The following is a 57,671-nucleotide window of genomic DNA, read 5'->3' as shown; positions in this document are numbered from 1 at the left end:
CCCAGTGGTACTTCCAGCGCTACACCCAACACCTTCCCGCAACCGGCGAGATCGTGCTGTTCGACCGCAGCTGGTACAACCGGGCCGGCGTCGAGCGGGTCATGGGCTTCTGCACACCCGCCGAGTAACAACGGTTCCCCGTCCTACGATGCCTGACCGCCTGGACCGCTGCCGCTGGATCCCCGACAACGATCCGACCTCGCGGCCTCGGCGGTGGCCCATGGACAGCGGTCGGCCCGCCATGCAGCACAGCGGACCAGACATCCGCAAAGTACTGCCGTTCGCGGCCTCGACCGGAAGAGCTGCCTCACCGGTTGCTCGAACTCCGTTGGCGTCAGGTCCATCAGCGCCCGGCGACGGTCGAGTCCAGCCACCGCGTCCATGCTGTCCATGAGCCGGAACCCGCTCAGATCGAAAGTGACGAACGGACAACCGGGCTCCGGCTTCTACGGGTTCAGCGAGACCAGTGAGCGCGGCCGCTTCAGGCAGGCACGCGGATCCACCTGTGTGAGCACAAGCTGTTCGAACTCGTCCCGAACTGTCTGGAGGCTGACGAGGCACGGGGGCACCTCCCGTCCGGTGGCCCGGTCGATCGTGGCTACACGCCCGTTCAACGCAATGGATCGCACGACGTGCTCGGTATCGGCGCTGAAGAGCTCGTACACCGCGCGCAGAGCCGTCTGGTCCAGGACAGATGCGTAGAGATCCTTCCGCTCCTTGTCCGGTCGAGGGACGGGCGTGATCTCGTCGCAGGACTTCACGTAGTGGTTGAGAGGCATGACGACACGCTCGTCACCCGCGGCGCCCACGGCGGCGGCGCACGTCCCGGACCGCTCGGAGAGGGCCGCGGACGGAGCCAACATGGCGCCGGCGGAAGACACCAGCCTTCGCTGGAGGCATGACGTCACGGTTCGGTATGCGCGTTGTGCGGCGTCAACGTGACGACCTGGGAGATCATGGCCACGCTGAGCACGCCACCGAAGGGCCCGCACTGGGTCCGCGTGGCTGGAGGTCAGCCGGTTCACTCCGTTCGCCGGGAAGTGGAACGCGCTGAAGACCTGACCCGGGTTCACCTCACCGCTGACCCGCGCGAGGAGCCTGGCCTCGCCGTGGCGGCTTTCGACCTTGACCGGATCACCGTCGCGCAGGCCGTAGCGGTCCGCGTCATCGGGGTGGAGGTCCAGCCAGTCGGCGGATTCCAGCAGGAGGTTGGTCGTACGCCGGGTCATGCTGCCGGAGTTGGAGTGGGCCGGCCGCCGCCGTGTAACCGTGATCAGCGGGTAGTCGTCGGCGGCCTGCTCACCCGGGGGCAGATAGGGGCAGGACGCGAGGTGTGCGCGCCCGTCCGCGGTGGCGAACCGTCCCGTGTACAGCTTGGCCTCGCCCGGCCGGTCGGCGTCCGGGCAGGGCCACGGCGTCTCACCGTCAAGGGCGGCGGGCCCGGTATAGCAGTGCCCAAGGCAGCGGACTGCCTGGAGCGAGACCGACCCGCCGGCGGCGGCGCTTCCGTCGTCGACGCCCAGCTCGCGCTCCGCCTCCGCGAAGTGCCGGCCACCCTCGCGGCGCAGCAAGCCGTGGCGACGCACACCCGTACATGGCGGCGGCAGTGCGGGGTGGCCAGGTCTGCGTGGTGCCCGGCCGGCTCGCGCGCGGCGACGGCCGGCAGGCCGACACCGACCGCGACGGCCGGCGCCCAAGTACCAGAGCTGTCCGTCGTGCCTGGCCTGGTCCGGGCCAGGAATCCCATCAACCGGCCTCCGGGCCTCCCCCGCCGGTCGGCGAGAGCCCGGAAGGCGCCGAAACGGTCGGCGGCAGGGACGGGAACCATGCCCTCATCGTCACGGCGGCCACAGGACGCCGCATCCGGCGACCGACGCCCGTCATATCGAGGCGACCAACCCCGGTGACGACACCCGTGCGGTCACACCCGTCCGGAGGTACGTCCCGTCCCATCGGCGGCTGCTCGCTCGGCTTGGGCGACACAGCCCGGTGCCCCCAAACTGCTCCGCACGGTCACCGGAAATGGCCGGCGCTGTGGACGGACTTACCGTGACCATCGTGCGCGGACACGCCGCAGGCGGGCACTCAGCTCTGATCCGTGGTGCACGACCCGGACGATCCCTCCACCATGCTCCAGGCAACCGGGCCCAGCAGATCACCCACCCGCTGGAAGACGTCCATGAGCAGGTCGTCCACGGTCAGCATGCCCACGGGCCGGTGCCCATCCAGTACGGGCAGGCGGCGAACCCCGGAGTTGCGGAACGCGCGGTATGCGTCGTAAACGTCGTCGTTCACGTCCACCGTGATCACGGGCAGGGTCATCACCGCATCCACCCGCTCCCCCGCGTCCAGTCCCCTGGCCAGCATGCGCACCGCGAGGTCGCGGTCGGTGACGATGCCTTGCAGCCTCCCGCCGTCCGTGACCACCAGGCAACCGACCCCGTACTCCTCCATCTGGCGGGCCACCTCCCGTAGGTCCGTCCCGACCGGAACGGCCACCGCCGGAGCGCTCATCAACTTTGAGACGTTCATCGGCCGGCTCCTTTCGGTTTCGGCCACGATCTCCCTGGTGGAACGTGCTGTCGCGTACCCCACGAGCACGATGAGCGAAGGCGTCCCGACACGTTCGACCATGGCCTATGCTCCGCGCGGGCCACGAGGGGGGCGCCGCTGTCCACCAGTTTACTGAGGTGTGGGGTGTCCTCGTCATCGGTCCTGACCGCGCCACGTTTGCCTAGGATCTCGATGAAGCTGAGGAAGTCGAGCGAGTGGAGTTCCAGAGCATCCCGGAGCGTGTCGCCAGGCCCCAGCTTCGTGAAGTCGGCGTCCGGGTCGATCTCGGCCTGCGATTCCTTCACCATCTCCAGTGCTTCGGCACGCTTCACAGCTCCTCCAGGTTTCGCAAAGGGCGGTCGACCGGCGAGAGAGCGGGCCCTGACGGCACGGTCAGTGGTCCGGTTGTCCGTTGGCCCGCCGACAGAGTGGCAGTGACCACGGGTCGCACGCCGAGCAGGCCGTCGACCGCCCGCGGCTGTTCGACGACCGCCGCCCCGAAGTCCACCAGGACCCCTTACGGCGGGTAGATCACGCTAGGGACGGCTCCCGTCGGGCGGGTTGGCGGTCGTGAGGGTACGTCCGGACACCTCGGAGCCACACGGTCTGCCCGTACGAGCGCGGAGACCAGATCTTTCAGACAGGCCCATCGGATGCGGGAGTTCGGGAGGGTCGGCAACCTGCAGGACGGGGCCGCAAACCCGCCGCGCAGGGACATGGCCGCGCCCAGGTGTACCGCGTCGCCGAGGTGAAGTGGCCGTCCATCCAGTGGCCGTTGAACTCGGGTACATCCAGGGCCGCGCAGGCCGCAGCCCTGAGCAACGGGTCGGCGGGAAGCAGTGGTTCGCCGACCGGGCGGTGGCGGTGAGTTCCGGCACCCACTGAACACACCCCACGTCATCTGAGTAGGAACGGCCAGGAACCAGACCGTAGGCCAGGACGTCACAGTGGCGCGCGACGGCAGAAGGGAGCGGGCGTGGCGGGAGGATGTGGCCAATGGGAGCAGCTCTTTCAAGACCTGCTCCTGCACCAGGCAAGGCCGATGCGCGCACCCGTACGCCATCCGCTACCGCGATGCTTCCGGCCGGCAGCGTGAAGAGACGGGCTATTCCACACAGCAGGGCGCCCTGGATCGCCTCACAGAGATCTACAACGAAAAGCGCAACACTCCCCGGCAGCAGGCCGAGCTGAAACGGGAGCTCGGAAAGCAACGCTTCGGTGAGTACGCGTCGGCATGGCTGGCCCGACAGCGCCACTACACGGCGGGAAGCACCCGGACCGTCAATACATTGCTTCAGGGCCAGATCCTCCCGGCATTGGAGTCACGTCGAATCAACACCTTCACCTCGACCGTTGTCGAGGACTTCATCATGTCGATGGAGGAGGGGGACGTAGGGCTCGCGACATGGGACGCAGCAAGGAAGAGGGCCGGCATCACCCGGAAGCTCAACCCGTATTCTCTCCGCCACTACTTCGCGTCCAACTGCCTCTCCAAGGGCATCCCCATCACGGACGTGGCCGAATGGATGGGCCACAAGAACATCGGCATGACGTTCCGCATCTATCGACACCTCATGCCTGCCTCCATCGGCCGGGCCGCCAAGGTTCTCAACGAGGGCCTTTAACACGCCTGAAGGGGGCCGAGCTGATGCTCGGCCCCCTTCAGGTGACCCTTTGCTGTTCCGCCCACCGGTCCAGATCTTCGATCCGGAACTTCCGCTTGCCACCGAATTAGTACCGCGGAATCCCGTGCCGGCGAGACTCTTCGGTACATCCAGCGGGGCGTCGTGTCGAGGTACTGCGCAGCGTCGTTGATACCCACGTATCGACGGTCCATCGTTCCCTCCTTGCCATTGCCGGCTGAAGGTTAACCACAGATCCCGGCCGAACCTAATGGACGGGCATGCCGAGCCTTGGCATCGACAGACGGACGGCTCACGGGAGCGACAGCGGCGCCTTGCGCATACACCATTTGAGCCCGCTCAGGCTAAACCTGCTGCGGGCATGAGGGCCACATGCGCGTCAAGTACAAGGAGACGGCGCGGGGCGGGCTGGCGGTGAACATCATCGAGTATTGAGGAAACCGGCCCTGACTAGCGATTTCGCTTCTTTAAGCGCTGTCAGGGCCTTCCCTACTCACGCGGCGGAAAGTCCCTGAAAAGTCCCTGGGCACTAGCCTCGATCGATCAGCTCGCCCTTGAAGGTGCCGCTTTAGCGCCAACCGCTGTTCCGTTGTCCCCCGGGGTCGAACTCCAGACCAGGCGAGGGTGGCCAGGTCGATGCCACGGCCGAGCCGCTTGCGCTCGTGGACGACGAGAGTGACGCGCAACCCGGAGCCGCGGACCTCGCGGGCGAAGGTGACCGCCCTCTCCAGTTCCGGCCGTCTGGTGGCGCGGGTGGAGATCTTCTCGGGGAAGATCCGGGTGACGCCGGCGTCGGTGAGGGAGTCGAGTTGGGTGTCGAGGGACTGGCGGACGGTGAATGCGCGGGCGTAGCCGATGCGTACGTGCCCGGTCGGCTCGTCAGCCGCAGTCCGGGGGCGGAGTCAGGTAAGGGATCAGTCCTGATGTGAGGGCGCGGACTGGTTCTGGTCGACGTCCCGCCCGCTTTGGTGAGCTTCCCCCCGAGATGCGGAAGGTGTTGACAGAGGGTCAGATGGGTTTCGTGAGAGGAGCCCAGACGATGCCTGCCCCGAGGAAGTACCCGCTGGAGCTGCGTGTGGACGCGGTGGTCTACGGGCGGCTCGACGAGCTGCTCCGGGACGGGCACCGTCGGGGACTGCCGTCGGCGCCGCCTGAGCTGCTCGGTGAGATCACTCGCGGCGCGTTGGAGCGGCTACTCAACTCGCAGTTGCCGCGCGAACTGGACTGGGCTGCGGCAGATCTGCCGCGGGCGACCGTCGACACCGTGCTCTACGGGGCGATCCGCTCAGCAGACCCCGGCACCGACGGCGCAGGACTCCGGGCGGTCTTTCCGACGACCCGCGATGATGATCAGGAGGTGGGCTCGTGACTGGGGCAGACGGCCGGGTGGCATTGGTGACAGGAGCCAGCAGGGGAATCGGTGCGGCCACCGCGGGTCTCCTTGCCGCGCGAGGGATGCGCGTGGTGGTCAACTATCTGCGCAGCACCAAGGCGGCCGACGAGGTCGTGGCCGACATCGAGGCCGCAGACGGGCAGGCCATGGCCGTGCAGGCCGACGTGCGCGAGGCAGCGGCCGTCGAGAGCATGGTCGAGCAGGTCCAGGCGGCGTGGGGCGGCATCGACGTGCTCGTGCACAACGCGCTGATCCCGTATGCGGTCAAGTCGTTCCAGGACATGACGTGGGAGGAGCTGGGCGGCAAGATCGACGCCGAGATGCACGCGGCGTTCGCGGTCACCAAGGCCGTCCTGCCCGCCATGAGCGAACAGGGCTGGGGACGCATCGTCTACATCAGCACCGGCCTCAGCCGCCGGCCCCGGACGGGCATGATCGCACTGGGCGCGGCCAAGGCCGCCCTGGAGCAGTTCGCCCGCTACCTCGCCCAGGAACTGGGCCCGCAGGGCATCACGGTCAACATCGTCGCAGCCGGCCCGGTGGAGGACACTCGCATGGGGTCTGCGCTCGACGAGAAGATCAAGCAACGGCAGGTGGCCCTCACCCCCATGGGCCGCCTGGCACGCCCAGCCGACGTCGCCCAAGCGGTCGCCTTCTACGCCAGTGAGGACAACTGCTTCATGACCGGCACCACGGCCGCGGTCAACGGCGGAATGTCGATGGACTGACAACCCGACCGGTATCCGCCGGACCATCACCTCAGCACCAAAGGAACAGCTTCATGTACAGGATCGATCTCGCCTACGTCGGGCGGGGCCTGCACGAGGAACTGGCCGCCTACATCGCCGACCAGCAGGACTACTACGCCGACGAGGGCGTCCACGTCGCACTGCGCGACGGCTGCACCTGGGACATCGAACGGCTGCGCCGCTGCGCCACCATCGGGCTCGGCCGGGCGCTGCTCTCCCGCCTGACCGACGGCATCCCGTGGGTCGCCCTTGACGTCAACACCCACCACCCGCTGTTCTGGTTCCTGGCCCGCCACGGCCTGACCTCCCTGACCGACCTGGCCGGCCAACGACTGGCGGTACACGCCCCCCACACCCCACCCGGGTGCTTCGCCCGGATCGTGCTGCGCAAGGCCGGCCTCGACCCCGACCGCGACGTCGACACCGTCGTCCGCTCGCCCGGCGACTACGGCATGGACCTGCGCCGGCTGCGCGAGGGCACGATCGACGCCGCCTACGTCGGCAGCACCATGGCGCCCGAGGCGGTCGCCGCCGAGCACGGCTGGCAAGTGCCGGCCTGGGTCGGCGACCACTTCCAGATCCCCACCGTGGGCGTGGCCGTCGACCCCACCTACATCGACCCGGACGACCCAGCGGTCCAGGCCGTCGTACGAGCCCACCGGCGCGCCCTGCAGGTGATCCACGACGACCCCGACACCACCGTGCGGCACATGCGGACGTTCCTCGGCGGACAGACCGAGGACGAAGTCCGAGCCCACTACGAGACGTTCATCGCGCCATACTTCACCACCGACGGCCAAGCCGACCTCGCGGTCGGCGACAGCGCGATCACCGAGGTCGCCGCCGAACTCCATGTCCCCGCCACCGTCACGGCAGCCGAGTTCTACCGCACCGCCACGGCCTAGAAACCTGGCGACGCCGACGCCGCCAAAGTGAACCGCTCCGGGTCTGATGGAGGCTCGATTCCCTGAGAGGATCGAGTCATCGCACGTCCGTCCCCTTACCCTGCCGAGCTTCGCGAGCGTGCGGTGCGCATGGTCGCGGAGATCCGTCCGAACTACCCGACCGAGTGGGCCGCGATGAAGGCGGTCGCGGCGAAGCTGGGCATCGGTGCGGCCGAGACGGTGCGGACCTGGGTCCGCAAGGCCGAGGTGGACGCGGGCCAGCGGCCCGGCACCACGTCCGAGGAAACCGCGGAGATCAAGCGTCTGCAGGCGGAGAACACCGAACTGCGGCGGGCGAACGAGATCTTGAAGGCGGCGTCGGCTTTCTTCGCGGCCGAGCTCGACCGGCCGTCAAAGCGCTCGTAGCGTTCATCGACGAATTCAAGAAGGTGTTCGGGGTCGAGCCGATCTGCCGTGTGCTCTCCGGCCACGGACTGAAGATCGCAACGAGCACCTACTACGCCACCAAGAACCACGCTCCCAGCGCCCGCGCGATGCGGGACACGGAGCCAAACGCGCACATCAGTCGGGTGCATGCCGACAACTACGGCGTCTACGGAGTCCGGAAGGTCTGGCGGCAGCTGCATCGCGAGGGCATGGTCGCGGCCCGCTGCACGGTCGCCCGGCTGATGCGCGAGCTCGGCCTGGAAGGCGCCCGTCGTGACAAGAAGATCCGAACCACCCTGCGCGACGATGGGCATGAACGGGCGACTGACCTGCTGCAACGCAACTTCACCGCCTCCAGGCCGAACGAACGACGGGTCGCGGACTTCACCTACCTCGCCACCTGGTCCGGGATCGTCTACGTCGCATTCGTCGTGGACGTGTTCTCCCGGGCGATCGTCGGCTGGTCCGCGGCGACCAGCAAGCGGGCCACGGAACTCCCGCTGGACCAGGGCTGGTTCATCATTCGGATGCGGGCAGTACACGTCTTTCGCGTTCACCGCGCACCTGATCGAGGCCAGCATCGACGCCTCGATCGGCACCGCCGGCGACGCCCTGGACAACGCGCTCATGGAGTCCCAGATCGGCCTCTACAAAACGGAGCTGATCAAACCCCGCAGGCCCTGCCACGGCCTCGCCGACGTCGAGCTCGGCACCGCGGAATGGGTCGACTGGTACAACAACCAGCGCCTCCACAGCGCGACCAGCGACATCCCGCCCCATGAGTACGAGACCAACCACCACGCTCAACACCAGCCCCGACCGGCAGCTGGAGTCAACGTATAGAGCCTCCACCGATCCCGGAGCGGTCCACTGCTCACGGCCTGATCAACCAACCACGTGTGGCAACAACCCCTGGAATCCACCCTCGCGGCCTGATCAACCGACCACGGTGTGCACCAACCTCCGGAATCCGCACTCCTCTTGGCGGGGCTCCGTCGTGTGCGGCACGGGAGCAGCCCCGGGGTCCCTGTTCGTCACCCGCTTTGCTCTGCTGTACTGCCCTGCGGCTAGTTTGTGTACAGGACAGGTACGCAGGCCCGTGGTGGCAGAGGTGCACGGGGGACGGGAGGTCGGGAAGAGTGTCGCTGCGCGCAGGTGATCCAGCCGAGATCGGCGGTTATCCGCTTGAGGCGCGGCTCGGCTCGGGCGGCATGGGCACGGTCTTTCTCGCCCGTACGAGTTCGGGGCGACCTGTCGCCATCAAACTGATCCACCCTCAGTTCGCGGCGGACGACGAGTTCCGCATCCGCTTCCAGCGGGAGGTAACGGCGGCGAGGCGGGTGAGCGGCGCGTTCACTGCCGCCGTGGTCGACGCCGCCCCTGAGGCCGAGCAGCCGTGGATGGCGACGACCTATATCCAGGGGCACACGCTCGCCCGGCGCATCGCCACGAAGGGCCCGCTGAGCGGAGCGGAGCTGAGGAGGCTCGCCATCGGGCTGGCGGAGGCGCTGCGGGACATCCACCGGGTGGGGGTCGTCCACCGTGACCTGAAGCCCTCGAACGTCGTGCTCTCGCCCGAGGGCCCACGCGTCATCGACTTCGGCATTTCGCGCGCCGTGGACCAGCAGACACTGACGAATACAGGGCGGGTCATCGGTACGCCGCCCTTCATGTCGCCGGAGCAGTTGCAGGCGCCGCGCGGTGTGGGGCCGCAGTCCGATGTCTTCTCGCTGGGGACGCTGCTGGCGTACGCAGCGACGGGCCACGGGCCCTTCGACGCGGACAGCCCGTACATAGCTGCGTATCAGGTGGTGCACGAGGAGCCGTCGCTCGATGACGTGCCGGTGGCCTTGCGCACGGTCGTCGAGTCGTGCCTGACCAAGGAGCCCAACGGGCGCCCCTCGGCGGACGAACTCCTCGTGCTGCTACGGGACCTGCCGGCCGACCTCGGCCAGACCGACGCGAGCGGCGTTGGCACGGGCCGCACCCGCGACATGATCACCCAGCATCACGTCGCGACGCCAGCCACCCCGACACCTGCAACCCCGACGCCAGCCACCCCGACACCTGCAACCCCGACCACCACCCCGGCCGATCCCGATACGGGGAGCGCCGACACCCCCGTCGGCGCCCGACTGCGTCGCCGATGGCGCCCCATGCTCGCGGCCGCGGTCGCGGTCACGGTGGCAGCGATCGGTGGAGGAGTCGCCGCACTCACGGCGGGCGGCTTCGGGGGGAACAGCGGCGGCGACAAGGGCAACAGCCTTGCGGCGTCAGGTGCCGCACTTCCGGACGGCTTCAAGCCGTGGCACGAGACCGTGCCGGGCGGTCGCCCAGACATCCCCGACGAACTGCGTTGCGTCGCGCACGGCGACGCGCTGTTCTGCGGGGGCGGCGGTGTTGTCGCGACCCGTATCAGGGCCAAGGACGGCTCGCGGGTGTGGACGGCGAAGAGCCCCGGCGTCCCCGTCGACGGCATTCACCTGGTGGGCGCCACCGACGACACGGTGCTCGGCTACCGCTTCGCCGCCCAGGACGCCCCGAAGGACCCTCACAGCGAGGTGGTGGCCCTCGACGCGAACAACGGCCGCGAGCTGTGGTCCGTACCGTCCGGCGCCCAGTCGACGGCCGTCACGAATCGGACTCAGGACGCCATTGTGATCGGCTCCGACGTCGTGACGGTCGACGCTTCCAACTCCCGCTTCGAGGCCCGCAACGCGCACAGCGGTCAGGTCACATGGACGTCGCCATTCCCTGCGGGTACGCAGTGCGCTCCCGTGCCGATGGGCGCACAGCTCGTCGCGATGTGCGCGACGAATGCGGAAGTGAATGCTTTTGCGGTGCGCCACCCCACCCTGTACCCGGTCGACCGCGCCTCGGGGACACTGGGCAGGCCCATCGCGGTCAACGGCCCCGCCGTGCCGATGGGCGTCGCCTACGGCAGGCTCGTACTCCTGCAGATACACATGGAGGGAACGGATCCGGCCGGCTACAACGGGGTGGCACAGGTCGACCCGGCCTCGCGGAAGGTCACGTACTCCCGACTGGCCAAGACATACGCAGGGACGCCCGGGATGGCGGACAACACCGTCTACGTGAGCGGGCAGACCGGTCTCGTCACAGCACTCGACCCCGCGACCGGCCGGCAGAAGTGGTCGCGGCAGACTGGCGTGGAGGGCGCGTCGGGTCCTGTTGCGGGAGCCGACACACTGTATTTCAGCTCGGCCACCGGCCGGGTGGTCGCGCTGTCGCCGCACGATGGCAAACCCCTGTGGACAACAGATCCGCAGGCCGATGGTTTGACGGGCGGGTCGGGCGCAAGCCCGCGGGTGACTCTTGCGGGGCGTGCGGTGATCGTGGCCGCGGCCAAGAACACACTGTTCGCTTTCGACGCGCAGAAGCCGCCGAAGTCGGGCTGACCCGGGTGGCTGGACGGCGGCCGCAACATTGCCATGGAGTACCGCGGGAAGCTCCCCCCGCCGGCACCACGTACCAAGATCCGGGCCAGGTGCGGACCAACTCGGCTTCACATCGGGCATTTCCACCCGTTGCGGCAGGTCGGAGTAGGGGGAGGTCGCGTACCACCAACAGACCAAGAACCTGCTGGCGAGCCACTCACCGAGGCAGTGCGGCTCACTGCCGGTCATTGCCGAGCTCTCTCACCCGGGCCAACGTCACCCAGGCCGGTACCACTTTCCTCAGAACCTCGCAGGGGCAAGGTTCGCTGAATCACTGTATGGATCGTAGGTCGACACCCAGGCGATCGGCCGTGGCACCACCGTCGCGGTCAGCAGCCTGTAGAACTCGTTGCGGGACATGTCAGCGGGATCAAAGTCGATGCGCATGGTGGTGGTCAGTATCCACCCGGGCGGGCGCGGGTCCTACAGCGGATCCACGGCACCCCCAAACCCCTGAGTGCGACGGACAGTGCCCGGTATCGGAGCCGACGAGCACCAGGAGCCGACACCGTGTCCACCGCCCCGACCACAGCCCCAGCCGTCTGGGACGACTTCGACGTTCCCGCACACGCCCGGGGAGGCCAGGTCACCCTCGACCTCCACGACCACCTGGCCGCGTACGCCCCGAAACGCCCAGGCGCCTAGCTCCGCATCTCCTCCGACCGCTTCGGCTTCGAAGCAGGCGTCGACCGCCAGCTCGAAGACGCCGAAGACAGCCGAACCCGCCTACGCTGGGGCCCCTCCGCGAAGATCTACCGGGAGAACGACACCTCAGCGTTCAAAAAGCGCGATGTCGTCAAGCCCGACGGCGCCATCGACCGGATCAGTCGTCAAGCCCGACGGCGCCATCGACTGGATCGTCCTGCGACCCGAGTTCCGACTGCTCCTCGCCGACCTCGCACACGGCGTTATCGACGGCGTCATCTTCTACGACCTCGACCGCCTCGTCCGCCAGCCGCGGGACCTCGAAGACCTCATCGACATCGTCGAAATACGTCAAGCGTCCCGTCACAGGCACCACTGGCGGCCGCATGAACCTCGTCAACGACAGCGATCGCCACTTGGCCCGCATGATGTGCGTAATGGCGCTCAAGTCCTCCGAGGACACCGCCCGCCGCCTCGCCCGCCAGCATCTCTCCGCCGCGCAGAACGGACTTGCCCAGGGCCGCATCGCCGACGGCTGGGTCCGCAAGGGCGAGAACAAGGGGCAGCTGGTCCCGGAGGAGGCCGACGTGTCTCACAACTCCGCGTCGAGCGGGAGGCGGTGGACGCCGGGAACATACTCGTCCAGTTCGCCGGGGGTGAAGCGGGCCATGCCGACGACGTGCCAGAACTCGCCGGTCACCTCGCCCTCGTACTTGTAGCCGCCCTCGGGGGTCAGCGCCGCCCAGCCGCCGGGGACGCCGATGAGCGTGGCGTGCAGGGCGGGCTGGCCGTCCGGTGCGGGGACGTTCCACAGGCGGACCGTGCCGTCCTCGCTGCCGCTGGCCAGGCGGGTGCCGTCAGGGCTGAAGGCGAGGGAGAAGACACGCCCGGTGTGGCCGGTGAGGCGGGCGGTGCGGGTGCCGGTGCGGGCGTCCCAGAGGCAGATGACGCGGTCGTCGCCGGCGGTGGCGAGCAGCGGCAGCCGGGGGTGGGCGACGGCCGTCCAGAGCCGTCCGTGGTGTCCGGCCAGGACATGGCGGGGGGCGCCGTCGCGCCAGATGACGGCGGTGCCGTCCCAGGAGGCGCTGGCCAACCAGTCGCTGTCGGAGCCGAAGGCGACGGCGTATACGCGGTCGTCGTGGCCGTCGAGTTCGGCCTCCAGGCGGCCGCTCTCCTGGTGCCAGAGGCGGACCCGGCCGTCGTCGCACCCGGTGGCGAGGGCGGTGCCGTCGCCGCGGAAGGCGATGGACCGCACCCGGCCCCGGTGGTCGGCGAGGGTGACGACATGGGCGCCGGTGGCGCGCCACCACAGGCGCACGGAGTCGTCGTCGTTGGCGGTGGCGAGCAGCGTGCCGTCGACACTGAACGCCTCGGCCCAGGTGTGGTCGGTTTCGACGTCGATCTCGCGGAGGTACTCGCCGGTCACGGCGTTCCACAGGTAGACGTCGCCGTCGTTGCTGGCGGTGCCGAGTAGCGGTCCGGCGGGGCTGAAGACCGCGGAGACCAACCGGTCGCCGTGGCCGGTGAGTTCAACGGTACGGCGGCCGGTGTGGGCGTCCCAGAGACGGACGATTCCGTCGTTGCCGCTGGTGGCGAGGCGGGTGCCGTCGGCGCTGAAGGCGACGGTGTTGACCCGGCGGCCGTGGCCGCGCAGGATGCGCTGGCCCTGGCCGGTGTCGGCGTTCCAGATCTGGGCGCCGCCGTCGTTGCCGACGGTGACGAGCTGGCTGTCCTGCGGGCGGAAGCGGCAGGCCCAGGCGGAGCCGCGGTGTTCGACGGGCTGCTGGCGCAGCAGGCTGATGGCGCGGTGGCCGCCGGAGAGTGCGACGCGCCACAGGCGGACGGTGCCGTCGCTGTCGCAGGCGGCGAGGAGTCGTCCGCCGTTGCCGAACATCACCTGGTAGACGGCGCCGGTGCACCGCTCCAGGGCTCCGGCGGGGGCGCCGACGACCGGGTCCCACAGCCGGACCTGGCCGTCGGTGTCGCCGCTCACCAGGAGGACGCCCTCGGGGTGGAAGTCGAGGGTGTAGACGCGGCCGGTGTGGCCCGTGAAGGTGTGGAGCAGGCGGCGGTCGGCGAGGTGCCATACGCGGACCGTGCCGTGGCCGTCGGCGCCGTGGTCGCCGGTGGCCAGGAGGGTGCCGTCGGGGCTGAACCGGGCGCGGAACACGGCGCCTTCGTGGCCGTCGAGGCTGCCGGTGCACTCTCCTGTGCGGGTGTCCCAGATGCGGAGGTTGGCGGCGGCGTCGCCGGTGACGAGGGTGTGCCCGTCGGCGCTGAACACCGCGGTGTAGACGGGGGCGGTGTGGCCGGGGAGCCGGTGCAGCGGTTCGCCGGTGGCGGTGTCCCAGAGGGTGACCAGGCCGTCGGCGTCGCCGGTGGCGACGAGGGTCCCGGCGTCGTCGAGGGAGACCGGCCAGACGCCGCCGGGGTGGACGTCCAGGCGGTGCAGCTGGCGTCCGGAGACCGGGTCCCACAGGCGTACGGTGCCGTCGGAGCTGCCGGTGGCGAGGACCCGGGAGCGGAACTTCACGGCGTAGACGCGGCCTTCGTGGCCGTGCAGAGTGCGCAGCGCGCGGCCGGTGTCGGCGGCGCAGACGAGCACGCCGCCGTCCTCGGTGCCCACGGCGAGGAGTTCGCCCCCGGGGCTGTATGAGACGGGTTCGGGCAGCCGGCTGGTGCGCATGTCGAAGCCGTACGGGACGCCGACGGCGGCGGGGCGGAAGCCGACCTCGACGGGCATGCCGGGGGCGAGGGCGGCGGTACGCAGTTCGGGGGCGGCGCGGACTTGCGGGTCGGTGAGCGGGTCGATGAGCGCGGCACGGTGCCAGCGGCTGCGGGTCAGGCGGGCGCCGCGCAGGTCGGCGCGGGTGAGACGGGCGCCGCGCAGGTCGGCGCCGGAGAGGTCGGCGCCGGAGAGGTCGGCGTGGTCGAGGCGGGCGCCGTTGAGGCGGGTGTCGCGCAGCACGGCGCCGGAGAGGTTGGCGCCGATGAGGCGGGTGTCGGTGAGGTCGGCGCCGGTGAGATCGACGCCGGAGAGGTCGCGGCCGGAGAGGTCCTCGCCGGAGAGACGGGCGGCACGCAGGTCGGCGCCGGCGGGGACGCGGAGCCGGTCGATGACGCGGACGGCGTTGGCGCGGGCCGCGTCACTGACGCCGGGCCCGGGGGCGTTGAGGACGGTGCGGACCCAGGCGGTACTGAGGTCGTGGTCGGCGAGGTCGCAGAAGAACTCGACGGCGAGGGCGCTCAGCGGGCGGGCGGCGAGCAGGGTGCTGTCGCCTTCGGCGAGGCGGTCGGCGGCCTCGCGGGCGATCAGCCATTCGACGACGGAGCCGTGAATGAACTGGAACAGGCCGTCGTCGGTGCGGATCAGCAGGCTTCCGGCGCCGACGGCCTGGGCGCTCTCCTGGGTGGTGAGGGTGGTGCCGGCGAGTCCTGCGAGGGCGGTGGCGACGGTGTCGGTCAGCTCGTCGAGGTGCAGGGCGTTGCGGCCGGTCTCCCACAGGCGGCGGGCGAGGGCGGTGACGGCGGCCCAGAGGTGGTCGAGGGTGAGGCCGGGGGCGGCGCCGGGGCCGCCCTGACCGCGGCGTTCCTCGTGGGCGAGCCAGGCGGTGAACACGTCCTCGTAGAGCCGGGCGGGGCTCAGGGCGCGCCCCGCGCCCGCCACGGCGCGCAGCTGGTCGGGGTCGAGGTCGGCGACGAAACTGAGCAGCCGGGGGTTGGCGCACAGGGCGAGCAGGTCGGGGATGTTGCCGAGGAGTTCGAAGCGGCGGTCGGCGGTCTCCTCGTCGCCGTAGCGGTTGACGAGGTAGGCGCGGACCTGTTCGGGGACGAAGCCCTCGACGGCGAGGATGCGGCGCTGCGGGAGCAGGCCGACGCGTTCGCCGAGAGCGGTGAGGATCTGGTCGTGCGACTTGAAGTGCTGGGTGCGGCTGCTGACCACGATCTTGGCGCTGTCGACGGCGGCGTTGAGGAGGACTTGGAGGTGGTCGGCGGCGCGGTCGTAGCTGACGCGGTTGACGAGTTCGTCGAAGCCGTCGAAGAGGAGGACGACGCGGCCCTGGCCGAGCATGTAGCGCAGGGCGCGCAGGTCGATGGTGTCGACGTCGTGGCCGGCGAGGTGCGCGGCGACGAGCCCTTCGAGGCTGTGGGCGCGGTCGAGGGTGTGCAGCGGGATGAGCAGCGGGGTGAGGTGCGGGAGGCGTTCGGGTATGCGGCGGGCCAGCTCGCGCAGGGCGAAGGTCTTGCCGTGTCCGAAGTCGCCGAGGAGCAGCAGAAAGCGGCCGTGGTCGGTCTCCAGCAGCTGCAGCATGGCTTCGACGAGGTTGTCTCGCTCGTCGGCGTCGGGGCGTTCGGCGTCGCGGTAGCGCTGCGGGAGGTAGAGGTCGGGGGCGTAGCGGTCGTCGTTGCTCAGCTGGGCGGTCTGGGCGGTGACGTAGGTGCGCAGGTCGAGGAGGCCCTGGAACTCCAGGAAGCTGCGGACGCGGACGCCGCGGCGCCCGGCGCGTTCGCGCAGGGACTGCTCGGGCGGCGGGCCGTCGTGGACCAGCTCGGCCTCGGAACCGGTGTCGGTGGCGTGGGCCTGGGCGAGAAAGCGGTCGAGTTCGGCGTCGGTGGGGGTGCCGGGGTGGACGGCGATGCGGTGCTGGCGTACGACGCCCTCATCGCTCCAGGTGACCATGATCTGGGCGAGGTCGTCAGGGGCCGCGCGGGGAACGTCGCGGAGGCGGACGCCTTCCTGGCGAGCGCGGCAGACCTCCTTGACGCGTTCGGCGAGGGAGTCGGCGGGCTCGTCGACGGCGCGGTTGTCGGAGGGCGGGACGGCGGCGGGCGAGGCCGCGGGGTCACCGGGCCGGGTGAAGATCCGTCCGGCGCCGTGCCAGGCGACGGGGAAGACAGCCGGTTCGGTGCCACCGTCGCCGGTCCAGCGGGTGACGCCGTCGGCGGTGACGCGCAGCAGCTCGAACCGGGCGGGGGCGACCGAACCGTACAGCGGCAGGGTGCCGTTCTGGAGCGGCAGGTGGTCGTGGGCAGGCTCGCCGCCGGTGGTGCGGGGGCCGCCGCTGGGGCCGTGCAGGACGAAGTGGAGGCGGGGCGCGGCGAGGCGGGTGAACGTGTCGACGTCGCGGAGCGTGCCGGGGCCGCCGGGGGCGTCCTGGGGGCGGCGGCGGCCGGTGAGCGGGTGGCGGAGCGCGCCGATGCGCAGCCAGCCCTCCTCCTCATAGCCGCGCAGTGCCTCGGCGAACCAGGCGGCCTGGTCGCGGCCGAGGAAGCCGTACTGGTCGTCGGGGCGGTGGCTGGCGGCGATGGAGGAGTTGAACCCGGCCACGACGGTGTGGAGTTCGGGCACCGGGAAGAGGGTCCAGGGCTGGTCGCTGTCGAAGACGGTGTCGAGGCCCTCGTAGAGGCCTCGGAAAAGGCGGGTGTAGTGGCGCCACTTGGGCCAGTACGGGGGCTGCGGCGGGATCTCGTCGGCCTCGCAGGTGTGGAAGTATCCGCGGCAGGCAGCCTGACTGACGTCCTGGTTTCCGGGGACGACGATGACCCGCTGCGGCGGCAGGTCGAGCTGGGAGCGCAGCCCGGTGAGGAAGCTGAGGGCCTGGTCGCATTCGCGGGGGCTGCCGGAGGCGGTGAGGTCACCGGTGACGACGAGGAGGTCGGGCGCCGGGGCGCCGGCGTCCTTCAGCTCGACGAGATCGCCGCGGATCTCCCGGCGCAGCGCGTCGGGTTCGCGGCCGCGGCCGAAGTCGGGGCCGGCGAGGTGCAGGACCGTCAGGGCGCCCTGGTCGCGAGCCGCACCGGGAGCCTGCGGGTAGCGGGGCGCCCGGGCGGGGCGGCGGCGGCCGGACCAGCCGGTACGGCCGAGCGGCCGTTGCCGGTCGTCGGCGGCGGTGGCGGGCCCGGGCAGTTGCAAGGAGCCGCTGGCGGTGGCGGAGCCGGGGTAGCCGGGGCGGCGGCCGGGGCGGGCGCGGCCCTCGACGGCCTGGCCGACACGGGTGAGCAGCATGCTGCGGGCGGTCGCGGCGTCGGGGACGCCGACCAGGTCGACGTAGGTGATGGTGGCGAGGAGGCCCTCGATGGGGACGTCCTCGACGCGGACGGTGAGCAGCTTGCGTTCGGGCTGCTCCGGTTCGGCGCGGAGCGCGGCCTGCCATTCCATGCGGCCGTAGGTGGAGCGGCCGTAGTGGCCGGAGAGGACGGCGATGACGGCGACGGATTCGCTGACACCGCGGTCCATGAAGTCGATGAAGTTGGTGCCGGCGACGAAGTCCCACGCCTGGATGACGGTGCGGTACCCGGCTTCCTCCAGGGTCCACGCGATCCAGGACGCCCATTGTTCGTCGGCGGGCGAGTAGCTGATGAAGAAGTCCAAGTCACGTGTCCGGCCGAGCAGTTCCCCGTCAGTCACCATGTCCCCATCGTAAGAGGTCGGGGGAGGGCAGGGCAGGGCGATTGAAAGGATCAGGCGAGGTATCTGTCAAAGAGTATGAGCGATACGGGTGTTGGGGTGCGAATGGGCAGCTGGGGCACGTCCGGCGCGGGCCGTGCGACCTTCCGCGACGGCCGGGAGTCGAACCCCTGGCCCCGCTCTCCCCCTCCCCGTCCGGCCGCGTGTGCGACGCTTGCGGGCGTGCGATTCCTCAAGCGTGTGCATCCCCTGGACTGGCTCGCCGCCGGGCTGCTCGCCTGCGGCCTGGTGTGTTTGGCCACGGGGCTGCTGCCTGCCGCGCCCGCCGGGGAAGCGATGGCGCGTATCGGGCCGCTGCTGGTCTTCCTGTCGACGGTCATCGTGATGGCCGAACTGACCGGCCGGGCGGAGGTGTTCGACGCGGTGGCGTCCTGGGTGGCGCGGACCGGAAAGGGCAGCTATCCACGGCTGTTCGGGCTGTGTGTGCTCTTCGCGTCGGTCACCACCATGGCGCTGAACCTGGATACCACGGCGGTGCTGCTGACGCCGGTGATGCTGGCGCTGGCCGGGCGGGTGGGCATCGCGCCGGTGCCGCTGGCGATGACGACGGTCTGGCTGGCCAACACCGCGAGCCTGTTGCTGCCGGTGTCGAACCTGACGAACCTGCTGGCGTCGAACCGGGTCGGGCTCTCCCCCACCGCGATGGCCGCCACGATGGGCCCGCCCCAACTGGCCGCGGTCGCCGTGACGATGGCGTGCCTGTGGGGCTTCTACTGGCGGCGCGGACGGCGGGGCCACGACGGGTACGTACCGCCCGAGCGGCGGGCGCCGGCCGATCCGGTGCTGTTCCGGGTGTGCGCGCTGGCGTGTGCCGGCTTCCTGCTGGCGATCCTCGTCGTGGACGTGCCGCTGTGGTCGGCGTCGCTGACCACGATGCTGATCGTGGTCGTCGCGTTCGCGGTACGGCGCCCCGCCGAGCTGCGGTTGTCGCTGGTGCCGTGGCGGCTGCTGGTGCTGGTGCCGGGGATGTTCCTGGTCGTCGAGACGGTGAACGCGCACGGGCTGCACACGCTGCTGACGGCGGCGGTCGGGCCGGACGGCGGCCTCGGCGGCATGCTCCGCTCGGCGGGCGTGGGCGCGGGTCTGTCCAACGCCCTCAACAACCTGCCGGTCTACATGGCGGGCGAGGCGGCGGTGCCGGTCGGCAACTACCACCAGCTGCTGGCGCTGCTCATAGGGACCAACGTCGGCCCGCTGGTCACGCCGTGGGCGTCGCTGGCGACGCTGCTGTGGTTCGAGCGGTGCCGCGGCCAGGGCACGGTCATCCCGCTGCGGCGCTTCATGGGGACGGGGTTCGTCCTGGCCGTGACGGCGACGCTGGCGGCGACGGTGGCGCTGGCGGTGGGGTGAACGGCCGCCCCCGGCCCACGCTCAGGCGACCCGCGCGCGTGCGACCATCTCAAGCAGGAACGTCAGGGTGTCGCCGCGGGCGGCGACGAAGCTGCGGTCGGTGTCCGGGCCGCCCGAGCCCACCGTGAAGGGGCCGCCGGCCAGGGTGCGGAACTCCACGCCCGTCTCGGCGGCCAGCAGGGCGCCCGCGGGGAAGTCGATGCCCTCCGCGCGGTAGCCGACGAAGCCGTCGATCGCACCGCGCGCCAGCATGCTCCAGCCCAGCAGCGGTGCCCACAACTGGAGCACCCGCCGGGCACTGCTCTCCAGTTGGCTCCGCAGCCCTGTGGCCACCGGGTCGGTCCGGCCCACCGCGTGGCCCTGGGTCCAGGCCACCACCGGCCCGCTGCGCGGCACCGCGCCGGACGGGCCCAGCAGCCGGTCGAGGCCGCAGGACGCGCCCTGTCCGCGGACGGCCCGCCAGGTGAAGCCGGTGACCGGTTCGTGCACCACGCCGACGACCGGCGCGTCGTCCACGCACAGCCCGATGCCGACGGCGTACGCGGTCAGGCCGATCGCGACGTTGTTGCTGCCGTCGAGCGGATCCACCAGCCAGGTGCGGCGGCCGACGGCGTCGAGGAGGCCCGCCTCCTCGGACAGGATCCGGTCGCGCGGGAAGTGCGTCTGGAGGCGGGCGAGGATGAGTTTCTCCGCGGCCAGGTCGAGGTCGGTGACGACGTCGCCCCCGGCATCCTTGACGCCCACCGCGCGCGCCGCGCCGAAGCGGCTGCGCAGCAGGGCCCCCGCCTCCTCCGCCGCGGCGACGGCCACCCGCGTCTCGCTCGCGTACGGTGCGACGTCCCGGTCAGTCGCGCTGCTCGGCATGGATCCTCCTGAGTGCTGTGCGGACGGTCCGTTCGGTGTGTTCCGCGCCGCACCGCCGGCGCACCGTACGGTGGCCGCGGCCGTGCAGCGGGCCCAGGGAGAGGTCGGTATAGCCGGGCAGCGACCGGCCGAGCACCAAGGTGGCGGCGGGCTGCCCGCGCGCGACGACGGTGGCGTGGAACTCCCCGGCCGGCAGGCTGTACGTCTCGCCGCTGCCACTGGAGACGGCGGGGCCCGGTTCGCAGTGCACCAGGCGGGAGGTGGGCCGCAGTTCGTCGACGCCCGAGGGAGCGCTGAAGACCTCGAAGATCCGGTGGGTGGGGCTGCGCGCCTCCTCCGTCACGGCGACCGGGAGGTTGCCGACCCGGCCGTAGAGGACGTAGCTGCGCAGCTCCCAGCTATGGGCGTGCATGGGGGCGGCGGTGGGGTCGGCGTGGATGCCGGTGCCGAAGAGGTGGACGCAGACGCCGCGGACGCCGTCGCGGACGAGCGGCAGGCACAGGAAGCCGAGCGGGTGCCGGACCGCGCGTAACTCCCTTTTGCCGCAGGCGATGTCCTCCAGGGCGTCGGCGACGCCGGCGCGGGGTGCCTCCCCCGGGGCGCCGGGCCGGAGCAGTCGGTCGAGCGTGTCGTAGTCCATGAGCCGCGCCGGAGGCGTCTCACCTCCGGTAGGGATCCTCAGCGTGCAGGGCTTTCTCGATGATCTCCGCGACGTCGGCGTCGCTGAGCACCGAGGGAAGGGGGAGGTCGACGTCGTCGAAGGCCGCGCGGACCTCGTCGACGGTCGGCTCGTCGCCCAGGGGCGCAACGCCGCGCAGGTCGAGGCGAACGGCCTGTTCGCGGCTCTGGTGCAGCTCGGTGACGTAGTAGTCGTAGAGCGGCTGGTCGCGGGCGACCAGGAGGTTGACGCGGTTCGGGTCGTCCTGGGTGATGATCAGGCAGGACTCGGAGAGGTCGAAGCGGAGGGTGGGGACACCCGAGGAGAGATGGACGCTGATCTCCAGGGTGTCGAGCCGCTGACGGAACCAGCAGGCGGCCAGGACCGTGGCGTACGCCTCCTTGCGCGTGCGGTCCGCGGTCCAGGCGTGTGCCGTGTCGTCGTTGCGGCGGCGGGCGAAGGTCTGGCGGAAGCGGGCGTAGGCGGCGCAGGCATGCTCGTCCGCCGGGTTGATGATGTCGATCTTGATGCTGAGCTGAGCGCGCTGGCGGGTGGCGGTCTCGACGCAGCGGGGCAGCGTGACAGCGCGCAGGTAGGTGCCCGTGCCGCCTTTGAAGTACCACCGGTTGGTCTGTGCGCGGGCCCGTTCCAGCGCGTCGCCGACCTGGTGCCCCGAGAGGGAACGGACCATGGCGAGGTCCTCCAGGGCGCGGCGGGTGTCCGCGGATGCCTCCTCGATGTCGGACTTGCGGCGCACCCTCTCCGTCAACGAGCCGACCGCGAGCGTGCCAAGCACCAGCAGCGTCGCGCCCGACGACACCTTGTCGCTGATGACGTCGCTCAAGATGTGCAACAGGCCGATGGTCAGGCCGAGCCCCACGGCGACGAGCCCGTCCAGGTTTCTGATCACCCAGGCGACGCCGAACTCCACCCGTCCCACACGCTGTACCACGTCGAATCCCCCTCCTGTTCCCTGGCATCGTAGGAGCAACGGGACGGCTCTGGCCAGGACTGCCGGGGGGCGCAAGGTCCTTTCCGAGGCGGGGAGTTACCGCGCCGGGCCCGTGACGTGACGCCGGAGCCCGCTGGTACGAGAGGAACACCCTTCCGCGATCGCTGACCACCGTCTCCGGGACGATCAGCGGCTTCGCGGCGGCCTGTTCCCTCCGCACATCGGTTTCAAGCCAGTTGCCTGACGGTCGTCCGCAGGACGCCCTGCGCGACGAACTCGCCACGGGATGGTGGGGGCTTCCCTGCTGGACTGCCTGGACGGCACGTCGAAAACCTCCCACGAGGCCGCCGCCCACCGGCTGGCCGGGCACACCATGGCCGAGTCGATGGCCGGCGTCAGCCTCACCCTCACCCCCTCCGACGACCAGGACCGGCTGGTCGGTGCACCGTCCTTCACCGCGTCCGGCACCGTGATCGAGAAGGCGATGGACCACGGCTACAACAACGTGCAGGCATGACTCTCGGGGTGGCCATCTGGAAGGTCGACGGCTTGGCCGCCGCCGATCAGGCCCGGGGGCAAAGTGTGCGCGGACAAACTGTCCGTACCCAATTCGAGCCAACTCACCGTCTGCATAGCCGGGTTGTGCTACGTGGCGCCTGCCCAGGCGCCGAACGCGCAGAGCTCGAAGGACGGATGTGCATCCATACGCAGCAGCGATCCGAGGGTTTCGCGTACGGACGGGTGGAATCGCGTGTGGTTCGGAGCGACCTTCCTTGCTCGCTTCAGCTCCAGGAAGGCACCGCCGCGGTCTCGTCGGACCGGCTCAGCCGAAGCCAGGCGTCCTGTACCGCGTCGTCGGCCTCCGCCACAGAACCCGGCATCCGATGGGCCACCGCACGCAGCCGCGGGCGCTCCCGCTCGAAGTGCTCGGCCAACCGCTCGTTCTCGTTCACCTGTCACTCCATCCCCTCGTCAAGGCTCACCCGGATGAGCCTCCAGAGGCCGCCGATGTGAGGGCAGTGACGGAGAACTCATCACCACAGGGTCGGAAGTGTCCGGTCAGCGGTGGGGCGTGAGGATGGGCTTGACGTCCAGGATCGGGGTCCCGTCGAGGGCTTCGAGGTTGCGGACGTGGATGCGCGGGCCGGCGGCGGACAGGATGCGGATGGTGTGCAGGCCGATCGGGTTGGGGCGGTCGGGCGAGCGGGTGGCGAAGACGCCGGTGATCGGAAGGGCAGCGTTGCCGCGCGGGTGGACCGAGAGCGTGTCGCGGTCGGCGCGGTCGAGCCAGGTGAGCAGCAGTGCGTCGGTGCCCGGGGTGAGGCCGTCCAGGGCGGGGACGTACTGGACGCCGAAGACGAGCCAGGCGTCGGGGGCTCCCTCGTCGGGCTGTCGGGGTGCCTCCGCCCGGCCTGTCAGTGCCGACTCGACATGCCCGATCGGGCAGGGGACGGGCGGCCTCCGGGCGCAGCCCGTCGAGGATCAGGTCGAGGTGGCGCCGCCACAGCCCCGGCACCGCGTCGCACACCGGCCGCGCCGCCTGAAAGGCAGCGCCGAGCAGCAGCACGATGTCGTGTCCCGTCACGTCCTCGCGCACGGCACCGGCTCGCCGCGCCCTGGCGGTGAGCCACTCGGCCACTCCCGCAAGGCGCTCGCTCGCGGATCTGACGCTCGGTTCGCTGACCGAGATCGCGGCGGTGACCTGGCAGACGGAGCGGTCGCCGGCATGTGAAGATGGCGGCCACCAGCTGCTCCTTGCCGGCGGAGTGACGGAACACGGTCCCCTTGCCGATCCCGGCGCGGGTGGCGATCCGCGCGATCGAGACGTCCATACCGTGCTCGGCGGGCTCCGCCGCGGCGGAGCCGAGCCGCAGGCGCCGGTTTCGTACGGCATCGGCTCGGATCATGTCGCCCTCGTACCACAACGGACCGTGCGGTCAGGTATCGCACTCCGTGGTGCGGGCCGGGGAGTTCAAGCCCGATGGCCCGGTCCTGGTGATTGGCGCGGCCGGAGGGGTGGGCAGCGCCCTGGTCCCGCTTCTGGCCGGCGCGCGGGTCCTTGCCATCGCCACCGCAGCGCCGGAAGACGAACGGTGCAGGCGCTGCCCGGCGACCTGGCCGGCTTCGCAGCCCACCTCTCAGTGGCCGCCGCCGTCCCCTCCCGCCGTTACGTCTGGCGGACGCGCCCAGGGTGTACGCGGATCTGAGCGACAGCCACGTCCGAGGCAAGCCGATCGTCGTCATGCGGTGACCAGAACGCCTCAACGGAAGTCGACGGCGTGGTCGGAGGCCCATTGACGGAACGTGCGCGCGGGCGCTCCCGTGACCTCTTCCACGGCAGACGAGATCAGGTTCGCTGCGGTCCGCGTTTCGGCACTGGCCAGCAGGGCCTCCACCAGCGCCGGTGGCCGCCCGTCCGCAAGCATCTGCCGTCGTGCGGCATGGGCGGGAATCCCGTCGAAGCGCAACGGGCGGCCGATAGCCTCCCCGATCGCCCACACCTGCTCGGCCCGACTCAGTATCTGAGGCCCAGTCAGGACGTGCCGCGCGTCCGCCTGGCCGCCATCGTCGGCCAGTGCGCGCACCGCGACGGCCGCGACATCGCCCTCGTGGATCACCGCGGCGGGTGCGATGTCAGGACCACGCACGACCTCCCCACTGCGGATCTGCCCGGCCCAGCCCAAGGCATTGGAGGCGATCGTGCTCGATCGCAGGATGGTTCGCCCCAGTCCGGAGCGCTCGATCAGGCGCTCCATGTCGGCGTGGAGTTGGTTGATCGGGTCGCTCTGCCGCTCGGCGTCCTCGCGGACACCCGACGAGGAGAGGTAGACGACGTGGCGGGCATGACTTTCGATCGCCTTCAGCACGGCGGGGGCGCCGTCGGTCGTGAGGAAGGGCCAGATCAGGAACACCCGGTCGATCCCCGCAAGAGCCGCGTCCAGCGTGCCCGGTTCGGACAGGTCTCCGCGCGCGACCTCCACTCCCGCCGGGAGCCCGGCCGCCCCGGTGCCACGCAGGAGCGCCCGCGCTCCCATGCCCTCAGTCAGGAGTTGGGCGACAACCTGCCGGCCGACATTGCCGGTCGCACCGGTCACAAGGATCTTCGTCACGCCCAGGTCTCCCATGGCCGATAGGAGCCGACCTCGTCCACGCAGGTCGCCACTGGCTGTTCGGAGCACACCTCACTCAGAGCGGCGAGGTAGCGGTGGAACGAGGCCAACTGGTGGTGCGGGGCTGCCACCGGGTCGCCGTCGGAGGTGATCAGAGCCGGAAAGCTCCCGCTGCCGTCGAGCCGGCAGGTCTCATACCGCTGGCCGCGCGGACGGGCCCGCTCAAGGTCTGCGTGGACAGCGTGCAGCAGAGCCACACTCTCGTCCACTCGCTCCGGCCTGAACGTGTACCGGACCATCACCTGCATACCGCCCCCTGATTCCATGCGTCGGCCGAGGCCGACCTCATTTCATCGGACAGCTTGTATTTCAGAAGTCAGCCTGTCAAGCGAATGCTAGGATGCGGAGCATGCCCCCGACTCGGAAGTACGAGCAGCGACTGCGCGCTCGGGCTGCGGAGGAGACACGGCGCCGCATCCTCGACGCCGTGTACCAGCGCTTGGCCGACGCGCCGGCCGAACCGGTCAGCGTGGACAAGGTCGCCCGGCTCGCGGAGGTGTCGCGCTCCACCATCTACACCGCCTTCGGCTCACGCGCGGGCCTGTTCGACGCGCTCGGCATGGACCTGCTCCAACGCGGCGGCTTCACCGCCATGGTGCGCGCGGCGCACCACCCGGACGCCCGGGAGGGCCTGCGCGGCGGCATCAGCGGCACCGTGCTGATGTACGCGGCGCACCGGGACGTGCTCCGCGCGCTGTACTCGATGGCCCAGCTGGACGCCGAAGCGGTCGGCGGCGCGGTCCAGCGCCTGGAACGCGGACGCGCCGAGGGCATGAAGGGCCTCGCCACTCGCCTGTCCGAGCAGGGCGTGCTCCGCGACGGCCTCACCGCCGAGCAGGCGTCCGACGTCCTGTGGCTGCTGACCAGCTTCGACAGCTTCGATCTGCTCTGCACCGGCCGGGAACGGCAACCCGATCAAGCCATCGCGATCCTCACCGACGCCGCGGAGCGCGCCCTGTGCCGCTGAACGCGACGCGGCTGGCCCGCTGCGGGTCCACGTGCTCCTCAAGCCGTCGGCCAGCAGGGGTTCTTCGTCCAACCGTCACATTCTCCCGTCGGAGCCCGTCAGTGAAGTGACGAAGCAACACGACCCCGTCCGGGGTGACCGACGACCGACGCGAACTCCGAGGCTCGTTCACGCCTTGTTCGGGTTGGCCGGCGAGGACTTCCACATCCCTGCCACCCCTTCGAACGCGCCTTTGCAGCTCATCTCCGGGTGCTTCGCCTGAACTTGGGAAGTTCGTCTCTCATGAACTGGTTGTAGACATTGGTCTCCTTCCCGCCCACGCTGCCCTCGGACCTCGACGCCGTCTTCGTGGCGTGCCCGGAACCCGACTTCACGCAACGGCTGCCCTACGGCACGTTCCAGGTGTATTCCGGATTGCCCCCTCACGCCCCGCCCGGTCAACCGCCGAGCCGCTGCCGACCATCCGCATATAGGCACCACCGCGCCGCGCCGGCCGGACAGCAGGCCGAATTGCGTCTGGCGGCGCATCGTTGAACCGACGCGTGCGCCGTCCCCGCGGAGACGCGACGGACCCGGATCGGCGACAGATCCGAGCCCGCACCACTGTCGTCATGCCAGTCGCTCCCGTCACTGCGGTGTGCCGCTGAGGCGCAGGGCTTGCGCGCGGTCATGCGCAGCGGGATGACCGCGCCGTCGGCTGCCGCGTTCCGGCTGAGCGGTCGGCGCGGGTGGCATCCATGGTGCAACTCCTCGAAGGCGGCGGTGGTCATCGCCGCAGCCGGGGCGAGGAGAAGCCGGCCGGGTGCGTCCCCTGGCGGCTGAGTGCGCGTCAATCGCTTGAGGGACAGGCAGGTCCGCAACCGGGTTGCGAGACAGCAAACCCTTTGCTTGCAGATCACAGCGGGGGTGACTGAACGATCAACTACAACTTTACCCATTCTTGGTATATTTGAGCATGGGTTTACATCAGTCTCTTCCTCAACGGGCGGCGATTCCAAGCACATTGGCATCAATCGCCCCTCCCCCACGCATGGATCGAGAGGAACGGACATGGCGACGAACAGAGCGCTGCGCCACGGCGGCCGGGCGGTAGCCCTGACCGCGACGGCGGTGGGCATGGTGGCGGCGATGGCCCTGCCCGCCGCGGCCGACAGCGGCCCCACCCGCAAGGAGCTCATAGCCGACTGCGCCTCCGGCCTGGGTAAGTGCAGCTTCAACGACCCGGTGCTCGGCAAGGCATACCTCGGCGACTTCCGCCAGGTCTCCGACTCGCTCTACAACTGCAGTACCTCGCCCGCGACCCAGTCGATGACCTGGTCCGACACCGTGGGCTCCACGGACTCCGTCGGCGTGTCCATCACCGTGGGCGGCAAGATCGCGGACATCATCGACCTCAGCGTGACGGCGAACTACAGCCACACCTGGTCGAGTTCCCACTCCGAGTCCAGCTCCCTGAACATGACGGTGCAGCCGGGCGAGGTCGGCTGGATCTCCCGCGCCCAGGTGATGCAGACCGTCTCGGGCACCTGGCAGACGCACTACGACAGCCCCAAGTGGGGCCACTACTACTGGTACGTCCCGGACACCGTCACCGGCCCCGCGCCCAACGCCACGGACGGTGTGAGCAACGCCGTGGTCGTCAAGAGCCGCAAGATGACCGCGCAGGAGCAGGCGTCCTGCTCCGCGAAGAGCCACCAGGGGAAGACCTTCCGCCTCAGCCGGTGACGCCGTGAGCGAGCGGCTCCGCCCCAGCCCGGCCAGGCGGCGGTCGCACCTGCGCGGACGGGCGTCGCGGGACCGCACCCGAACAGCTCCCGGAGGCCGGCGAAGCTCCCGAACCCGGCGATGCCTGAGGCGGACCGGGAGTTGTACGACCGGCTGGCCTGGCAGCCGACCTGCGCGAACTGAACGCCGACTGGCAGGAATCGGCCGAGGTCTGCGCGGATGCCGCCTGGACGGACCATCCCCTGCGGCACGCCGTGCAGACAACCGCCCCCTCATGGACGACGAGTGGTGCGAACTACTCGCGGCGCGCTCGGTGGAGGTCACGATCAGCATCGACGGCCCGAGCCAGGACAACGCACTGCGCGCCGACAGCGCCGGGCGCCCCACCACCCGCCGCACCTTGGAGGGCATCCGCCGCCTGCAGCACCACGGCATACCTTTCGGCATTATCGCTGTCGTCCGCGACCCCGTACCAGCCACCGCATGCCGGCTGTACGCCTTCGCCCGCGAGCTGGGGGCCAGCGCTCTCGGCGTGAACCTCGCCGAACGAAAAGGAGTCCACCAGCCAGGTCAACCTGGTATCGGAACCGCCGATTTCTGGGGCAGCATTGGTAGCAGCCTGGCATGCCGAATCTGGCCTGCCCATAAGCGACTTCGACCACGCTCTCGGCTGCCTGTGGGCCGAACTCGCCGGACGCACCGGTGAACCCGCTATCCGGCCGTTCAGCCCGCTACCACTGATCACGTGGGACGGAGAAGTCGTACCACTCACCCGGACCTGGCCGGCTTCTCCTCACCTCGCCACGGCCCCTTCACCGCCGGCAACATCCTCACCGCCTCGCCGGACACCATCCTGGCCCGTGCGCCATCCATACCGTGGGTGCAAGAAGCCCTGCAGGGCATCACCGCATGCCGCGCCACCTGCGACCACTTCGCCTACTGCCGTGGCGGCCAGGCCGCCAACAAGCACTTCGAGACCGGGCGCCTGGACGCCACCATCACCGATTACTGCCGCACCAGCAAGATCGACCTCATGGAAGGACTCCTGTGTGGTCGACCGCCCCCACCAGATGCCTTACCCACTACGGACCTTGACGCGTTCGCTTCGCCGGTACGGCAGTAGGGTGGAACGGTGAATCCCTTACCGGAGGACTCGCCGCCACTGATCGGCGAAGACGACCGCGACTCGGCCGTGCAGCGTCTGCAGGAGGCGTACACCGAAGGGCTCGTCTCGCACGAGGAGTTGGACGAACGCCTCGATCAGGTGCTCACCGCCAAGGCGCACAGCGAGCTCGTGTCGGCCCTGGCCTCACTCCCGGAGGAGCACCCGGGCACCACGTCGACGATCGCCGCCGCCGGCGGACGGATCCAGCGGCGCGGCGCATGGCGGGTACCTCGGATCCTCAAGGTCGAGTCCGCCTACGGAAGGGTGCGTCTGGATCTGTCCCGGGCGATCATCGAGCATCCGGTCGTCGACATCGAGCTGCAACTCGGAACCGGCGGGGCCAAAATCACGGTGCCGCGCGACGCGGTCGTTGACGTCGAAGGTTTGCACACTGAGTGGAAGGACCTGCGCTACAAGACCCCGCGGCGTACCGGCCCCGGCGGGCCGAAGATCCGAATCTCCGGCGCCATGGGATTCGGGCGATTGGAGATCCGCCACGCCCGGCGTTGAGGCTCCATCCGGCACCAGAAGCACACGTCCGGCACTTTGTCTCCGCCGACTGCTGGTGCCGCGGCGGCATAGGTTCACCGAGTTGGTCAGGCAGCCCAGGGTGAAGCCGCCACCCACGAGGAGACGCGCGAGGCGGCAGTCAGCACAGTCATCCCCGACGGGACGGGGTCCGGCGGAGTCCCTCCGGTGGTCCACCGGCCGGGCGGACAGCTCACCGTTCGCTCGGAGGGCTCAGCGGTCGAGCGGGTCCGGGCGCAGGACCAGGGCGAGGAGCCCGGGGAAGCGGGCGTCGAACTCCTCACGGCGCAGCCGGTTGACCCGCTTCGGGCCCATGTCGCGCTGCTCGACGATGCCCGCCTGGCGCAGCACGGAGAAGTGGTGACTCAGTGCGGCCTTCTGTACCGGTACGTCGAAGCTGCCGCATGCACGGGTCCAGTCGTCGCTGCCGGCAAGTTCACGGACCAGTCGGAGTCGCACCGGGTCGGCCAGCGCGGCCAGTGCGGTCTGCAACGGGACGTCGTCGGGGTGGGTGTGCGCGGGGGCGGCCCGGCGGCCGGCGGTTCGGGTTGTTCGGTCTGCCATGTCATTCCCCCCTTGCCTGGTGTTCGATGAGCATCATACACTCCGGGTGTTCGATGTCCGTTGAACACTCGGCTCGGTGAGGTGTGTCCGTATGCGTGTGGTGCGGTTTGAGCGGTATGGCGGCCCGGAGGTCCTTTCGGCGGTGGAAGTCGAGGTACCCGAGCCCGGCCCGGGGCAGGTGAGTATCGATGTCGCCTTCGCCGGGGTGAACTTCGCCGATCTCAAGGCGCGGGCCGAGGGCTACCGTGTGCCCACGCTGCCGTTCGTGCCGGGCCTGGAGGTGTCCGGCCGCATCCGTGCGGTGGGCGAGGGGGTGGCGGCGTTCCATCCCGGCCAGGAGGTGGCCGCTCTGACGCCGCACGGGGCGTACGCGGAAGTCGTGGTCGCCGACACCGCGACCGTGTTCCCCGTACAGGACGGCCTGGACCTGCGCACCGCTGCCACTCTGCCCACCGTGCTGCCGACGGCCCATGCACTGCTTCACGAGGTGGGACGGCTGCGCGAGCGGGAGAGCGTGCTCGTCCAGGGAGCGGCCGGGGGAATCGGCACGGTCGTCGGGCAGTTGGCAAAGGCAGCCGGAGCGGGCGCGGTGTACGGGGTCGTCTCCCGGCCCTCGAAAGCCGGTCATGCCCTCAAGTACGGCTACGACGAGGTCTTCGGCTCAGACGACTTCCCCGACGAGGTGCGCCGTGCCACGGCAGGCCGGGGCGTCGACCTCGTCCTCGACCCGGTCGGCGGCGACACCTTCCGCCGCAGCCTGGCCTCGCTGGCCGTCTTCGGCCGACTGGTCTCCTTCGGTAACGCCTCCTCGGCCGAACCCTGGCAGGTGGGCCAGTCCGAGCTCTACCCGACAGGCCACTCCGTCGCGGGCTTCTCCATCCTCTCCCTGGCGCACACCGCCCCGGGGGCGCTGCGGGAACTGGCCGAACGAGCCTTCCGTACGGTCTCCGACGGCACCGTGGAACTCCCCGTCACCGCCGAATTCCCTCTCACCGAAGCCGCCGAGGCGCACCGGCTCCTGGGTAGCCGGACCACCACCGGCAAGCTACTGCTACGAGTGGCTGCGTAGAAGGCCGATGAGACCCCTTCAGGGTCGCCTGGTCGGTACTACGGAGGCGTGCGCCGACCGGACACGTGAAGTTGAGCTTGGGGCACGCGGCGACCGTTGGGCGTATCCGCGCCATTGAGGGGTTCTGTCGGTTCTGTCGACCCATGGCTCGGGGAGGAACCACAGCCCCCGTCGCGTCACAGTCGCCGGAGGCCCGCATGACGATTCATCAACTCGACCCCGTCATCGCGCAATTCGTCGACGTCGTCAACGCGGCATAGGCTGGGGCTACGATGCGCCCGGCGGTGGCGTTACGGCCCCCGCCGGGCCGACCTGCGAAGACGGACCCAACAGACAAGGCGAGATCTCACCGGCCTACTGGACGGCGTTTCCACCGAAACACGCGACCACCCACCGGACACGCCCGGCCCGAGCAGGTCTCGGTGGTGGATGGTCGCGCTACGTCGGACCAGTCAGGAGGACGCCTCTCGGCAGTCACAGGACCGTTCGCGTTCGGGGTGAACCGGTGGGCTCACCGGCACCAGATGATGGACCCGGGCCGGCGGCAGGTTCCCCAGCACCGTCTCCGTACGGAAGGTGTGCCGGCGCAGGATGCGGCGCAGTACGCCCAGACCGGCGAAGGTCCGCTCGCGGTCCGCCGCGTCGGCGAACGTCCGGCGCATCGTCTCGCCTCCCACATAGCCGAAGAACGACAGCGTGCCGCCGGGCCGCAGGGCCCCGAGCAGCCGGTCGAAGATCTCCTGCGTGGTCCGGGCCTCGAAGTTGGCGAACGGCAGGCCGCACACGATCGTGTCGTAGGAGCCGAGTTCGTGTTCCTGCACCAGGCCCGTGCGGATCCGGAGCCTGGGATCACCGGCATATGTCTGGCGCAGCAGGTCGGCGAAGCGCGGATTGGCCTCGATCAGGTCCAGGGTGTCCAGTCGGCCGAGCGAACCGGCGATGTGCCGGGTCACCGCTCCGGTGCCGGGCCCCACCTCAAGTACCGCGCGGGGGCGACCAGGGCTGGGGATCACGTATCGGGTGAGGGCTCTGCCGAGCCGGGCGCTGCTCGGGGCGATCGCCCCCACGTCCTGACGCGTCCTCGCGTACTCCCGGAGGAACAGAGTCAGTTCAGCCACAAGTCACCCACTGCGATAGTGAAAGTACCGGTATTGCCCGTTGCGTTGCTGGATGACCCAGTTCAGCAACATCATTCGGACCAGTGTGCCCCTGACCTGGTAAAACGACCGGCAAATGCCCGGGGAGATGTGGTGAAGGAAGAGTGTCGGAACGGCCTCATTGCCGAATGGCCGTCAACAACGGAGCCGGCTTCGCGTCCGCCGCCCCGACTCACGCCACGAACACGGAGTGACTGGGGACGCCCGGCGCCGGGCACCACCCCTCGACAGCGGATCTGAACGACCTCGCGGTTGGCCCCTGCCGCGGTACGCGGTGGCGAGACGCAGGTCACATTGGTTCGTGTCACAACGTGCGGGAGCTGTTTCGTCCAAGACGATGTCACCACCGACAACGACGCAGGAGCGCACCATGGAAGCTCGACTGAACCTCATGACCAGCCCGGCCGCCGCCAAGGCCATGAAGCACATCATCGCGGCGCACAAGGCGCTCGCGGACTCGACACTGCCGGCCGCGACGCGCGAACTGGTGATGCTCCGCGCCAGCCAGATCAACGGCTGCGCCGGATGCATCGACATGCACACCAAGGAAGCCGCCGCGGCCGGGGAGACCTCGGTGCGCCTCAACCTGGTCGTAGCCTGGCGCGAGGCGACGGTCTTCACCGACGCCGAGCGCGCCGCGCTGGAGCTGGCGGAGCAGGGCACCCGCATCGCGGACGCGGCCGGAGGCGTACCGGAGGAGGTGTGGGCGAACGCGGCCAAGCACTACGACGAGGACCAACTCGCCGCCCTGGTCGCCCAGATCGCCATCATCAACGCCTTCAACCGCGGGAACGTCATCACCCAACAGCCCGCCGGCGACTACCAGGTCGGCCAGCTCCACTGATGGGACGGCCGTGGCCGCCGGTGCCGTCCGCACCGGCAGCCACCACCCCGGGCACCGCTTCGTGGGGCCCGGGGTGTGGTGCCGTCAGGGCAGCATGACGACCTTGCCGAACTTCCCCGGGCCGGCCAACCGGGCGTAGGCGTCGGCGTGACGGTCCAGTGGGAAGGCCGCGTCGACAGGTACCCGCAGCCTGCCGTCGGCCAGCAGCGGGACGACACTTGTGCGCACCGTGGCCGCGAGGAGCGATTTCTCTGCGTGGGAGCGGCCCCGAATGGTGGTGCCGATCAGCTGGGCGCGCGCAAGCATCAGGTCGAACATGCGCAAGGGGGCCACCGACCCGCCCTGGACCCCCACAACGAGAATCCTCCCCCGAGTACGCAGCAGTTCAACCCGCCGCAGGCAGTCCTCCCCGCCGACCAGCTCGACGACGACGTCGTACGGCGCCCGTCCGCTCTCCTCACCAGGGACCACCACCTCTACGCTGCCGCCGACGGGGGCGAGTTCCTTCATTCGGTCGTGCAGTTCGGTCCGGCGCACGGTTGCCACGACATGGGCGCCGGAAACGGCGGCCACCTGCACCATGGCCGTACCGACCCCGCCCGCGGCTCCAGTGACCAGAACCCGATCTCCTGCGCGAACCCCGGCTTGGACGACCAGTGCGTCCCAAGCAGTACTGAACGCCTCCGGGAAACCTGCTGCCTCCCGCCAGGACAACCCCGCGGGTATCGGAAGCAGCAAGTCGGCGGGCACCACGATCCTCTCGGCATGGCCACCGCCACCCACGAGGGCCATTACCCGGTCACCGACGCTCACTCCCGTGACCCCCGCCCCGACCTGCTCGACCTCACCGGCGATTTCCAGCCCGGGGATGTCGGCCGGCCAGCCTGGCGGCGCCGGGTAGTCACCCCGGGCCTGCTGGAGGTCGGCCGCGTTGAGCCCTGCGGCGCGGACCCGCACTGCCACCAGGCCGGGCCCAGCCACCGGATCAGCGCGCCGTTCAAGCCGGAACGCGCCCCTGCCGTCGATCACAACCGCTTGCATGAACACGAACCTACTCTCCCGCTCCGGCACGACAGCCGGGAGCATGCCCCCTCCGGGCGGCACCAGAGTGCCGCAGTGATCTGGATCCAGGGCCTCCTCACACGAGCCCTTCCAGGAACACCACCGCATACGCCGACGAAGCCACCCCTGCGGCCCCGTCAGAAAGACCGCGGACGTTCACCGGGTGGCGGGTTCGGCCTTGCGGGTGGCATGGAAGGTGCGCCGGTAGGTGAGTGGGGGTACGCCGATGGCGGCGTGGAGGTGCTGGCGGAGGGAAGTGGCCGTCGCGAAGCCGACCTGGCCGGCGATCCGGTCCACGGACAGGTCGCTGGTTTCGAGGAGTTGGCGTGCCTGGGAGACGCGCTGCTGGATGAGCCACCGTCCCGGACTGGTCCCGACCTCGTCCTGGAAGCGTCGCGCGAAGGTCCGTACGCTCATCTGCGCGTGGCCTGCGAGTTCGGTCAGGGTCAGTGGCAGGTGCAGGTGCTCCAGCGCCCACTGCCTGGTGGCGGCCGTTGTGGCGGCGGTGGGTTCGGGGACGGGGTGTTCGATGTACTGCGCCTGGCCGCCCTCCCGCCACGGCGGCACCACGCACAGTCGGGCGACATGGTTGGCCACCTGGCTTCCGTGGTCGGTGCGCACCACGTGCAGGCACACATCGACGCCCGAGGCCGCGCCTGCCGAGGTGAGGATGTCGCCGTCGTCGATGAAGAGCACCTCGGGGTTGAGCCGAACCTGTGGGAACCGCTGCCGGAAGCTCTCGGCGAGCGCCCAGTGCGTGGTGGCGGGGCGGCCGTCGAGCAGTCCGGCTGCCGCGAGGACGAAGGCACCGGTACAGATGGAGATGAGCCGGGCGCCGGGGCGGATCATGGCGAGGGCCCGGGCAACGGGTTCAGGGAGTTCGGCGGTGGCCAGTGCCAGGTCGAACGGCGGGATCACCACGGTGTCGGCGGTGCGCAGCACCTCGGGACCGTGCTCGACGGCGATCTCGAAGTCGGCGTCGGTGCGCACCGGACGGCCGTCGGCGGTGCAGGTGAGCAGCTCGTAGCGGCCGTGCACACTGCCGAAGACCCGGTTGGGGATGCCGAGTTCGAACGGGTACACCCCGTCGAGCGCCAGGACGGCGATGCGGTGCGTCGATTCCGGCTGCGCTGTCTGGCCCATGACACGACCGGTCCTTCCCATCGGTCCTCCCCGCCTCTTGGTTGGCTGGCAGGATCCTATCGAATAGTGACCATCATGCCATTGCCCGTGCCGCCACCGGGCGGCAGTGTGGACCGCATGAGTGCAGAGACCATGGAAAAGACCACCGCCGAGCACGTCACGACCGGGCACGGCACGATGCGGGCGATGAGCCAGGACGTCCTCGGCGGGCCCGAGGTACTGAAGGAAGTGGAGGTGGCGCGCCCGGAACCCGGTCTGAGCGAGGTGCTCGTCAGAGTCCACGCGGCAGGAGTCAACCCCACCGACTGGAAGCACCGGTCACGCGAAATCTTCCTCGGTGAGCCGCCGTTCGTACTGGGGTGGGACGTCTCCGGAGTGGTGGAGGCGGTCGGAGTCGGAGTCACCCTGTTCAAGCCGGGCGACGAGGTCTTCGGGATGCTGCCCTATCCGCACGGTGTGGGCTCCCACGCCGAGTACGTCACCGGGCCCGCCCGCGCCTTCGCCCACAAGCCCACGGGGATCGACCACGTCCAGGCCGGGGCACTCCCGCTCGCCGCCCTGACCGCCTGGCAGGCACTTGCCGACACGGCCGCGATACGGACCGGGGACCGTGTGCTGATCCACGCCGCGGCCGGGGGCGTGGGCCACCTCGCCGTACAGATCGCCAAGGCGCGCGGCGCGTATGTGATCGCTACGGCCAGCGCGGCCAAGCACGCGTTCGTGCGCGGCCTCGGTGCCGACGAGGTGATCGACTACCGGCAGTCCGACTTCGCCGAAGCCGTCCACGATGTCGACGTCGTCCTGGACACCATCGGCGGCGAGTACCAGCTGCGTTCACTGCGCACGCTGCGCCGTGGCGGCCTGCTGGTCTCGATCCTGCCCTTCGCGGCGCAGGGGCTGGCCGAAGAGGCGGACCGGCTCGGGGTGCGTACGGAGCTGCTGCTCGTCGAGGCCGATCACGCGGGGATGAAGGCGATCGCCGAGCTTGCGGAGGTGGGCGCGCTCCGCGCGGAGGTCGCGGGTACGTTCCCGATGGCGCAGGCCGCGAAGGCGCACGAGCTCGGCGAGACGAATCGGACGGCGGGCAAGCTGGTGCTCGTCATGACCGCCACAGGCGGCGCAGGCGACTGATCGGCGACGGAGTTCCGCAGACTTCCGCTCATCCCATCCCGGTACGGCCCAGGCAGCCGCTGGGGAGGCACCGGCCCGTCGACTGCGGCCGGCAACGGGCGGCCTCCCCAGCGGATCCGCATCGGCGGCGACTTCCTGGAACCCTGTCGGCCGTCTGCCGCTCCCCCACCCGTGCATCGTCGCCATCGCCCGGATGTCCTTCGCGAGGGTGTGTGGTGATCGGCGAACTCGCCGAGTGAGGGCCCCTGTTCGAGGAGGATCAGCCCTGAGAGGTGCCGGATGCTCACGGCATGGCTGTGCATCCGGCAGGAATCCTCTTGCCTCGGCGGACGCGCCGATACGATGATCGATCGAGACTGGCGCAACACCCGGCAACACCCGACAACGCCCAGGAGTCCTCGTGACCGACGAGACAGCGGATGTGCAGGAGGCCCGGCGGGTCGAGGGGCTGATTGCGGCTCAGGAGAAGGCCGTCGCGCTGTTCCACGAGGTGGAGAGGCGTGGGTTGGTGGCCCCCGGCCGGGGTGAACGCGAGGTCAGCGACCTGATCCGCGACCTGGCCAACGAGATGTTCGGCACCACCAGGCACTGGCACAAGCGGATCATCCGCTCCGGGCCCAACACCCTCCTGCCGTACCGGGACAATCCGCCGGACCGGGTCATCGGGCCCGGCGACATCGCCTTCGCCGACTTCGGGCCGATCTTCGAGGAGTACGAGGCGGACTTCGGCCGCACGTATGTCTTCGGGGACGATCCGCACAAGCACCGCCTCCGCCGGGACCTGCCGCGCATCTTCGACGCCGGCCGTGCCTTCTTCACCGCGCAGCCGGACATCACCGGCCGTCAGCTGTACGCCGAGGTCGAGCGCCTTGCCACGGCGGCCGGTTGGGCCATCGGCATCTGGCATGCCGGCCACCTGGTCGGCGAGTTCCCGCACGAGACGAACGACGGCGCCAAGGCCGATTCCTACATCACCCCGGAGAACAACACCCCGTTGCGCCGCACCGACCGCGCGGGCCGGACCTGCCACTGGATCCTCGAACTCCATCTGGTCGACCGGGAACGGGGCTTCGGCGGGTTCTACGAGCAGCTCCTCGACCTCGCCTGATGTGCCGGTTCCGGCACCCGGCGGGCAGATGCCATCGGCGCCCCGGCGACACCGACTCGCCCGACTGCTGAGCGATTCCGGTCGTGGCAGGGCGTGGTCGCGGGCGCAGGCGCGGCCGTAGCCGTCCTCGCGTCGTCCCTGGTCGTGCGCCGGTGCGGGCCGCCGCGGCATAGGGACGCGCTGGCCTCACATGGCACCGGTGCGACGTGTGCGTGAGGCGTAACCCCGGACGCTCCTGTCGTGTGACGGGCCGGAAATTCGCTCTTTCTACGGTGCTGGTCACAGGGCTGCCCGCCACCTGCGGGGCGGTCCCGGTTCGGGAAGGCACACGCACCGCGGGGTGGGGTTTCGGTGGCATCTGGCTCGAAGGGCGGCGGTGTCCGCACGGTCTGCTCGTACTGCGGGGTGGGCTGCGGGATCGTCCTGGACGTGACGCGGGACCCCGCTGACGGCCGCCGCCGCGCGACGAAGGCGTCCGGGGACAAGGCACACCCCACCAACTTCGGCCGCCTGTGCACGAAGGGGGCGACCAGCGCGGACATGATGGCCGCGCCCGGCCGTGCGGAGAAGGCACTGGTACGTGCCGAGCGTGGCGCCGAGACGGTCGAGACGGAGGTGGACGAGGCCATCACAGCGGTCGCCGGGCGGCTGCGGGCGATCCTGGACGCGCACGGGCCGGACGCGTTGTCCTTCTACGTGTCCGGGCAGATGTCCCTGGAGGCGCAGTACCTGGCGAACAAGCTGGCCAAGGGCTTCGTGCGCACCCACCAGATCGAGTCCAACTCACGACTGTGCATGGCCTCCGCCGGATCCGGTTACAAGCTGTCGCTGGGTGCGGACGGCCCGCCCGGCTCGTACCAGGACTTCGACAGCGCGGACGTGTTCTTCGTGATCGGCGCCAACATGGCCGACTGCCACCCGATCCTCTTCCTGCGGATGCTGGACCGGGTCAAGACCGGCGCCAAACTGATCGTCGTCGACCCGCGCCGCAACGCCACCGCCGACAAGGCCGACCTCTTCCTGCAGATCAGGCCCGGCACCGACCTCGCCCTGCTGAACGGCCTGCTGCATCTGCTGGTCGCGAACGGCCACACCGACGAGGAGTTCATCGCCGAGTTCACCGAGGGCTGGGAGGAGATACCCGGCTTCCTCGCGGACTACCCGCCCGACCGGGTCGCGGAGATCACCGGGCTCGCCGAGGCCGACATCCGGCAGGCCGCGCGGTGGATCGGCGAGGCCGGTGACTGGACGAGCTGCTGGACCATGGGCCTGAACCAGTCCACTCACGGCACCTGGAACACCAACGCCCTGGTCAACCTGCACCTCGCGACCGGCGCCATCTGCCGTCCGGGGTCCGGTCCGTTCTCGCTGACCGGCCAGCCCAACGCCATGGGCGGCCGGGAGATGGGGTACATGGGACCGGGGCTGCCCGGACAGCGCTCCGTGCTCGTCGACGCCGAGCGGGCCTTCGTCGAGCGACTGTGGCGGATACCCGAAGGCTCCCTGCGTACCGAAGTCGGGCGCGGAACCGTCGAGATGTTCGAGCGACTGGCCGCCGGCGACATCAAGGCCTGCTGGATCATCTGTACCAACCCGGTCGCCTCGGTCGCCAACCGCAAGACCGTCATCGCCGGTCTGGAGGCCGCCGAACTCGTCATCACGCAGGACGTCTTCGCCGACACCGAGACCAATGCGTACGCCGATGTCGTGCTGCCCGCGACGCTGTGGGCGGAGTCCGACGGCGTCATGGTCAACTCCGAGCGCAACCTCACCCTCGTACAAGGGGTCGTCGACCCGCCCGGACAGGCGCTGCCCGACTGGCAGTTGATCGCCAGGGTGGCCTGCGAGATGGGCTTCGCGGACGCGTTCGGCTACGCCTCCGCGGAGGAGGTGTTCGAGGAGCTCAAGCAGGCGTGGAATCCCCGGACCGGCTGGGATCTGCGCGGGGTGAGCTACGAGCGGCTGCGCGCCACCCCGGTCCAGTGGCCGGCACCGGACGCCGGCGGCCCGGACCGCAACCCGATCCGCTACCTCAACGACGGCGTCAGCCAGGCACTGCTGGAACGCGAGGACGGCACACGCCCCCGCCTGGCCTTCCCGACCCCGAGCGGACGCGCCCGGTTCTACGCACGTCCGCACCTGCCGCCGGCCGAACTCCCCGACGACGACTACCCGTTCGTGCTCGACACGGGCCGCCTGCAGCACCAGTGGCACACGATGACCAAGACCGGCAAGGTCGCCAAACTCGCCAGACTCAACCCCGGCCCTTTCGTGGAAGTCCATCCCGAGGACGCCGACGCACTGGGGATCGCGGAGGGCGACCACGTGGAGATCGCCTCCCGCCGCGGGCGAGCCGTACTTCCCGCCGTGGTCACCGACCGGGTCCGGCCCGGCACGTGCTTCGCCCCCTTCCACTGGAACGACCTGTTCGGCGAATACCTCAGCATCAACGCCGTCACCAACGACGCAGTAGATCCGATCTCCTTCCAGCCCGAGTTCAAGGTCTGCGCCGTCACCCTCACCAAGACGACCGCCCCCGTCCCCGAGGCCCGCCCGGACACCCGGCCCGAGCCCGCCCCGGCGGACACCGCACACCGGGGAGAGCCCATGACCCCCGTACCGGCCGCGGCCGGCGCAGCCGCCCGGTCGGACTCCGCCGTCCCCGCGCTCGCCGCACTGTTCGGCATCGGCGACCTCGCCCCCGCTCCACTGGCGGAGCCGGAGCGCCGCTACCTCTCCGGCTATCTCTCCGGTCTCGCCCTGGCCCCGCCCGACGGACGTGTCCCCGTACTGCCTCCCGACGCGCCCATCGCCCCCGAACGGGCACTGTGGGTGGACGGTGTCCTCGCCGGCATGTTCTCGCGCACCGCGGCGCCCACAATCACCGCACCCGCCCACATGCCCGCGCAGACCACCGGGCCGGAAGCCGACGCAGCGGTACCGGCCCGTCGCCTGGTCGTCCTGTGGGCGTCGCAGACCGGCAACGCCGAGGATTTCGCCACGACGGCCGCCGCACACCTCACCGAGGCGGGTCGCACCCCCGAACTGCTGCCCATGACCGACGTCGTGCCCGCCCAACTCGCCACCGGCATCGACCTGCTGATCGTCACCAGCACCTTCGGCGACGGCGACGCCCCGGACAACGGCGCCGACTTCTGGCAGGCGCTGTCCGCCCCGGACACCGGGCCGCTGGAGGGAATCCGGTACGCGGTCCTCGCCTTCGGCGACTCCCACTACGACGACTTCTGCGGCCACGGCCGCCGGCTCGACGAACGGTTGGACGCGCTCGGAGCCACCCGGCTCGTCGCCCGCACCGACTGCGAGCCCGACTTCGAGGAGACCGCCGAGCAGTGGCTCGGCCAAGTGGTCACCGCCCTGGCCACCCCCGAAGACGGTCAACCCCCGGCCACGGGCGGGATCGCGACGACCGCCACCGAACCCGCCGCCGCCTCAGCCGTCGCGGCCACACCCACCACCGCCTCCCCGCCACCGGCTGCCGCACCGGCCGGCCACACCAAGGCATCACCGTTCGCCACCCTTCTCGTCGGCAACCGGCTGCTGAGCCTGCCGGGTTCCGAGAAGGAGGTACGGCAGTTCGCCTTCGACACCCGCGACGGCGAACTCGCCTACGACGCCGGTGACGCCCTCGGCGTCTGGCCGGTCAACGGCGCCGGTCTCGTGGCCGAATGGCTCGCCCTCACCGGACTGGCCCCTGACGAACCCGTCGACATCGGCGACGGCGCACCCATCCCCTTCGAAGACGCCCTGCGCACCCGACTGGACATCACCCGCATCACCACCGACCTGCTCAGATTCGTGGCGGACCGCACCGGCAGCCAGGACCTGAAGCGACTGCTGCGGCCCGACAACAAGGACGCGCTGGCGAAGTGGAGTTGGGGCCGCCAGGCCGCCGACGTCGTCGCCGAGTTCCCGGTCCGCGCGTCCGCCGCGGAATGGACCTCCGTACTCAAGCGCCTCCAGCCCCGCCTGTACTCCATCTCCTCCAGCCCACTCGCGCACCCCAGCGAGGTCCGCCTCACCGTCTCCGTCGTCCGCTACACCAACGACCGCGGCCGCGACCGCAAGGGCACCTGCTCGACCTACCTGGCCGACTGTGCGGACGACGGCCCGGTACGGGTCTTCGTGCAGCGCTCACCGCATTTCCGCCCGCCCGCCGACCCCGCCACACCCTTGATCATGGTCGGCCCCGGCACGGGCGTGGCCCCCTTCGTCGGCTTCCTCGAAGACCGCCGGGCCCGCGGCCACACCGGCCCCAACTGGCTCTTCTTCGGCGAACAGCGCCAGGCCACCGACTTCTACTACCGCGAGGACCTGGAGACGTACCAGGCATCCGGCCACCTCGACCGCCTCGACCTCGCCTTCTCCCGCGACCAGCGCAACAAGATCTACGTCCAGGACCGGATGCGTGAAAAGGGGGCCCGTCTGTGGCAGTGGCTCCAGGACGGCGCCCACTTCTACGTCTGCGGCGACGCCGGACGTATGGCTCAGGACGTCGACCAGGCACTCAAGGAGATCGCCGCCACCCACGGCGGCATGGCCACCGACGAGGCCACCGCCTACGTCAGGCGCCTCTCCGCGGACAAACGCTACGTCCGCGATGTCTACTGACCGATACCGGTGACCGATACCAGCCCGTCGGCTGCTGGTGCCGTCAGGTGGCCGGTGGGTGGCAAGTGCCCGGTCGCCCTGTGCTCCGCTCCCGGTCAGGTCGAGGCGGTGAGTCCGGTGGGCACCTGCCACTCGTGGCGCCGGCCCTTGTTGGTCAGCCGGAGGCCCGACTTGAACATCACCGTCCCCAGCTCGCCGGCGGCGTCCGCCGCTACCGGCACCGCGTCACTCCCCTTGCTGTAGCCGAGGTTCAACGCGGACTGTGCCTGGAACAGCGCCTTGGTGACGTCGGCTGCCGGGACCCGAACGAGGTCGGCGGCCTCGTCGCCGATCAGACGGCGGATCAGCGTCGGGCCGACACCGGCGAAGGCCGGTCCGGGCAGCAGCTCGCGGATGAAGTCCAGTACCGCCTTGGTCAGCGCGGCCCCCGCCTCGGTCGGACACTGCTGCCGCGCCAGGATGGTGTCGAACATCCGAGCGCCGTCGTCGAAGGCCGCGGGGTTGACTTCCTCCGTGACGCCCAGAACGTGACCGATCACCCGCCAGGTGTGGAAGAGGGCCTCCCGGTCCTCGGGCAGCAGCTCGACGCCCAGCCGTGCCAGGCCGCGCGGGATCTCCACCGAGAAGCTCATCAGCGTTCCGGCGAGGTCCTCCTGGTTGACCGGAAGGCCCCATGCGCCGGCATCCCAGTCGCCCAACTGGCCGACGTGATAGCGCATGGTGGCATGGAGCAGGCGGATCTTCTGCGCCGAGCGCAGGCCCCGGCCGTTCGGGCCCAGGCCACCCTTGTCGAGTACGTCGACCACGAACTGCGCGGTCTCCATCAGTCGTCGGTACACCCCGGAGGTCAACCGCTGCGAACGCGCCAGCACCTGTGCCCCGTTCCCACACCCGTAGCACAGCGGGAGCGAACCGCACAGCAGCGTGGCCACGATCTGCGACTGGTAGCGGCCCAGCAGTACATGGCTGCGGTCCAGCAACGCCGCATCCGCCCAGTCGGGGAGCACGGCGGTCTCCTCGAAGTACCGCTGCAACTGCGGCGGCAGGCCATCAGGGATCGCGTCGCTGTTGCGACCGAACCCGAGCAACAACGCGCGCACCTGATCCTGCCGCCCCAGTGCGTAGGTCTCGCTGATCGCGGCGTCGGCCAACGGGTCTCCCGTGTGCCGCAACGCGTCGAGTCGTCCGTCCGTCCACCGGCCTGCGGGCATGTCCGCCTCCCTTGTCAGTGCTCTCTCGGCGACACCCTTACCCGTCACCCGCCACCGCCAGCGGCACCCTCACCCGGACGAGGGCATGGCGAACGCCGGTGCTGGTCGCCGCGGAGCCGCAGACCAGGCCCGGTCCGCCGACAACCACCTTGTCCCAGGCGAGTCCGTGGGGATGGGTGACCCCGGCCGGGGCCGGGCGGGCGGACTGGTGTGGGCGCCGTAGCCGCCCGTCCCAGGGCTTCTCGCCGCAAGCCGTCGGGGCCTGCGGAGCCTGTTGGGGTCGGGCCTCGTACGCTCGGGCCGGAAGACCGCCGAAGCGGTCTCGGCGACGGCACATTGGACACAGCCCTGCCTCCCTGCCGTCTCCCCTTCGCCCGGGGTCGCACAGGGGACAACCAGCTTAGGAAGTACCGCAGATGACGCCTGCCGTCGTGAGTGGGCGGCGATCGCGATGCCCGTCCGTGCTGTGCGCAGAGCTACCGGACGTGCCGGGCGATGCCGGTTGCCTTGGCCATCAGCTGTTCGAGCGGTCCGCGGCGGAAGAACCGCGACCAGACGGTGGCGAACACCATGACGGCGCCGATGAAGCCGAACAGGACGGGCAGGGGCGGTCCAGGCAGTTCCTCGATGCCCAGGAGCCAGATGCCGGCGATGTGGAGGACATACGCCGTCAGCGACATGGACCCGACCGCTATGACCGGGCGGGCCAGGGAACGCAGGCGCGGGACGGCGTCCACGGCGATGAGGCAGGTGGCCAGGACGGCTATTGCCACACCGGTGTTGGCCACGATGGACAGGGTGGTCTCGCTGTGCGGCGAAGCCACCAGCATCCAGGCCGGGGTGTCGTACGTCGGGTAGCCGGCGCTGTCGGACCACCACGCGCTCGCCACGTCCGGTCCGGCCACCTGGACGAGGGCGTCGAGAGCACCGGGGACGAGGTGCAGCGCCAGCCAGGAACATCCGTAGCCCGCGACGGCGAGAGCGGCACCGGAGACCGCGAGCCGTATGCGGACCGCTGCGGAGGCCAGGTCGAGGCGGGCGACGGCCATGCCGGCGATGACGAAGGGGACCCATGTGATGGCCGGGTAACTGCCGGAGAAGAGAAGGGAGATGATGCCGTCGACGCCACCGTGGCCGCGGTTCCCGTCATCGTACGTACCGTCGCCGATCACCTGCATCCCGATGTACAGCAGCTGGGGGAGGACGACGGCTGTCCCCACCGCGATCACCGCAAGCGACCTGGCGCGGAGGCGGTAGAGCGGCAGCACGAGCAGGAAGTAGACACCGTAGAAGGCCAGGATGACCTCGACCGGGGTGCCGGTCGAGGTCAGTGCCGTGCCCATCGCCAGCAGCATCACTGCCCGGATCACCACCTTGGCGACGGCCTGGCGGCCGGCGAGCCCGGTCTTCGGCGTGCTGCGCCCGGTTATCAGGACGACGGCGAAGCCCGCCAGGAAGGCGAAGAGCGCCGAGGCCCTGCCATGGGTCAGTTCCATCAGGAAGCCGGTCACCCCGCCCTGGTCCGGGGAGGGTCCGACATGGGCGGCGTACATGCCGAAGACCGCGAGTCCGCGGGCCAGGTCGACGCCGATCAGCCGATTCGCCGAGGCGCGGCGGCCGGTCTCGGGCGTCGAGGCCGGGGGGTCGTCCGCGGGCGGAACACGGTCCCCTGGAGGGTCCTGTAGATGCTGGACGGAGGCCATGCGGGGTCTCGCTCTCGTCTCGTACTGGGTGGGTGACCCGGGCGGGCGGACTGGTGTGGACGCCGTAGCCGGCCGTCCCGGTGGTCTTCACCGCAGGCCGTCAGGGCCCGCGGAGTGGGTGAAGTCGGGCATGGCGAACTCAGCGCGGCGGGCCCGGAATCGGGCGGGTCCGCATGCGAGGTGCCCGCGATTCAGCGCCCGGAGTTCGGGCGCGTGGGGTCTGCGGTGGCCTCGACCGCGAGCCAGAAGGCTTCCAGCAGTGCGTCGAGGACTCTGTCATCGTCCTGCTTGGCGAGGTACGGCACGTGGGCGGTGAGGGCCGGGTACCGCTCGGGCGAGAGGGTGGCGCAGGCGGCGGCCCATGCCTGCTCGTCGCCGTCCTTGACGTGCTGCGGCAGTACGGCGTACCCGGCACGCATGCCGGCGTGGGCGAGGACCGTGTCGGCGAGCATCCGCTGGAAGCGGGCGACGGCCTCCGCCCGCAGACCGATTTCCTGCAGTCCGACGAGCATCATCTCGACCGCGGCGAACTCCCCCGGGCCCCGCGTGGTCCGGCAGGCGACGGCGGCGCCCACAAAGGGATGCGCGACGTAGACCTCCACCACGCTGCGAGCCAGTGACTGCAACCGCTCACGCGCCGCCAGTCCGTCCGGGACCTGCGCGACCGCCATCCGCAGCAGTCGGTCGCCCACCGCGAGCAGCAGCGCATCGCGGTCGGCGAAGTGCCGCCACACCGCCGAGCGGTCCACGCCCAACTCCTCTCCCAGCGCCCGTCCGGTCAGCCCGTCCTCCTCCGCGCGCGCCGCGACCCGCACCGCCGCGTCGACGATCGCCTCCGGCGACAGGCGCATCGGCCGTCTCCTCACCTGGCCCATAGCCCTTCCGACATCTTCCCGACCGCTTCCCGACCGCTTCCTGACATCTGCGCTGTCATCAATGATGGCGGCGCAGATGCTAGACAGCTCCGACACCAAGCGGCAAATCCCCGACGGTTCAATCCCCTTATGACTAACGCGACTTCGGCACGGAGAGGTTCCCGGGTCGGAAAGCGATGGCCAACGCGGCTGGAAATCCAGGGTCGATGATGCCCGGGAGCCAAGGACCAGCAGGGCGGCGCGCTGAAGGCGGAGGCCGGGACCAAGGCGCCGACCGCGGCGAAGCATTGCCCCGCTCCTCGACCAACGCTCCCGCCTCGACACGGAGTTAGCCTCTCCTACCGGCGCTCAGCGATCAAATGAAGCAGGGCCGCCACCCGCCGATAGGGGTCGGTGCGCCCGGCACGTTCCTCGGCGCGGAGAATGGCACCGAGCGTCTCCGCGTCCGGCAGCGGCGCATCCGACGCGACGGTGTCGGTGAACACCCGAACCCCGTACCACTGGCGCACGCGCATCTCACGCCGGGCCAACGCCGCCGTAAGGTCCTCCAGACGATCGGCGCGGGCATGCACACCGATCCGGTTGAGATAGGAGTCCCCCTCGAAAGCCCTCTCGACGTTCTCCCAGTCGCCCAGCAGCCCAGGGCGCATCGCAAGGGCATCGCCGTTCCGTACGAGCAGGGAGAGGATTCCGCCGGGCGCCAGCACCTGCCCGACGGCGTCCAGTAGTGGACCGGGGTGCGGAAGATACATCAACAGGCCCTGACACAACACCACTTCAAAACTCGACGGCGCGAACATCCCCGCCAGCTGTTCGGCGTCGCCTTGGAGCAGCCGCACCCGGTCGCGGACCTCCACCGGCTCCGCGGCCACCGCGGCGCGAAAGTCGTCGAGCAGCCGGGGCGATGCGTCCAGTCCGGTGACCCGGTGTCCTCGTCGGGCCAAGCCCAGAGCCTGTGTGCCCTGACCGCAACCCACATCCAGCACCCGTCGGGGTGGCAGGTCCGGCAGGTGGGCCACCAGCTGCCGCGACACCACCTCCTGGCGCACGACCTGCCGCAACGTCCCCAGACGAGCCCGCCACTGCTCCTCCCCCGCCGAGAAGTCCACGTCCCTGCCCTGGCCCCGCCCTTGTCCCTGTCCGTCCCTGTCCACATGGCCTCCTCTGTCGCCCGGTCGCGCCGAGCCCGGACGAACGAGTTCGCCCCGCCCGGTTGGCCCGGCCACGCTACGGGGCACCGCGCCATGAGCCGAGCGGAGCCGAGCCGAGCCGTGGGCGCCTGCGGCGGCGGAGCCGTCCTGGAACGTGGTCGGCCCCGCCCCGGCCGCCCGGCGGCGCTCCGACCGCCGACGTGCTCGGCGGCCACACCGCGCAGCGCTCAGCCCTGTGCGGGCTTCCCCGCCGGTGCGTACTCCCGCAGGATCTCCACGAACGCCCGCATCCACTCCGGCTGGTCGTTCCAGGCGCGGGCCGAGACGACCTTGCCGTCCACCACCGCCGGGCCGTCCACGAAGACACCGCCGCCCAGTTGCACCTCCGGCGCACAGGCGGGGTAGGCGGAGGTGCGGCGGCCCTTCAGCACACCGAGCGGGGCCAGCGCGATGGCCGCGTGGCAGATGTGCGCCACCGGCTTGTCCGCGTCGAAGAAGTGCGTGACGACGCGCCGGAAGTCGGGATCCTGCCGAAGGTATTCGGGCGCCCGGCCACCGGGGAGGACAAGGGCCGCGTACGCCGCCGGGTCGACCTCGGACAGCGCGAGATCGGCCGGCCAGGAGTGGCCCTGGCGCTCGACGTAGGTGTCGAAGTCGTCGACGAAGTCGTGCACGACGAACTGCAGCTTCTTGCGAGAGGGGGCGGCGATCCGCGGCTCGTAGCCCTCCTCCAGCAGCCGCTGGTACGGGTAGAAGAACTCCAGGTCCTCGGTGGCGTCGCCGGCGATGAGCAGGATCTCGGGCATGGCGGTACTCCTCGTGATCGCAGCGTCCGGCCCGATCGGGGATGGCCGGGCCGTATCGGTCCATCGGTTCCCCACCCGGTGTACTCGAATGCGCCTTCCGGACGACTGCTTCGTCGTCGGCGGGGTCAACCGGCAGGCCCTGTTCTGCCGGGTGGCCGACGTGGGTACCGACGCAGCACACGACGGTTCCGGCTCCGACCACCGAGTTCCCATCAGACGCGCTCAGGACGGCGCTGACCGGGGAGACCCGTGCACGAGCGACCGCCGTCGCCGACGCGATCCGCACCGAAGGGGCGACGGCGGCCCAGTCCACCACTGCGCGTACCACCGCCTGGCCAGGGCCGTGACCATGCCCCTGGGCGACCGCTCAAGTCCGGGACGCGTCACCTCGCCGACGCATGCGACTATGATGAGCGCATGCATACTTCGTCCTGTCTGAGCTGGTGGCGCTCCTTGTAGGAGCGGCCATCTCTCATGCATGACCGGGCCGTTCGGATGGACGGCCCTTTTGTGTTCCCTGGGACCAGGGCTCGTGCCGTCCTGACGGCACGACCGACCCACCAGGAGACCTTGTGAACACCACCCACCAGCCCCCCGGCCCCGACGCCGCTGCCTCGGATCCCTCCACCGACACACTCGGGACGTCTGCCGCGCAGGCCCGCAATGCGGTGTTGGAAGAGCTGATCCTCAAGGACCCCGGCCAGTTCCGTGTGCTGACCGGCGACCGCCCCACCGGCCGTCTGCACCTGGGGCACTACTTCGGCACCCTGCACAACCGGGTACGTCTGCAGGACCTCGGAGTGGAGTTGTTCGTGATCATCGCGGACTACCAGGTCCTGACCGACCGCGATGTAGCGGACGACCTGACCGGGCACGTCGAGGAACTGGTACTGGACCACCTCGCCATCGGCGTGGACCCGGCGCGCAGCACGATCTTCACGCACAGCGCCGTCCCGGCCCTCAACCAGCTGATGCTGCCCTTCCTCAGCCTCGTCTCCGTCGCCGAACTCAACCGCAACCCCACGGTCAAGGACGAAATCGCCCACTCGCGCCAGTCCGCCGTCAGCGGCCTGATGTTCACCTACCCCGTCCACCAGGCCGCGGACATCCTCTTCTGCAAGGCCAACCTGGTCCCGGTCGGCCAGGACCAGCTCCCCCACCTCGAACTCACCCGCACCATCGCCCGCCGCTTCAACGACCGTTACGGCAACGGCAGTGCCGTCTTCCGGCAGCCCGATGCCCTGCTGTCGAACGCACCACTGCTGCTCGGCACGGACGGCACCAAGATGAGCAAGAGCCGAGGCAACGCCATCCCCCTGGCCGCCGGTGCCGACGAGACCGCCCGCCTGGTCAAGGGGGCCAGGACCGACTCGGAACGGCACATCACCTACGACCCGGCCACTCGCCCCGAGGTGTCCTCCCTGCTCCTGCTCGCGGCCCTCTGCCTGGACCGCACCCCCCAGCAGGTGGCCGCCGACATCGGCTCTGCGGGAGCCGCCGCGCTCAAGAGGACCGTGACCGAGGCGGTCAACGAGTACCTGGCTCCGATCCGAGCCCGCCGAACCGAGTACGCGCAGGACCGCACCTTCCTCCGCCGGACACTGCGCGAGGGCAACGAGCGCGCCAGAGCGGCGGCCGATGCCACTCTCGCCGAGGTGCGTGCCGCCATGAACAGCCACTACTGACAATCTCAAGTCCGTTGACCCGGATGACCCGGAGGCCCGGTGAGACACCGCCGGGCCGCCCCACCGCAGAACCGCCTGCCCCACTCTGCGTGCACCCCGCACACCAGGGGCGAGGTCTCGGCAAGCGCATCATGGCCGAGCTGACCCAGGAGTTGGAGGACCGAGCGCCCGCCACCGCCTACGTCTCGCCCATCGCGGACGGCCCCGCGCGCTTCCTCTACGAGAAGTTCGGCTTCGCCGACACCGCCGCGCACGGCTCGGTCGGCATGTACCGCCTGATGGGCGGCAGTTGAGAGCCGGCGTCAGGGCGTGACCCGCCCGTTTCCAGGGCGTGACGCGCCACATCGCAACCGGACGCGGCGAGTTGCCGCCGCCGCTTCGATGGCGTCCTGCTCACCCTGCGCGCGCCCTGTGTGCCCTGCTCGGCACCGACTACGGGAGCGGACCCGAGGGCCGCACCCGGATCGGATCGTGACTGAGCGCGGCACATGGCGGGTTGCGCCGGATGCCGCGCTCGAATCGTTTCAGCCTTCGCGGCTCGGCGGCGCGCAGAGACGCTCGTCGCCGTGCCCGACTGACGCTAACTCACTGCTCGTCGAGGTCGTCCTGGATGTCATCGATGGACTGCTGCCTGCCCTGCTGCTGGCGCGACTTGTCCTGCGCCTGCTGGCCCCGCTGCTGCGCCTGCTGCCTGGCCTGCTGTGCCTTTTCCCGGGCCTGCTGCGCCTTGCCCTGCATTTCGTCCTTCATCCCCATTGCAGATGCTCCTTCATACGTAGGAATACGGGGCGGGTGCCCAGATCGATGATGCTGGAGCGGCCGGGCGCCAGCTCTCCCGCAGGGGCAAAGGGGTGAACGGGGTCGGGCCGTCAGCCGTCCGTGCCCGGCGGCACCGGTATGGGCCGCAGTCCGTCCAGGGCGAGGTCGAGGAGGCGTTCGGCCTGCTCCCGCTGCTCGGGCCTCGCCGAGGTGAGGGCGATGCCGGCGAGGGCGGCGAACATGTCGGTCGGCAGGATGTCGGACCGGATCACGCCGGCGGCCACTCCGGCGTCCATCAGGGAGGACAGGGCGGCCTGAATCATCTCGCGGCTGTCGGCGTACGGGTTGGCCCCCGAGGCGACGACGGCACGCAGGGCGTCGGCCATGCCGAGTTTGGCGGTGGCGTAGTCGATGAAGCGACGCGTCCACGCGCGCAGGGCCTCGCCCGGCGGCATGGTCGCCAGGAGGCCGGGGACGGCGTCGCACAGCCGGGCCACCTCATTGCGGTAGGCCGCTTCGATCAGTGCCTCTCGGGTCGGGAAATTCCGGTACAGGGTGCCGCTTCCCACGCCCGCTTCCTTGGCGATGCGCTCGAAGTGCGCGTCCAGCCCCTCCTCGGTGAACACGCGCACCGCCGCGGCCAGGATCTTGTCCCGGTTGCGCTGTGCATCAGCCCTCAGTGGACGTTCTGCGGACGGCGCCATCAGCGGCTCTCCCCTCATCACCATTGCCAAGTGGAGGCATCGCCGCTTAGCGTGGATGAAGTGGCGGCGCCTCCACTTCACTCTAGGGCATGCCCCGGCCTGCCCTCACCCTCCTCCCGGAAGGACTGTCGATCATGCAGGGAATCGAAGGCAAGGTCGTGGCGATCACCGGCGCCGGCAGCGGAATCGGTGAGGCAACGGCGTTGCTGCTCGCCGAGCGCGGCGCGAAAGTCGTCCTCGGGGCACGCCGCACCGACCGTCTGGAGGCCCTGACCGCCCGGATCGAGAAAGCCGGCGGCGAGGCCGCCTGGGTCCGCACCGACGTGACGCGGCGCGCGGACCTGTCCGCTCTCGTCGAGCTGGCCCGCGACCGGTTCGGCAAGATCGACGTACTCGTCGGCAATGCCGGGGTCGGCCTGATCTCCCCCCTGGACGAACTCCGCGTCGAGGACTGGGAGCAGATGATCGACGTCAACCTCAAAGGCGTGCTGTACGGGATCGCCGCCGCCCTGCCCGTGTTCCGGCAGCAGGGCTTCGGACACTTCGTCAACACCGTCTCCACCGCCGGACTGCGCGTCGTTCCCCTCCAGTCGGTCTACGCCGCCACGAAGAACGCCGTCCGCACCCTCTCCGAGGGCCTGCGCCAGGAGGCCGGCGACAGCCTGCGCGTCACCGTCGTCTCACCGGGCTTCGTCCGTACGGACTTCGCGGAAGCCATGCCGAACCCCGAGGTCAAGGCCCAGATCCTCGACCGGATGGACAAGATCGCGATCTCGCCGGACGCGGTGGCCCGCGCCATCGCGTTCGCCGTCGAGCAGCCGGACGGCGTCGACGTGGGCGACATCGTCGTCCGCCCCACCGCACAGGACTGACGGCCCGTTCCCCACCGCTCGGCGGCCTGCCCGACGCCGACCGTCTCGTACGTCGCTCCCCGCCTCCCACCCGCAGGGAAGGTGGGGGCTCGCCCCGAACAGAGTGCCCGGCGTGACATCTGTCACGTGACCGCGGCCCGGTTCCGCGAGCCCCAAGCGGCGGGGACGACCAGGTTCGCGCGCCGAGCGCGCCCCCGGCCGACGCCGGTCGGACGGGCACCGCGCCACTCGGCCGACACCGGCGTTCGTGGCCGGTTACCGTTGCCGCGACCGCGCCGATGAAGAAGACGTCCTGCTCGCAGGAAGACGTCCTGCTCGAAGCCGGTCGGCCGGTCCAGGTGACGCCTACGGGGACAGCGCGGGCGGCCCCACGTGACAGAGGGAGATCCAATGAGCAGGGCCAAGCGGACGGACACCCGGTCGCCTGAGGTGCACGTGGCCGACAGCCACGAGCTGATCCGTGTGCACGGCGCGCGCGAGAACAACCTCAAGGACGTCAGCATCGAGATCCCGAAGCGCCGGCTGACGGTGTTCACCGGTGTGTCCGGCTCGGGCAAGAGCTCGCTGGTGTTCGACACCATCGCGGCGGAGTCGCAGCGGCTGATCAACGAGACGTACAGCGCCTTCGTGCAGGGCTTCATGCCGACACTGGCGCGGCCCGAGGTCGACGTCCTCGAAGGGCTGACGACCGCGATCACCGTGGACCAGCAGCGGATGGGCGGCGACCCCCGCTCCACGGTCGGCACCGCCACCGACGCGAACGCGATGCTGCGCATCCTGTTCAGCCGGCTGGGGCGGCCGCACATCGGCTCGCCCAAGGCGTTCTCCTTCAACGTCGCCTCGATCAGCGGGGCCGGGGCGGTCACCGTCGAGCGCGGCGGGAAGACCGTGAAGGAGCGGCGCAGCTTCAGCATCACCGGCGGCATGTGCCCGCGCTGCGAAGGCCGCGGCGCCGTCACCGACCTCGACCTCACCCAGCTCTACGACGACGCCAAGTCCCTCGCCGAGGGCGCACTCACCGTCCCCGGCTACAAGGCGGGCGGCTGGAACCACCGGCTCTACAGCGAGTCCGGCTTCTACCCCCCGGACAAGCCGATCCGCACGTACACGAAGAAGGAACTGCACGACTTCCTGCACCGCGAGCCGACCAGGATGAAGATCGCGGGCATCAACATGACCTACGAGGGGCTGATCCCCCGCATCCAGAAGTCGATGCTCGCCAAGGACAAGGAGGCGATGCAGCCGCACATCCGGGAGTTCGTGGACCGTGCGGTCACCTTCACCACCTGCCCCGAGTGCGACGGCACCCGGCTGAGCGAGGGGGCCCGGTCGTCGAAGATCAAGCGGATCAGCATCGCCGACGCCTGCGCGATGCAGATCAGCGACCTGGCCGGATGGGTGCGCGGCCTCGACGAGCCGTCGGTGGCACCCCTGCTCGCCAAGCTGCAGCACACCCTGGACTCGTTCACCGAGATCGGCCTCGGCTATCTCTCGCTCGACCGGCCGGCGGGCACGCTGTCGGGCGGTGAAGCACAGCGCGTCAAGATGATCCGGCACCTCGGCTCCTCGCTCACCGACACCACCTACGTGTTCGACGAGCCCACCACGGGTCTGCACCCCCATGACATCCAGCGGATGAACGACCTGCTGCTGCGCCTGCGGGACAAGGGCAACACCGTGCTCGTCGTGGAGCACAAGCCGGAGATGATCGCGATCGCCGACCACGTCGTCGACCTCGGCCCCGGGGCCGGCACGGCCGGCGGCACGGTCTGCTTCGAGGGGACGATCGAGGGATTGCGGACCGCCGGCACCATCACCGGCCGCCATCTCGACGACCGGGCCATCGTCAAGGAGACGGTCCGCACACCCACCGGCCGGCTCCCGATCCGCGGCGCGAGGACGCACAACCTGCGCGACGTCGACGTGGACATTCCGCTGGGGGTGCTGGCCGTCGTCACCGGCGTCGCCGGCTCCGGCAAGAGCTCGCTCGTGCACGGGTCGATCCCGGCCGGTGCGGGTGTGGTGTCGGTCGACCAGGGTGCGATCCGCGGCTCGCGACGGAGCAACCCGGCGACGTACACCGGGCTGCTCGACCCGATCCGCAAGGCGTTCGCGAAGGCCAACGGCGTGAAGCCGGCGCTGTTCAGCGCCAACTCCGAGGGCGCCTGCCCCACCTGCAACGGCGCCGGCGTCGTCTACACCGATCTGGCGATGATGGCCGGCGTCGCCACCACCTGCGAGGAGTGCGAGGGAAAGCGGTACGAGGCCTCGGTGCTGGACCACCACCTCGGTGGTCGCGACATCAGCGAGGTGCTGGCGATGTCGGTGACCGAGGCCGAGGAGTTCTTCGGTGACGGCGAGGCGCGCACCCCCACCGCGCACAAGATCCTCCAGCGACTCGCCGACGTCGGGCTCGGCTACCTCAGCCTCGGTCAGCCGCTCACCACGCTGTCCGGCGGCGAGCGGCAGCGGCTCAAGCTGGCCACGCACATGGCCGAGAAGGGCGGCGTCTACGTCCTCGACGAGCCGACCGCCGGTCTGCATCTGGCCGATGTCGAGCAGCTGCTCGGTCTGCTCGACCGGCTCGTCGACTCCGGCAAGTCGGTCATCGTCGTCGAGCACCACCAGGCGGTGATGGCACATGCCGACTGGATCATCGATCTCGGCCCCGGCGCCGGTCACGACGGCGGCACGATCGTCTTCGAGGGCACGCCCGCGGATCTGGTCGCCGCCCGCTCGACCCTCACCGGTGAGCATCTGGCGGCCTACGTCGGCGCCTGACCCAGGGCCTGCCCGATGGGCCAGGGCCGGAAGGGCCCTGACCCATCGGACAGGCCCGAGGCCCCGGCGGAACGCCGTGAGTCCCACGTCCCGCCGTAACCGACCGAGCGTTTCAGGCGGTTCGGCGCGTACGCCACACAGCGGCCGGGCATCCGGCCGGAGGCGTACCGCCCGAGGCCGGACGGGAGCATCGCTCAGGTCCGCGAGCCGGGGATGTGACGGCTGGGTGACGCACCCGGGCATCACCGCCCGCGTCGCGTTCACACAAGCATGACCTTTCAACGCCTTCACGCTCTCCGGCGGCGATCTCCCTTCCCCTCCCCGCCATGTCTCTGCCTTCCTGGAAGTGCAGCCCTTTCGGTTCGTGCGGTGGTCAACCGCGCCGTCGGGGAGGGAGAACGGCATGGCAACGGCCCGGATGGAACACTCCCTGTCGGTCCTGGAGCGGGTGAACGACCCGGGCGCGCTGCGGTCGCTGCCGGACGGGGAACTCGCCGTGCTGGCAGCGGAGATCAGGCGGTTCCTGGTGGAGAAGGTGTGCGCCACGGGTGGTCATCTGGGGCCGAATCTGGGCGCGGTCGAGCTGACCCTGGCGCTGCACCGGGTCTTCGACTCCCCGGATGACGCGCTGGTCTTCGACATCGGCCACCAGGCATACGTGCACAAGCTGCTGACGGGGCGTCGGAACCGCTTCGACTCGCTACGGCAGCAGGGCGGCCTGTCGGGCTATCCCTCGCGCCGGGAATCCGTGCACGACCTGGTGGAGAACTCCCACGCGTCCACCGCCCTGTCGTACGCGGACGGGCTGGCCAGGGCACGGCAGTTGGCCGGCGAGCAGGAGCGTGCCGTGGTGGCGGTCATCGGGGACGGGGCGCTGACCGGTGGCATGGCGTGGGAGGCGCTGAACAACCTGGGCGGCGCCCCGGATCGACCGGTGATCGTGGTGGTCAACGACAACGGCCGCTCGTACGCCCCCACCACCGGCGCGCTCGCCGAGCACCTGCGCCTGCTCAGGTACGGAGGCGGCGCGGAGGCATGCCGGAACTTCTTCACCGACCTGGGCTTTGCCTACTTCGGGCCGGTGGACGGGCACCACACCGCGGAGGTGGAGGGCGTGCTGCGCCGGGCGCGTGCCCTGAAGCGGCCGGTGGTGGTGCATGTCATGACCGTCAAAGGCAAGGGCCATGCGCCGGCCGAGGCGGACCCGGCGGACTGTCTGCATGCCGTCGGCGTGGTCGACCAGGCCACCGGTCGGCCCGTCGGGGAGCCTTCCGCTCCGTCATGGACGAGCGAGTTCGGCCGGGCGTTGGTGGAGGTGGCCGCGGACCGTCCCGAGGTGGTCGCGGTCACCGCGGCGATGCTGCTGCCCACCGGGCTCGGGTTGATGAAGGAGCGGTTCCCCGAGCGGGTCTTCGACGTGGGGATCGCCGAACAGCACGCCGTCACCTCGGCGGCGGGCCTGGCCATGGGCGGTTTCCATCCCCTCGTCGCCGTCTACGCGACGTTCCTGAACCGGGCCTTCGACCAGGTGCTGATGGATGTCGCGCTGCACCGGCTGCCGGTCACCTTCGTCCTGGACCGCGCCGGTATCACCGGGCCGGACGGGCCGAGCCATCACGGCATGTGGGATCTGGCGCTGCTGTCCATGGTTCCGGGGCTGCGCCTGGCTGCTCCCCGCGATACCGCCCAGCTGCGCCGCCTGTTGACGGAGGCGGTCTCCTGGGGCGAGGGCCCGACCGCGCTGCGGCTGCCCAAGGCCGCCGCCGGCGCGGGTATCGGGGCGCTGGCCCGTATGGACGGGATGGACATCCTCCACCGCAGCAAGGGCCGTCCGCTGGATGTGCTGCTGGTGCCCGTCGGACCGCTGGCCCGGGCGGCCCTGGAGGCGGCCGGTGTCCTGGACGCCGAGCACGGTATCGGGGTCACGGTCGCCGACCCGCGCTGGGTGTTCCCCGTCAACGAGGGGCTGGTGTCACTGGCCGCCCGCCACCGGCTGGTGGTGAGCATGGAAGACGGCGTACGCACCGGCGGTGCGGGCACGGCGCTGGCCGGGCGGTGCCGGGAGCAGGGCGTGACCACGCCCGTTCAGGTCCTCGGCCTCCCCCACGCCTTCCTCCCGCACGGCCCCCGGCCAGGGCTGCTGGCCGAGGCAGGGCTGGACGCCGCGGGCCTGGTCCGTACCGTCCTCGCCTCCCTCGACCACCGCCACCCGGCCCCTGCCGCACCCGGACATCTCCTGGGAGGGACCCAGTGACCGCCATCGATCTCGGACTGCCCACCCTGCCCACCCCCAGGACTCCGGTGCGCCGCCGCCCCACCCGTCAACTCCGCGTCGGGACGGTGCCCGTCGGCGGCGGGGCGCCGGTCAGCGTGCAGACCATGACCACCACCAACACCGCCGATGTGGACGCCACACTGCGACAGATCGCCGCGGTGACGGCAGCCGGGTGCGACATCGTCCGCGTCGCCGTGCCCTCCGCCGACGATGCCGAGGCCCTGCCGAAGGTCGTGGCCAGGTCGCCGATCCCGGTGATCGCCGACATCCACTTCCAGCCCCGCTACGTCTTCGCCGCGCTCGACGCCGGCTGCGCCGGGGTCCGCGTCAACCCCGGCAACATCAAACGGTTCGACGACCAGGTCGCCCGGATCGCCGAGGCCGCCTCGGCAGCCGCGGTGCCGATCCGGATCGGCGTCAACGCGGGCTCCCTGGACCGGCGCCTGCTGGCCAAGTACGGCGCAGCGACGCCCGAAGCGCTGGTGGAGTCGGCGCTGTGGGAAGCCTCCCTGTTCGAGGAGC

The 57,671-nt window shown here is 70.4% G+C and carries 44 protein-coding genes and 7 pseudogenes (2 of these 51 cut by a window edge); 27 read left to right on the top strand and 24 right to left on the bottom strand.

What is annotated here, in order from left to right; all coding sequences use genetic code 11:
- Window positions 1-125, top strand: a pseudogene (locus tag GR130_RS17865) (polyphosphate kinase 2) (its annotated part extends 259 nt beyond the left edge of the window); the annotation flags it as partial.
- Between the two features lie 321 nt (window positions 126-446).
- On the opposite strand, the gene GR130_RS17860 reads toward GR130_RS17865, so the two are convergent.
- On the bottom strand, window positions 447-1,586 hold the full coding sequence (locus GR130_RS17860) for a molybdopterin dinucleotide binding domain-containing protein (RefSeq protein ID WP_328707557.1): 1,140 nt from the start codon (window positions 1,584-1,586) through the stop codon (window positions 447-449).
- A gap of 499 nt (window positions 1,587-2,085) precedes the next feature.
- Complete coding sequence (locus GR130_RS17855) at window positions 2,086-2,634, bottom strand: CBS domain-containing protein (RefSeq protein WP_236573126.1); 549 nt, start codon at window positions 2,632-2,634, stop codon at window positions 2,086-2,088.
- 866 nt (window positions 2,635-3,500) lie between these two features.
- Here GR130_RS17855 and GR130_RS17845 point away from each other — a divergent pair.
- Complete coding sequence (locus tag GR130_RS17845) at window positions 3,501-4,178, top strand: tyrosine-type recombinase/integrase (protein WP_236573116.1); 678 nt, start codon at window positions 3,501-3,503, stop codon at window positions 4,176-4,178.
- 485 nt (window positions 4,179-4,663) lie between these two features.
- Here GR130_RS17845 and GR130_RS17840 read toward each other — a convergent pair whose 3' ends face one another.
- Entirely contained in the window at window positions 4,664-5,053 is a 390-nt protein-coding gene (locus tag GR130_RS17840) for a recombinase family protein (RefSeq protein WP_159510062.1), read from the bottom strand.
- Window positions 5,054-5,235: 182 nt separating this feature from the next.
- Here GR130_RS17840 and GR130_RS17835 point away from each other — a divergent pair, with 182 nt between their 5' ends.
- From GR130_RS17835 to GR130_RS17815, 5 genes and pseudogenes are all read left to right on the top strand, one after another.
- Window positions 5,236-5,565: a hypothetical protein gene (locus GR130_RS17835; protein WP_201304918.1), complete on the top strand. Its 330-nt coding sequence runs from the start codon at window positions 5,236-5,238 to the stop codon at window positions 5,563-5,565.
- Entirely contained in the window at window positions 5,562-6,317 is a 756-nt protein-coding gene (locus GR130_RS17830) for an SDR family NAD(P)-dependent oxidoreductase (RefSeq protein WP_159505649.1), read from the top strand. Before GR130_RS17835 ends, GR130_RS17830 begins: the two co-directional genes overlap by 4 nt.
- Before the next feature lie 53 nt (window positions 6,318-6,370).
- The gene (locus tag GR130_RS17825) at window positions 6,371-7,243 is read left to right on the top strand and encodes an ABC transporter substrate-binding protein (RefSeq protein WP_159505648.1); all 873 of its coding nucleotides are present in this window, start codon (window positions 6,371-6,373) and stop codon (window positions 7,241-7,243) included.
- Window positions 7,244-7,321: 78 nt separating this feature from the next.
- A pseudogene (locus tag GR130_RS17820) lies at window positions 7,322-8,512 on the top strand (IS3 family transposase).
- Between the two features lie 296 nt (window positions 8,513-8,808).
- Window positions 8,809-11,088 carry a serine/threonine-protein kinase gene (locus GR130_RS17815; protein WP_159510061.1) on the top strand — a complete coding sequence of 760 codons (2,280 nt, stop codon included), beginning with the start codon at window positions 8,809-8,811 and terminating at the stop codon, window positions 11,086-11,088.
- Window positions 11,089-11,370: 282 nt separating this feature from the next.
- Here GR130_RS17815 and GR130_RS40565 read toward each other — a convergent pair.
- Window positions 11,371-11,514, bottom strand: a pseudogene (locus tag GR130_RS40565) (flavin reductase family protein); the annotation flags it as partial.
- Window positions 11,515-11,637: 123 nt separating this feature from the next.
- Here GR130_RS40565 and GR130_RS41360 point away from each other — a divergent pair.
- Window positions 11,638-11,772: a hypothetical protein gene (locus tag GR130_RS41360; protein ID WP_268977920.1), complete on the top strand. Its 135-nt coding sequence runs from the start codon at window positions 11,638-11,640 to the stop codon at window positions 11,770-11,772.
- Window positions 11,773-11,917: 145 nt separating this feature from the next.
- A pseudogene (locus GR130_RS41855) lies at window positions 11,918-12,067 on the top strand (hypothetical protein); the annotation flags it as partial.
- Window positions 12,068-12,364: 297 nt separating this feature from the next.
- Here GR130_RS41855 and GR130_RS17805 read toward each other — a convergent pair.
- Window positions 12,365-18,184 (bottom strand): TIR domain-containing protein, encoded by a 5,820-nt coding sequence (locus GR130_RS17805; RefSeq protein ID WP_159505647.1) that lies wholly within the window; start codon window positions 18,182-18,184, stop codon window positions 12,365-12,367.
- 219 nt (window positions 18,185-18,403) lie between these two features.
- Here GR130_RS17805 and GR130_RS17800 point away from each other — a divergent pair, with 219 nt between their 5' ends.
- Window positions 18,404-19,591: an SLC13 family permease gene (locus GR130_RS17800; protein WP_236573112.1), complete on the top strand. Its 1,188-nt coding sequence runs from the start codon at window positions 18,404-18,406 to the stop codon at window positions 19,589-19,591.
- A gap of 21 nt (window positions 19,592-19,612) precedes the next feature.
- On the opposite strand, the gene GR130_RS17795 is transcribed toward GR130_RS17800, so the two are convergent.
- Genes GR130_RS17795 through GR130_RS17785 form a run of 3 tightly spaced genes read right to left on the bottom strand, consistent with a single transcriptional unit; the run spans window position 19,613 to window position 22,065 of the window.
- Window positions 19,613-20,455, bottom strand: coding sequence for an inositol monophosphatase family protein (locus tag GR130_RS17795; RefSeq protein ID WP_159505646.1), 843 nt, complete (start codon window positions 20,453-20,455; stop codon window positions 19,613-19,615).
- A complete protein-coding gene (locus tag GR130_RS17790) occupies window positions 20,436-21,095 on the bottom strand; it encodes a hypothetical protein (protein ID WP_159505645.1) in 660 nt (219 codons plus the stop codon). The genes GR130_RS17795 and GR130_RS17790 overlap by 20 nt, the downstream gene beginning before the upstream one ends.
- Window positions 21,096-21,114: 19 nt before the next feature.
- Window positions 21,115-22,065 (bottom strand): hypothetical protein, encoded by a 951-nt coding sequence (locus tag GR130_RS17785; RefSeq protein WP_236573110.1) that lies wholly within the window; start codon window positions 22,063-22,065, stop codon window positions 21,115-21,117.
- Between the two features lie 286 nt (window positions 22,066-22,351).
- Between GR130_RS17785 and GR130_RS17780 the strand changes: the two genes are divergently transcribed.
- The gene (locus GR130_RS17780; protein WP_159505644.1) at window positions 22,352-22,582 is read left to right on the top strand and encodes a hypothetical protein; all 231 of its coding nucleotides are present in this window, start codon (window positions 22,352-22,354) and stop codon (window positions 22,580-22,582) included.
- Window positions 22,583-22,877: 295 nt separating this feature from the next.
- Here GR130_RS17780 and GR130_RS17775 read toward each other — a convergent pair.
- The 5 genes and pseudogenes from GR130_RS17775 to GR130_RS17755 form a co-directional block, all read right to left on the bottom strand.
- A pseudogene (locus GR130_RS17775) lies at window positions 22,878-23,018 on the bottom strand (sigma factor); the annotation flags it as partial.
- A 106-nt stretch (window positions 23,019-23,124) separates the two neighbouring features.
- Window positions 23,125-23,484 carry an SAM-dependent methyltransferase gene (locus GR130_RS17770; RefSeq protein ID WP_236573985.1) on the bottom strand — a complete coding sequence of 120 codons (360 nt, stop codon included), beginning with the start codon at window positions 23,482-23,484 and terminating at the stop codon, window positions 23,125-23,127.
- A 103-nt stretch (window positions 23,485-23,587) separates the two neighbouring features.
- A pseudogene (locus GR130_RS41585) lies at window positions 23,588-23,704 on the bottom strand (hypothetical protein); the annotation flags it as partial.
- 622 nt (window positions 23,705-24,326) lie between these two features.
- Window positions 24,327-25,175 carry an NAD(P)H-binding protein gene (locus GR130_RS17760; protein WP_236573109.1) on the bottom strand — a complete coding sequence of 283 codons (849 nt, stop codon included), beginning with the start codon at window positions 25,173-25,175 and terminating at the stop codon, window positions 24,327-24,329.
- On the bottom strand, window positions 25,172-25,444 hold the full coding sequence (locus tag GR130_RS17755) for a hypothetical protein (protein ID WP_236573107.1): 273 nt from the start codon (window positions 25,442-25,444) through the stop codon (window positions 25,172-25,174). The genes GR130_RS17760 and GR130_RS17755 overlap by 4 nt, the downstream gene beginning before the upstream one ends.
- A 140-nt stretch (window positions 25,445-25,584) precedes the next feature.
- Between GR130_RS17755 and GR130_RS17750 the strand changes: the two genes are divergently transcribed.
- The 5 genes from GR130_RS17750 to GR130_RS17730 all read left to right on the top strand — a co-directional run bounded on the left by GR130_RS17750 (window position 25,585) and on the right by GR130_RS17730 (window position 29,602).
- The gene (locus GR130_RS17750; protein WP_236573105.1) at window positions 25,585-26,202 is read left to right on the top strand and encodes a TetR/AcrR family transcriptional regulator; all 618 of its coding nucleotides are present in this window, start codon (window positions 25,585-25,587) and stop codon (window positions 26,200-26,202) included.
- A gap of 1,050 nt (window positions 26,203-27,252) precedes the next feature.
- Complete coding sequence (locus GR130_RS17745; protein ID WP_159505641.1) at window positions 27,253-27,927, top strand: hypothetical protein; 675 nt, start codon at window positions 27,253-27,255, stop codon at window positions 27,925-27,927.
- 274 nt (window positions 27,928-28,201) lie between these two features.
- Entirely contained in the window at window positions 28,202-28,633 is a 432-nt protein-coding gene (locus GR130_RS17740) for a hypothetical protein (RefSeq protein ID WP_159505640.1), read from the top strand.
- A 39-nt stretch (window positions 28,634-28,672) separates the two neighbouring features.
- The gene (locus tag GR130_RS17735; RefSeq protein WP_159505639.1) at window positions 28,673-29,050 is read left to right on the top strand and encodes a hypothetical protein; all 378 of its coding nucleotides are present in this window, start codon (window positions 28,673-28,675) and stop codon (window positions 29,048-29,050) included.
- Between the two features lie 9 nt (window positions 29,051-29,059).
- Complete coding sequence (locus GR130_RS17730; RefSeq protein WP_159505638.1) at window positions 29,060-29,602, top strand: DUF1707 SHOCT-like domain-containing protein; 543 nt, start codon at window positions 29,060-29,062, stop codon at window positions 29,600-29,602.
- 231 nt (window positions 29,603-29,833) lie between these two features.
- Here the strand turns inward: GR130_RS17730 and GR130_RS17725 are convergent, their stop codons facing one another.
- The gene (locus GR130_RS17725; protein ID WP_159505637.1) at window positions 29,834-30,184 is read right to left on the bottom strand and encodes an ArsR/SmtB family transcription factor; all 351 of its coding nucleotides are present in this window, start codon (window positions 30,182-30,184) and stop codon (window positions 29,834-29,836) included.
- A 91-nt stretch (window positions 30,185-30,275) separates the two neighbouring features.
- On the opposite strand from GR130_RS17725, the gene GR130_RS17720 reads away from it, so the two are divergent.
- The gene (locus tag GR130_RS17720) at window positions 30,276-31,253 is read left to right on the top strand and encodes a quinone oxidoreductase family protein (RefSeq protein WP_159505636.1); all 978 of its coding nucleotides are present in this window, start codon (window positions 30,276-30,278) and stop codon (window positions 31,251-31,253) included.
- Window positions 31,254-31,705: 452 nt separating this feature from the next.
- On the opposite strand, the gene GR130_RS17715 is transcribed toward GR130_RS17720, so the two are convergent.
- The gene (locus GR130_RS17715) at window positions 31,706-32,371 is read right to left on the bottom strand and encodes a class I SAM-dependent methyltransferase (protein WP_236573102.1); all 666 of its coding nucleotides are present in this window, start codon (window positions 32,369-32,371) and stop codon (window positions 31,706-31,708) included.
- 409 nt (window positions 32,372-32,780) lie between these two features.
- On the opposite strand from GR130_RS17715, the gene GR130_RS17710 reads away from it, so the two are divergent.
- On the top strand, window positions 32,781-33,254 hold the full coding sequence (locus GR130_RS17710; protein WP_159505635.1) for a carboxymuconolactone decarboxylase family protein: 474 nt from the start codon (window positions 32,781-32,783) through the stop codon (window positions 33,252-33,254).
- Window positions 33,255-33,338: 84 nt separating this feature from the next.
- On the opposite strand, the gene GR130_RS17705 is transcribed toward GR130_RS17710, so the two are convergent.
- Together GR130_RS17705 and GR130_RS17700 are read right to left on the bottom strand one after the other, a co-directional pair.
- Window positions 33,339-34,340: an alcohol dehydrogenase catalytic domain-containing protein gene (locus GR130_RS17705; RefSeq protein ID WP_236573101.1), complete on the bottom strand. Its 1,002-nt coding sequence runs from the start codon at window positions 34,338-34,340 to the stop codon at window positions 33,339-33,341.
- A 132-nt stretch (window positions 34,341-34,472) separates the two neighbouring features.
- Window positions 34,473-35,459, bottom strand: coding sequence for a GlxA family transcriptional regulator (locus GR130_RS17700; protein ID WP_159505634.1), 987 nt, complete (start codon window positions 35,457-35,459; stop codon window positions 34,473-34,475).
- 117 nt (window positions 35,460-35,576) lie between these two features.
- On the opposite strand from GR130_RS17700, the gene GR130_RS17695 reads away from it, so the two are divergent.
- The 3 genes from GR130_RS17695 (at window position 35,577) to GR130_RS17685 (ending at window position 42,327) form a co-directional block, all read left to right on the top strand.
- Complete coding sequence (locus tag GR130_RS17695; protein WP_159505633.1) at window positions 35,577-36,590, top strand: NADP-dependent oxidoreductase; 1,014 nt, start codon at window positions 35,577-35,579, stop codon at window positions 36,588-36,590.
- 400 nt (window positions 36,591-36,990) lie between these two features.
- Window positions 36,991-37,698, top strand: coding sequence for a M24 family metallopeptidase (locus GR130_RS17690; protein WP_236573099.1), 708 nt, complete (start codon window positions 36,991-36,993; stop codon window positions 37,696-37,698).
- A gap of 351 nt (window positions 37,699-38,049) precedes the next feature.
- On the top strand, window positions 38,050-42,327 hold the full coding sequence (locus tag GR130_RS17685; protein ID WP_159505632.1) for a bifunctional nitrate reductase/sulfite reductase flavoprotein subunit alpha: 4,278 nt from the start codon (window positions 38,050-38,052) through the stop codon (window positions 42,325-42,327).
- Between the two features lie 95 nt (window positions 42,328-42,422).
- Here GR130_RS17685 and GR130_RS17680 read toward each other — a convergent pair whose 3' ends face one another.
- The 5 genes from GR130_RS17680 to GR130_RS17660 form a co-directional block, all read right to left on the bottom strand.
- Window positions 42,423-43,538 carry an oxygenase MpaB family protein gene (locus tag GR130_RS17680; protein WP_159505631.1) on the bottom strand — a complete coding sequence of 372 codons (1,116 nt, stop codon included), beginning with the start codon at window positions 43,536-43,538 and terminating at the stop codon, window positions 42,423-42,425.
- A gap of 476 nt (window positions 43,539-44,014) precedes the next feature.
- Window positions 44,015-45,241 carry a DUF418 domain-containing protein gene (locus tag GR130_RS17675; RefSeq protein ID WP_159505630.1) on the bottom strand — a complete coding sequence of 409 codons (1,227 nt, stop codon included), beginning with the start codon at window positions 45,239-45,241 and terminating at the stop codon, window positions 44,015-44,017.
- Between the two features lie 191 nt (window positions 45,242-45,432).
- Window positions 45,433-46,092 carry a TetR/AcrR family transcriptional regulator gene (locus GR130_RS17670; RefSeq protein ID WP_159505629.1) on the bottom strand — a complete coding sequence of 220 codons (660 nt, stop codon included), beginning with the start codon at window positions 46,090-46,092 and terminating at the stop codon, window positions 45,433-45,435.
- A 362-nt stretch (window positions 46,093-46,454) separates the two neighbouring features.
- On the bottom strand, window positions 46,455-47,225 hold the full coding sequence (locus GR130_RS17665; protein WP_159505628.1) for a class I SAM-dependent methyltransferase: 771 nt from the start codon (window positions 47,223-47,225) through the stop codon (window positions 46,455-46,457).
- 269 nt (window positions 47,226-47,494) lie between these two features.
- Window positions 47,495-48,073, bottom strand: a complete 579-nt coding sequence (locus tag GR130_RS17660; RefSeq protein WP_159505627.1) for a DJ-1/PfpI family protein — start codon at window positions 48,071-48,073, stop codon at window positions 47,495-47,497.
- 572 nt (window positions 48,074-48,645) lie between these two features.
- On the opposite strand from GR130_RS17660, the gene trpS reads away from it, so the two are divergent.
- Window positions 48,646-49,758, top strand: coding sequence for a tryptophan--tRNA ligase (trpS, locus tag GR130_RS17655; RefSeq protein ID WP_159505626.1), 1,113 nt, complete (start codon window positions 48,646-48,648; stop codon window positions 49,756-49,758).
- A gap of 83 nt (window positions 49,759-49,841) precedes the next feature.
- Window positions 49,842-50,051, top strand: a pseudogene (locus tag GR130_RS17650) (GNAT family N-acetyltransferase); the annotation flags it as partial.
- Window positions 50,052-50,343: 292 nt separating this feature from the next.
- Here the strand turns inward: GR130_RS17650 and GR130_RS39835 are convergent.
- Both GR130_RS39835 and GR130_RS17645 read right to left on the bottom strand, forming a co-directional pair.
- A complete protein-coding gene (locus GR130_RS39835; RefSeq protein ID WP_201305271.1) occupies window positions 50,344-50,508 on the bottom strand; it encodes a hypothetical protein in 165 nt (54 codons plus the stop codon).
- Between the two features lie 119 nt (window positions 50,509-50,627).
- The gene (locus tag GR130_RS17645) at window positions 50,628-51,221 is read right to left on the bottom strand and encodes a TetR/AcrR family transcriptional regulator (RefSeq protein WP_159505625.1); all 594 of its coding nucleotides are present in this window, start codon (window positions 51,219-51,221) and stop codon (window positions 50,628-50,630) included.
- Window positions 51,222-51,355: 134 nt separating this feature from the next.
- On the opposite strand from GR130_RS17645, the gene GR130_RS17640 reads away from it, so the two are divergent.
- The 4 genes from GR130_RS17640 to ispG form a co-directional block, all read left to right on the top strand.
- Window positions 51,356-52,093, top strand: a complete 738-nt coding sequence (locus GR130_RS17640; RefSeq protein ID WP_159510053.1) for an SDR family oxidoreductase — start codon at window positions 51,356-51,358, stop codon at window positions 52,091-52,093.
- A gap of 390 nt (window positions 52,094-52,483) precedes the next feature.
- A complete protein-coding gene (locus tag GR130_RS17635) occupies window positions 52,484-54,874 on the top strand; it encodes an ATP-binding cassette domain-containing protein (RefSeq protein ID WP_159505624.1) in 2,391 nt (796 codons plus the stop codon).
- Window positions 54,875-55,277: 403 nt separating this feature from the next.
- Window positions 55,278-57,128: a 1-deoxy-D-xylulose-5-phosphate synthase gene (locus GR130_RS17630; RefSeq protein WP_159505623.1), complete on the top strand. Its 1,851-nt coding sequence runs from the start codon at window positions 55,278-55,280 to the stop codon at window positions 57,126-57,128.
- A protein-coding gene (gene ispG / locus GR130_RS17625) for a flavodoxin-dependent (E)-4-hydroxy-3-methylbut-2-enyl-diphosphate synthase (protein WP_159505622.1) crosses the window boundary here: on the top strand, window positions 57,125-57,671 show its beginning. Its footprint extends 608 nt past the window's final position; 547 of the gene's 1,155 nt are visible here — the first part of the coding sequence; it begins with the start codon at window positions 57,125-57,127; its stop codon lies off the right edge, out of view. The genes GR130_RS17630 and ispG overlap by 4 nt, the downstream gene beginning before the upstream one ends.

Origin of the sequence: Streptomyces sp. GS7 (assembly GCF_009834125.1) — a bacterium.
Classification (GTDB): domain Bacteria; phylum Actinomycetota; class Actinomycetes; order Streptomycetales; family Streptomycetaceae; genus Streptomyces.
Note: the sequence above shows the minus strand (reverse complement) of the source record. Positions and strands in the feature narration are given on the sequence as shown.

Excerpts from the sequence above, each read along its gene's own strand:
- GR130_RS17855 (WP_236573126.1), bottom strand. The coding sequence starts at position 2,634 with ATGGTCGAACGTGTCGGGACGCCTTCGCTCATCGTGCTCGTGGGGTAC.
- GR130_RS17835 (WP_201304918.1), top strand. The coding sequence starts at position 5,236 with ATGCCTGCCCCGAGGAAGTACCCGCTGGAGCTGCGTGTGGACGCGGTG.
- GR130_RS17825 (WP_159505648.1), top strand. The coding sequence starts at position 6,371 with ATGTACAGGATCGATCTCGCCTACGTCGGGCGGGGCCTGCACGAGGAA.
- GR130_RS17805 (WP_159505647.1), bottom strand. The coding sequence starts at position 18,184 with ATGGTGACTGACGGGGAACTGCTCGGCCGGACACGTGACTTGGACTTC.
- GR130_RS17795 (WP_159505646.1), bottom strand. The coding sequence starts at position 20,455 with ATGCCGAGCAGCGCGACTGACCGGGACGTCGCACCGTACGCGAGCGAG.
- GR130_RS17790 (WP_159505645.1), bottom strand. The coding sequence starts at position 21,095 with ATGGACTACGACACGCTCGACCGACTGCTCCGGCCCGGCGCCCCGGGG.
- GR130_RS17780 (WP_159505644.1), top strand. The coding sequence starts at position 22,352 with ATGGTGGGGGCTTCCCTGCTGGACTGCCTGGACGGCACGTCGAAAACC.
- GR130_RS17750 (WP_236573105.1), top strand. The coding sequence starts at position 25,585 with ATGCCCCCGACTCGGAAGTACGAGCAGCGACTGCGCGCTCGGGCTGCG.
- GR130_RS17745 (WP_159505641.1), top strand. The coding sequence starts at position 27,253 with ATGGCGACGAACAGAGCGCTGCGCCACGGCGGCCGGGCGGTAGCCCTG.
- GR130_RS17740 (WP_159505640.1), top strand. The coding sequence starts at position 28,202 with ATGGACGACGAGTGGTGCGAACTACTCGCGGCGCGCTCGGTGGAGGTC.
- GR130_RS17725 (WP_159505637.1), bottom strand. The coding sequence starts at position 30,184 with ATGGCAGACCGAACAACCCGAACCGCCGGCCGCCGGGCCGCCCCCGCG.
- GR130_RS17720 (WP_159505636.1), top strand. The coding sequence starts at position 30,276 with ATGCGTGTGGTGCGGTTTGAGCGGTATGGCGGCCCGGAGGTCCTTTCG.
- GR130_RS17710 (WP_159505635.1), top strand. The coding sequence starts at position 32,781 with ATGGAAGCTCGACTGAACCTCATGACCAGCCCGGCCGCCGCCAAGGCC.
- GR130_RS17705 (WP_236573101.1), bottom strand. The coding sequence starts at position 34,340 with ATGCTCCCGGCTGTCGTGCCGGAGCGGGAGAGTAGGTTCGTGTTCATG.
- GR130_RS17700 (WP_159505634.1), bottom strand. The coding sequence starts at position 35,459 with ATGGGCCAGACAGCGCAGCCGGAATCGACGCACCGCATCGCCGTCCTG.
- GR130_RS17695 (WP_159505633.1), top strand. The coding sequence starts at position 35,577 with ATGAGTGCAGAGACCATGGAAAAGACCACCGCCGAGCACGTCACGACC.
- GR130_RS17680 (WP_159505631.1), bottom strand. The coding sequence starts at position 43,538 with ATGCCCGCAGGCCGGTGGACGGACGGACGACTCGACGCGTTGCGGCAC.
- GR130_RS17675 (WP_159505630.1), bottom strand. The coding sequence starts at position 45,241 with ATGGCCTCCGTCCAGCATCTACAGGACCCTCCAGGGGACCGTGTTCCG.
- GR130_RS17670 (WP_159505629.1), bottom strand. The coding sequence starts at position 46,092 with ATGCGCCTGTCGCCGGAGGCGATCGTCGACGCGGCGGTGCGGGTCGCG.
- GR130_RS17660 (WP_159505627.1), bottom strand. The coding sequence starts at position 48,073 with ATGCCCGAGATCCTGCTCATCGCCGGCGACGCCACCGAGGACCTGGAG.
- GR130_RS39835 (WP_201305271.1), bottom strand. The coding sequence starts at position 50,508 with ATGAAGGACGAAATGCAGGGCAAGGCGCAGCAGGCCCGGGAAAAGGCA.
- GR130_RS17645 (WP_159505625.1), bottom strand. The coding sequence starts at position 51,221 with ATGGCGCCGTCCGCAGAACGTCCACTGAGGGCTGATGCACAGCGCAAC.
- GR130_RS17640 (WP_159510053.1), top strand. The coding sequence starts at position 51,356 with ATGCAGGGAATCGAAGGCAAGGTCGTGGCGATCACCGGCGCCGGCAGC.
- GR130_RS17635 (WP_159505624.1), top strand. The coding sequence starts at position 52,484 with ATGAGCAGGGCCAAGCGGACGGACACCCGGTCGCCTGAGGTGCACGTG.
- GR130_RS17630 (WP_159505623.1), top strand. The coding sequence starts at position 55,278 with ATGGCAACGGCCCGGATGGAACACTCCCTGTCGGTCCTGGAGCGGGTG.